Source organism: Micromonospora sp. WMMD710, assembly GCF_029626045.1.
Taxonomy (GTDB): domain Bacteria; phylum Actinomycetota; class Actinomycetes; order Mycobacteriales; family Micromonosporaceae; genus Micromonospora.
On record NZ_JARUBD010000001.1, the window covers coordinates 1,405,792 to 1,463,462 of the forward strand.

The 57,671-nt window shown below is 71.5% G+C and carries 45 protein-coding genes and 1 pseudogene (2 of these 46 only partly in view); 32 read left to right on the plus strand and 14 right to left on the minus strand.

Going from position 1 to position 57,671, the window contains the following annotated elements:
* A protein-coding gene (locus O7620_RS06370) for an MFS transporter (RefSeq protein ID WP_278122276.1) crosses the window boundary here: on the minus strand, window positions 1–648 show its 5' portion. 597 nt of this gene lie to the left of the window's left edge; only the first 648 of its 1,245 coding nucleotides appear in the window; the start codon lies at window positions 646–648; its stop codon lies off the left edge, out of view.
* A gap of 82 nt (window positions 649–730) precedes the next feature.
* Between O7620_RS06370 and O7620_RS06375 the strand changes: the two genes are divergently transcribed.
* The 6 genes from O7620_RS06375 (at window position 731) to O7620_RS06400 (ending at window position 8,999) form a co-directional block, all read left to right on the plus strand.
* Complete coding sequence (locus O7620_RS06375; protein ID WP_278122277.1) at window positions 731–1,615, plus strand: LysR family transcriptional regulator; 885 nt, start codon at window positions 731–733, stop codon at window positions 1,613–1,615.
* An 86-nt stretch (window positions 1,616–1,701) separates the two neighbouring features.
* On the plus strand, window positions 1,702–2,184 hold the full coding sequence (locus O7620_RS06380; protein WP_278122278.1) for a PrsW family glutamic-type intramembrane protease: 483 nt from the start codon (window positions 1,702–1,704) through the stop codon (window positions 2,182–2,184).
* An 88-nt stretch (window positions 2,185–2,272) separates the two neighbouring features.
* On the plus strand, window positions 2,273–5,536 hold the full coding sequence (gene fdh / locus O7620_RS06385) for a formate dehydrogenase (RefSeq protein ID WP_278122279.1): 3,264 nt from the start codon (window positions 2,273–2,275) through the stop codon (window positions 5,534–5,536).
* Window positions 5,537–5,539: 3 nt separating this feature from the next.
* Window positions 5,540–6,583, plus strand: a complete 1,044-nt coding sequence (locus O7620_RS06390; RefSeq protein ID WP_278122280.1) for a 4Fe-4S dicluster domain-containing protein — start codon at window positions 5,540–5,542, stop codon at window positions 6,581–6,583.
* On the plus strand, window positions 6,580–7,662 hold the full coding sequence (gene nrfD / locus O7620_RS06395; RefSeq protein ID WP_278122281.1) for an NrfD/PsrC family molybdoenzyme membrane anchor subunit: 1,083 nt from the start codon (window positions 6,580–6,582) through the stop codon (window positions 7,660–7,662). The genes O7620_RS06390 and nrfD overlap by 4 nt, the downstream gene beginning before the upstream one ends.
* 50 nt (window positions 7,663–7,712) lie before the next feature.
* Entirely contained in the window at window positions 7,713–8,999 is a 1,287-nt protein-coding gene (locus O7620_RS06400) for an OFA family MFS transporter (RefSeq protein WP_278122282.1), read from the plus strand.
* A gap of 10 nt (window positions 9,000–9,009) precedes the next feature.
* On the opposite strand, the gene O7620_RS06405 is transcribed toward O7620_RS06400, so the two are convergent.
* Entirely contained in the window at window positions 9,010–9,585 is a 576-nt protein-coding gene (locus O7620_RS06405) for a winged helix-turn-helix domain-containing protein (protein ID WP_278122283.1), read from the minus strand.
* A gap of 236 nt (window positions 9,586–9,821) precedes the next feature.
* Between O7620_RS06405 and O7620_RS06410 the strand changes: the two genes are divergently transcribed.
* Window positions 9,822–14,195: a S8 family serine peptidase gene (locus O7620_RS06410; protein WP_278122284.1), complete on the plus strand. Its 4,374-nt coding sequence runs from the start codon at window positions 9,822–9,824 to the stop codon at window positions 14,193–14,195.
* 69 nt (window positions 14,196–14,264) lie between these two features.
* Here O7620_RS06410 and O7620_RS06415 read toward each other — a convergent pair whose 3' ends face one another.
* Entirely contained in the window at window positions 14,265–14,771 is a 507-nt protein-coding gene (locus tag O7620_RS06415) for a winged helix-turn-helix domain-containing protein (protein WP_278122285.1), read from the minus strand.
* A 295-nt stretch (window positions 14,772–15,066) separates the two neighbouring features.
* Between O7620_RS06415 and O7620_RS06420 the strand changes: the two genes are divergently transcribed.
* The 4 genes from O7620_RS06420 to O7620_RS06435 are packed head-to-tail and all read left to right on the plus strand — an operon-like array spanning window position 15,067 to window position 18,722.
* A complete protein-coding gene (locus tag O7620_RS06420) occupies window positions 15,067–16,020 on the plus strand; it encodes a phosphatase PAP2 family protein (RefSeq protein ID WP_278122286.1) in 954 nt (317 codons plus the stop codon).
* 28 nt (window positions 16,021–16,048) lie between these two features.
* Window positions 16,049–16,738, plus strand: coding sequence for a response regulator transcription factor (locus O7620_RS06425; RefSeq protein WP_151493195.1), 690 nt, complete (start codon window positions 16,049–16,051; stop codon window positions 16,736–16,738).
* Window positions 16,735–18,183 carry a HAMP domain-containing sensor histidine kinase gene (locus O7620_RS06430; RefSeq protein WP_151493194.1) on the plus strand — a complete coding sequence of 483 codons (1,449 nt, stop codon included), beginning with the start codon at window positions 16,735–16,737 and terminating at the stop codon, window positions 18,181–18,183. Before O7620_RS06425 ends, O7620_RS06430 begins: the two co-directional genes overlap by 4 nt.
* Entirely contained in the window at window positions 18,180–18,722 is a 543-nt protein-coding gene (locus tag O7620_RS06435; protein WP_278122287.1) for a hypothetical protein, read from the plus strand. The genes O7620_RS06430 and O7620_RS06435 overlap by 4 nt, the downstream gene beginning before the upstream one ends.
* Window positions 18,723–18,741: 19 nt before the next feature.
* On the opposite strand, the gene O7620_RS06440 is transcribed toward O7620_RS06435, so the two are convergent.
* Genes O7620_RS06440 through O7620_RS06450 form a run of 3 tightly spaced genes read right to left on the minus strand, consistent with a single transcriptional unit; the run spans window position 18,742 to window position 22,063 of the window.
* A complete protein-coding gene (locus O7620_RS06440) occupies window positions 18,742–19,785 on the minus strand; it encodes a D-alanine--D-alanine ligase family protein (RefSeq protein ID WP_278122288.1) in 1,044 nt (347 codons plus the stop codon).
* Window positions 19,782–20,924 carry an alanine racemase gene (gene alr, locus O7620_RS06445; RefSeq protein ID WP_278122289.1) on the minus strand — a complete coding sequence of 381 codons (1,143 nt, stop codon included), beginning with the start codon at window positions 20,922–20,924 and terminating at the stop codon, window positions 19,782–19,784. Before alr ends, O7620_RS06440 begins: the two co-directional genes overlap by 4 nt.
* A complete protein-coding gene (locus O7620_RS06450) occupies window positions 20,921–22,063 on the minus strand; it encodes an acyltransferase (protein ID WP_278122290.1) in 1,143 nt (380 codons plus the stop codon). The genes alr and O7620_RS06450 overlap by 4 nt, the downstream gene beginning before the upstream one ends.
* A 133-nt stretch (window positions 22,064–22,196) precedes the next feature.
* Here O7620_RS06450 and O7620_RS06455 point away from each other — a divergent pair, with 133 nt between their 5' ends.
* The 3 genes and pseudogenes from O7620_RS06455 (at window position 22,197) to O7620_RS06465 (ending at window position 23,939) form a co-directional block, all read left to right on the plus strand.
* The gene (locus tag O7620_RS06455) at window positions 22,197–23,072 is read left to right on the plus strand and encodes an LLM class F420-dependent oxidoreductase (protein WP_151490388.1); all 876 of its coding nucleotides are present in this window, start codon (window positions 22,197–22,199) and stop codon (window positions 23,070–23,072) included.
* Window positions 23,073–23,218: 146 nt separating this feature from the next.
* A pseudogene (locus tag O7620_RS06460) lies at window positions 23,219–23,475 on the plus strand (serine/threonine protein kinase); the annotation flags it as partial.
* Window positions 23,476–23,480: 5 nt separating this feature from the next.
* Window positions 23,481–23,939 (plus strand): ricin-type beta-trefoil lectin domain protein, encoded by a 459-nt coding sequence (locus O7620_RS06465; RefSeq protein ID WP_278122291.1) that lies wholly within the window; start codon window positions 23,481–23,483, stop codon window positions 23,937–23,939.
* 199 nt (window positions 23,940–24,138) lie between these two features.
* Here O7620_RS06465 and O7620_RS06470 read toward each other — a convergent pair whose 3' ends face one another.
* The gene (locus tag O7620_RS06470) at window positions 24,139–26,400 is read right to left on the minus strand and encodes a catalase (RefSeq protein WP_278122292.1); all 2,262 of its coding nucleotides are present in this window, start codon (window positions 26,398–26,400) and stop codon (window positions 24,139–24,141) included.
* 206 nt (window positions 26,401–26,606) lie between these two features.
* Here O7620_RS06470 and O7620_RS06475 point away from each other — a divergent pair, with 206 nt between their 5' ends.
* From O7620_RS06475 to O7620_RS06520, 10 genes are all read left to right on the plus strand, one after another.
* Window positions 26,607–27,464, plus strand: coding sequence for an alpha/beta hydrolase (locus O7620_RS06475; RefSeq protein WP_151490406.1), 858 nt, complete (start codon window positions 26,607–26,609; stop codon window positions 27,462–27,464).
* A gap of 129 nt (window positions 27,465–27,593) precedes the next feature.
* Window positions 27,594–28,376 (plus strand): ATP-binding cassette domain-containing protein, encoded by a 783-nt coding sequence (locus O7620_RS06480; protein WP_151490391.1) that lies wholly within the window; start codon window positions 27,594–27,596, stop codon window positions 28,374–28,376.
* On the plus strand, window positions 28,373–29,095 hold the full coding sequence (locus O7620_RS06485; protein ID WP_151490392.1) for an ABC transporter ATP-binding protein: 723 nt from the start codon (window positions 28,373–28,375) through the stop codon (window positions 29,093–29,095). Before O7620_RS06480 ends, O7620_RS06485 begins: the two co-directional genes overlap by 4 nt.
* A gap of 30 nt (window positions 29,096–29,125) precedes the next feature.
* Window positions 29,126–30,004, plus strand: a complete 879-nt coding sequence (locus O7620_RS06490) for a branched-chain amino acid ABC transporter permease (RefSeq protein ID WP_278122293.1) — start codon at window positions 29,126–29,128, stop codon at window positions 30,002–30,004.
* Window positions 30,001–31,113 carry a branched-chain amino acid ABC transporter permease gene (locus O7620_RS06495; RefSeq protein ID WP_278122294.1) on the plus strand — a complete coding sequence of 371 codons (1,113 nt, stop codon included), beginning with the start codon at window positions 30,001–30,003 and terminating at the stop codon, window positions 31,111–31,113. The genes O7620_RS06490 and O7620_RS06495 overlap by 4 nt, the downstream gene beginning before the upstream one ends.
* Window positions 31,114–31,196: 83 nt before the next feature.
* Window positions 31,197–32,483 (plus strand): ABC transporter substrate-binding protein, encoded by a 1,287-nt coding sequence (locus tag O7620_RS06500; protein WP_278122295.1) that lies wholly within the window; start codon window positions 31,197–31,199, stop codon window positions 32,481–32,483.
* 248 nt (window positions 32,484–32,731) lie between these two features.
* Window positions 32,732–33,343: a TetR/AcrR family transcriptional regulator gene (locus O7620_RS06505; RefSeq protein WP_151490396.1), complete on the plus strand. Its 612-nt coding sequence runs from the start codon at window positions 32,732–32,734 to the stop codon at window positions 33,341–33,343.
* 84 nt (window positions 33,344–33,427) lie between these two features.
* Window positions 33,428–36,223, plus strand: a complete 2,796-nt coding sequence (locus O7620_RS06510; protein WP_278122296.1) for a LuxR family transcriptional regulator — start codon at window positions 33,428–33,430, stop codon at window positions 36,221–36,223.
* A 60-nt stretch (window positions 36,224–36,283) separates the two neighbouring features.
* Window positions 36,284–37,432: an acyl-CoA dehydrogenase family protein gene (locus O7620_RS06515; protein ID WP_278122297.1), complete on the plus strand. Its 1,149-nt coding sequence runs from the start codon at window positions 36,284–36,286 to the stop codon at window positions 37,430–37,432.
* Window positions 37,433–37,449: 17 nt separating this feature from the next.
* Complete coding sequence (locus tag O7620_RS06520; protein ID WP_151490398.1) at window positions 37,450–37,914, plus strand: MaoC family dehydratase; 465 nt, start codon at window positions 37,450–37,452, stop codon at window positions 37,912–37,914.
* 43 nt (window positions 37,915–37,957) lie between these two features.
* Here O7620_RS06520 and O7620_RS06525 read toward each other — a convergent pair whose 3' ends face one another.
* Window positions 37,958–38,947 (minus strand): acetylxylan esterase, encoded by a 990-nt coding sequence (locus O7620_RS06525; RefSeq protein ID WP_278122298.1) that lies wholly within the window; start codon window positions 38,945–38,947, stop codon window positions 37,958–37,960.
* 14 nt (window positions 38,948–38,961) lie between these two features.
* The gene (locus tag O7620_RS06530; RefSeq protein ID WP_278122299.1) at window positions 38,962–39,999 is read right to left on the minus strand and encodes a LacI family DNA-binding transcriptional regulator; all 1,038 of its coding nucleotides are present in this window, start codon (window positions 39,997–39,999) and stop codon (window positions 38,962–38,964) included.
* Between the two features lie 243 nt (window positions 40,000–40,242).
* Between O7620_RS06530 and O7620_RS06535 the strand changes: the two genes are divergently transcribed.
* The 6 genes from O7620_RS06535 (at window position 40,243) to O7620_RS06560 (ending at window position 49,249) form a co-directional block, all read left to right on the plus strand.
* Entirely contained in the window at window positions 40,243–42,627 is a 2,385-nt protein-coding gene (locus O7620_RS06535) for a glycoside hydrolase family 3 N-terminal domain-containing protein (protein ID WP_278122300.1), read from the plus strand.
* Window positions 42,628–42,637: 10 nt separating this feature from the next.
* Entirely contained in the window at window positions 42,638–43,627 is a 990-nt protein-coding gene (locus O7620_RS06540) for an ABC transporter permease subunit (RefSeq protein ID WP_278122301.1), read from the plus strand.
* Window positions 43,624–44,562, plus strand: a complete 939-nt coding sequence (locus tag O7620_RS06545) for a carbohydrate ABC transporter permease (protein WP_225854553.1) — start codon at window positions 43,624–43,626, stop codon at window positions 44,560–44,562. Before O7620_RS06540 ends, O7620_RS06545 begins: the two co-directional genes overlap by 4 nt.
* Window positions 44,563–44,601: 39 nt before the next feature.
* Window positions 44,602–46,245 (plus strand): extracellular solute-binding protein, encoded by a 1,644-nt coding sequence (locus tag O7620_RS06550; protein ID WP_151490403.1) that lies wholly within the window; start codon window positions 44,602–44,604, stop codon window positions 46,243–46,245.
* A 114-nt stretch (window positions 46,246–46,359) separates the two neighbouring features.
* Window positions 46,360–47,052, plus strand: coding sequence for a DUF624 domain-containing protein (locus O7620_RS06555; RefSeq protein ID WP_278122302.1), 693 nt, complete (start codon window positions 46,360–46,362; stop codon window positions 47,050–47,052).
* Window positions 47,053–47,110: 58 nt separating this feature from the next.
* On the plus strand, window positions 47,111–49,249 hold the full coding sequence (locus O7620_RS06560; RefSeq protein ID WP_278122303.1) for an alpha-glucuronidase: 2,139 nt from the start codon (window positions 47,111–47,113) through the stop codon (window positions 49,247–49,249).
* Between the two features lie 16 nt (window positions 49,250–49,265).
* Here O7620_RS06560 and manD read toward each other — a convergent pair whose 3' ends face one another.
* Window positions 49,266–50,474 (minus strand): D-mannonate dehydratase ManD, encoded by a 1,209-nt coding sequence (manD, locus tag O7620_RS06565; protein WP_278122304.1) that lies wholly within the window; start codon window positions 50,472–50,474, stop codon window positions 49,266–49,268.
* Window positions 50,475–50,788: 314 nt separating this feature from the next.
* Between manD and O7620_RS06570 the strand changes: the two genes are divergently transcribed.
* Entirely contained in the window at window positions 50,789–52,117 is a 1,329-nt protein-coding gene (locus tag O7620_RS06570; protein ID WP_278122305.1) for a PHB depolymerase family esterase, read from the plus strand.
* A gap of 106 nt (window positions 52,118–52,223) precedes the next feature.
* Window positions 52,224–53,534, plus strand: coding sequence for an endo-1,4-beta-xylanase (locus O7620_RS06575; protein ID WP_278126884.1), 1,311 nt, complete (start codon window positions 52,224–52,226; stop codon window positions 53,532–53,534).
* An 81-nt stretch (window positions 53,535–53,615) separates the two neighbouring features.
* Here the strand turns inward: O7620_RS06575 and sthA are convergent, their stop codons facing one another.
* From sthA to O7620_RS06595, 4 genes are all read right to left on the minus strand, one after another.
* On the minus strand, window positions 53,616–55,019 hold the full coding sequence (gene sthA, locus O7620_RS06580) for a Si-specific NAD(P)(+) transhydrogenase (protein ID WP_278122306.1): 1,404 nt from the start codon (window positions 55,017–55,019) through the stop codon (window positions 53,616–53,618).
* A gap of 53 nt (window positions 55,020–55,072) precedes the next feature.
* Entirely contained in the window at window positions 55,073–56,086 is a 1,014-nt protein-coding gene (locus tag O7620_RS06585) for a cellulose binding domain-containing protein (RefSeq protein ID WP_278122307.1), read from the minus strand.
* A gap of 175 nt (window positions 56,087–56,261) precedes the next feature.
* On the minus strand, window positions 56,262–56,900 hold the full coding sequence (locus tag O7620_RS06590; protein ID WP_151489850.1) for a response regulator transcription factor: 639 nt from the start codon (window positions 56,898–56,900) through the stop codon (window positions 56,262–56,264).
* Window positions 56,897–57,671, minus strand: partial view of a histidine kinase gene (locus tag O7620_RS06595; RefSeq protein WP_278122308.1) — the 3' portion only. 416 nt of this gene lie beyond the right edge of the window; only the last 775 of its 1,191 coding nucleotides appear in the window; the start codon falls outside the window, past its right edge; it ends in the stop codon at window positions 56,897–56,899. The genes O7620_RS06590 and O7620_RS06595 overlap by 4 nt, the downstream gene beginning before the upstream one ends.

The window sequence follows — 57,671 nt, forward strand, 5'->3', positions numbered from 1 at the left end:
GGGCTTGACCAGCCGTTCCTCGACGGTCTCCGGGGTCAACGCGACCGCCACGATGCTCGCGACCAGCAGCACGGCGAACACCAGGTAGGGGGTGCGCAGCGGCGCGTGGACGTACTGGGCGAGGACGCCCGCGACCAGCGCGCCGACGCCGAGGCCACCGATGTTGGCGGCGGTGGAGACCACCTCGAAGCGCTGCCGGGACGCGTCGGGCCGGTGCGCGGCGTGCAGCTCCTGCAGGTACGCGGTGGCGGTCGCGGTGATCATGCCGATGCCCAGTCCGCTCACCAGGCGGGCGACCAGCAGCACCGGAAGTGACGGATCGCCGAGGAACAGCGCGGCGGCGACCAGCTCCAACGCCAGCGCCGGAATGAGGATCTTCTTGCGGCCGATCCAGTCCGAGACGTGCCCGGCGAGCAGCAGACTGATCACCACACCCACCGCGTACGCCGCGAACACGATGGTGACCATGAACGTGGAGAAGCCGTCCCGGGCCATGTAGAGCGGGTAGAGCGGGGTCGGCACGGTGCAGAACGCCATCGCGGTCAGGAACGCCAGGGCGATCACCCAGAAGCCACGGCCGTGGCGGCGGGACGTCCCCTCGGTGCGGTGGGGCGCGGCGGGGCTGGGGGACAGGGTCGACAACGACATGACCCCACTGTCGCCCCACCCAAGCATCACGTCCAACGAAAGTTGACGCTGGCAACGATCGCGATGAGTGATACTTGATGGTGTGGAACTCCGCCAACTCGAGTACTTCGTCGCCGTGGCCGAGGAGCAGAACTTCACCCGCGCCGCCGCCCGCCTGCACGTCGTCCAGTCCGCCGTCTCGGCGGCGGTCAAGACCCTCGAACGCGATCTGGGCGCGCCGCTGCTGGACCGCAACTCCAAACGCGTACTCCTCACCGACGCCGGCGCCGCCCTGCTGCCGCGCGCCCGGATCGCCCTCGACGCGGCCCGCGACGCCCGCGACGCGGTCGCCGAGGTGCACGGCGGCCTCCGTGGCACCCTGCGCATCGGCACGATGACGTCGACCAGGCTCCTGCGTCTGCCCGCCCTGCTCGGCGAGTTCCACCGCCGGCACCCCGGGGTGCTGCTGCACACCAGCGTCGCCCCGCACGGCTCCCAGGGCCTCATCGACGCCCTCACCGAACGCCGGCTCGACCTGGCGTTCGTGTCCCTGCCCGGCACACCCCCGGCGGAGATCCACCTCACCGAACTGGCCCGCTCGGTCCTCGACCTCGTCGTGCCGGACGACCACCCGCTCGCCACCCGCGAGGCGGTCACCCTCGGCGACATCGCCGGGCTGGACTTCATCGACTCCCCGGTCGGGTACGGCAACCGTTCCGTGACCGACCGGGCGTTCGCGGCCGCCGGACTGACCCGACGCGTCACGATCGAGATCCCCGACATCGCCACCGGCGCCGACCATGTCCGGCACGGCCTCGGCGTCGCCCTGCTGCCCCGCTTCGCCGTCGCCGACGCGCAAGGCGTGCGTCTGCTGACCGTCACCGACGCCGACCTCGACTGGACGGCGTCGCTCGCCACCCCGGTGGACCGTCCGGTGGGAGCCGCCGCCCGTGCCCTGATCAGCCTGACGGCCGAGTTCCTGCCCTGACGCCGCCGCCCTGCTGGCCCCGGGCGATCCCGGCTTCACGGTCGACGACGACACCCTGGTGGTGACCGAACGCTTCCGGCTGGTGCGTGTCGGTTGAGCGTCATCCGGGCCGCCTGCCGTACGCGTGTGGGATCGTCGCGCCCCCGCGCGGAGTCGGACGAATCTCGGCACCGTGGCTGGTCTTCGGCGTGGCCGCCGGGATGGGTTTCGCCGCGCTGGAGACGATGGGGTACGCCTTCACAGCGCTGCTGAGTTCTCAGGGCAACATCGGGGCGGTCGAGCAGACGCTGTTCATCCGCGGGCTGACCGCGCCTGCCGGTCACACCGCCTGGACGGGGCTCACCGCCGGTGCGCTGTGGGCGCTGCTGGCCAGCCCGAGCGTCGGACGGCTGTTCGGGTTCATCGGCACGTTCCTGGGTGTCGTCGTGCTGCACACCCTCTGGGACACGTTCTCCGGCTCGCTGGTCTTCGTCGTGTTGGCGATCATCAGCATCGGCTGGTTGTTCTGGACGCTGCACCGTTACAAGACCTTCAGCGACCAGGCGGTGGGGCGGCTCCAGCCCAGCTGACCGCCCCGCCGTTCCACTGCGCCCGATCCGACAGCTCGACTAATGTCAGGCTGTTCGCATTAGTCGGATTAGTCGGGAAGGTGCGGCTATGGGGGTGCGGAGCTGGATCGAGGGTTGGCCGGTCTACCGGCAGCTCACCGGCACCGACCCGCTGGGCCGGGGCGTGGCGGCCAAGTCCGCTGGCTCCCGGGCGCTGAGCGCGCGCACCGAGACGGCCGATTCGGTGGCCCGGTCCGTCTGTCCGTACTGCGCGGTGGGCTGTGGCCAGCGGGTGTACGTGAAGGACGGGCAGGTCAGTCAGATCGAGGGTGATCCGGACAGCCCGATCTCGCGGGGTCGGCTGTGTCCGAAGGGTTCGGCGAGCAAGAGTCTGGTGACCAGTCCGCTGCGGCAGACGACGGTCCGCTACCGCCGACCGTACGGCACCGAGTGGGAGGACCTCGACCTCGACACGGCGCTGAACATGATCGCCGACCGTGTCCTGGCCGCCCGGGACGAGACCTGGGAGGACGTCGACGACGAGGGCCGGCCGCTCAACCGGACGCTGGGGATCGCCAGCCTGGGTGGGGCGACGCTGGACAACGAGGAGAACTACCTCATCAAGAAGTTGTTCACCGCGACGGGGGCGTTGCAGATCGAGAACCAGGCCCGTATTTGACACTCCGCCACCGTCCCCGGTCTGGGGACCAGCTTCGGTCGCGGCGGCGCCACCCAGTTCCAGCAGGACCTGTCAAACTCCGACATGATCGTCATTCAGGGTTCGAACATGGCCGAGGCGCATCCGGTGGGTTTCCAGTGGGTGATGGAGGCCAAGCGGCGGGGTGCGAAGGTCTTCCACGTGGACCCGCGGTTCACCCGGACCAGCGCTCTGGCCGACGCGTACCTGCCGATCCGGGCGGGCACCGACATCGCCCTGCTCGGCGGCGTGATCCGCTACATCCTGGACAACGACCTCGACTTCCGGGAGTACGTGGTCGCCTACACCAACGCCGCGACGATCGTGACCGAGGAGTACGCGGACACCGAGGACCTGCACGGGCTGTTCTCCGGCTTCAACAACGACAACGCCTCCTACGACCAGGCCAGCTGGCGGTACGAGGGCCACCCGCAGGACGCGACGACCCGCGACAGCGAGACCCAGCGGGAGACCGCGGCCGGGCTGGAGCACGAGTCGCACGGCGCACCGGTCGGCGGTGAGACCGAGCGCGACGAGACGTTGCAGCATCCGCGCTGCGTCTACCAGATCCTCAAGCGGCACTACGCCCGCTACACCCCGGAGATGGTGGAGCGGGTCTGCGGGATCCCGCAGGAGAAGTTCCTCGAACTGGCGCAGGCCTGGGCGGCGAACTCCGGCCGGGAGCGGACCAGCATGCTCGTCTACTCGGTGGGGTGGACGCAGCACAGCGTGGGTGTGCAGTACATCCGCGCGGGCGCGATCATCCAACTGCTGCTGGGCAACGTGGGGCGGCCCGGCGGCGGCGTCATGGCGCTGCGCGGGCACGCCAGCATCCAGGGCTCCACGGACATCCCGACGCTGTTCAACCTGCTGCCCGGTTACCTGCCGATGCCACACCACGCGGACCACCCGAGTTTCGACGAGTGGGTGGACAGCATCCGGCACCCCGGGCAGAAGGGCTTCTGGGGCAACGCGCGCACCTATGGCGTCAACCTGCTCAAGGCGTACTGGGGTGACGCCGCGACCGCCGACAACGACTACTGCTACGGCTACATGCCGCGGATGACCGGTGACCACGGCACCTACCAGCAGGTGCTCAACATGATCGACGGCAAGATCAAGGGCTATTTCCTGTTGGGGCAGAACCCCGCGGTGGGCTCGGCGCACGGTCGGGCGCAGCGGCTGGGCATGGCGAACCTGGACTGGCTGGTCGTCCGGGACCTGTTCATGATCGAGAGTGCGACGTTCTGGCAGAACGGCCCGGAGGTCGCCACCGGCGAGATCGTCCCGCAGGAGTGCCGCACCGAGGTGTTCTTCCTGCCCGCCGCGTCCCACGTGGAAAAGGAAGGGACGTTCACGCAGACGCAGCGGTTGTTGCAGTGGCGGGAGAAGGCCGTCGACGCCCCGGGCGACGCCCGCTCCGAGCTGTGGTTCTTCTACCACCTGGGCCGCGTCATCCGGGAACGGCTGGCGTCGTCGACCCGGGTCCGCGATCGCGCGCTGCTCGACCTGAACTGGAACTACCCCACGCACGGTCCGCACGCGGAGCCGAGCGCCGAGGCGGTCCTGCGCGAGATCAACGGGTACGACGTGGCGACCGGCCGCCCGCTGTCGTCGTTCACCGAGATGAAGGACGACGGCTCGACCGTCGGCGGTTGCTGGATCTACACCGGGGTGTACGCCGACGGCGTCAACCAGGCGGCCCGCCGCAAACCCGGCGCGGAGCAGTCACTGGTGGCACCGGAGTGGGGCTGGGCCTGGCCGGCGAACCGCCGCATCCTCTACAACCGGGCGTCCGCCGACCCGGACGGCAACCCGTGGGGTGAGCGCAAACGCTACGTCTGGTGGGACGCGGAGAAGCAGGAGTGGACCGGCTACGACGTGCCGGACTTCGAGAAGAACAAGCCGCCGTCCTACCGGCCGGCCCGGGACGCCTCGGGAGTGGCGGGCATCGCCGGCGACGACCCGTTCATCCTTCAGGGCGACGGCAAGGGCTGGCTGTACGCGCCGACCGGCGTGCTCGACGGCCCGCTGCCGTCGCACTACGAACCGGTCGAGTCGCCGGTGCGCAACCCGCTCTACCAGCAGCAGGCCAACCCGACCCGCAAGGTCTACACCCATCCGATCAACACGCTCAACCCGAGCCCGCCGGAGCCGTACAGCGAGGTGTTCCCGTACGTGTTCACGGTCAGCCGGCTCACCGAGCACCACACCGCCGGCGGGATGAGCCGTACCGTGTCGCCCCTCGCTGAGCTGCAACCCGAGATGTTCGTCGAGGTGTCACCGGAGCTGGCGGTCGAACGCGGGCTCACCCACCTGGGCTGGGCGCACCTGGTCACCGCCCGCGCGGCCATCGAGGCGAAGGTGCTGGTGACGGATCGGCTCACCCCGCTGCGCGTCGACGACCGGATCATCCACCAGGTGTGGTTGCCGTACCACTTCGGTTTCGAGGGTCTGGTGACCGGCGACTCGGCCAACGACCTGTTCGGCATCAGCCTCGACCCGAACGTGCTCATCCAGGAGAGCAAGGTCGGCACCTGCGACATCCGATCCGGCCGACGCCCGAGAGGCCCGCAGCTGCTGGACCTCGTCGTCGACTACCGGCGGCGGTCCGGCGACCTCAACCCGCACTATCCGCCGCAGGTCACGACCGACGGCCCCGACCAGGAGGTCTGACCGATGCCCCACGCCAATGCCCTGTACGGGCCGCTGGATCCGGCGCCGGACGCCGGTTACGAGGACGCGCCGCCGCGGATGGGGTTCTTCACCGACACGAGTGTGTGTATCGGGTGTAAGGCGTGTGAGGTGGCGTGCAAGGAGTGGAACGGTGTCCCGCAGAGCGGGCTCGACCTGCTCGGCATGTCGTACGACAACACGGGCGCGTTGACCGCGAACTCGTGGCGGCACGTCGCGTTCATCGAGCAGCCCCGCCCGGTCGGCTGGGCCACGCCCGCCTTCGAGGGCAACCCGGACGGGCCGGCGGTCAGCCCGGCGACGGCGGCGGTGGGGGCGCGGACCAGCGCCGACACCGGAACGGAACCGGGCCTGCCGCCCGGCTCGCCGGTCGCGGCGGCGCGCATGTCGGCCGGGCCGGATTTCCTCGGGATGCCGGGGACGCAGCCGCCGGGCCGGGGAAGCGGTGCGCAGGGCCGGACGGATTTCCGCTGGCTGATGGCGTCGGATGTGTGTAAGCACTGCACGCACGCGGCGTGTCTGGATGTGTGTCCGACGGGGTCGTTGTTCCGGACGGAGTTCGGGACGGTGGTGGTGCAGGAGGACATCTGTAATGGGTGTGGGTACTGCGTGTCGGCGTGTCCGTACGGGGTGATCGATCAGCGTAGGGGTGATGGTCGGGCGTGGAAGTGCACGCTGTGTTACGACCGGTTGGGTGCGGGGATGACGCCGGCGTGTGCGCAGGCGTGTCCGACGGAGTCGATCCAGTACGGGCCGGTGCGGGAGTTGCGGGAGCGGGCGGCGGCGCGGGTGGAGGTGTTGCACGAGCGGGGGGTGCCGGAGGCGCGGTTGTACGGGCATGATCCGGACGACGGTGTGGGTGGTGACGGGGCGTTCTTCCTGCTGCTCGACGAGCCCGAGGTGTACGGGTTGCCACCCGACCCGGTCGTGACCACCCGCGACCTGCCGAAGATGTGGAAACACGCCGGCCTCGCCGCGCTGGCCATCACGGCCGCCACGGTGTTCGGATTCCTCGGCGGCCGGCCATGACCGACTCGCCGTCGAACGAGCCGGTCGGCGCCCGGTTCCGCGACTTCCAGGCCCAGCTCGACCAACCGGACGGGCAGCGTCACCGCAAGCGCGGTCGGGGTCGTGGTGACGGCGGTGAGCAGCTCACCGTGCCGCCGGCCGACTTCACCTCCTACTACGGCCGGCCCATTCTCAAGGCGCCGGTCTGGAAGCACGACATTGCCGGTTACCTGTTCACCGGCGGCCTCGCCGCCGGCGGCGCGATGATCGGGGCGGGCGCCCAACTCACCGGACGGCCCCGGCTACGCCAGGTGGGGCGGTGGACGGCCCTGGGCGGCATCGCCGCCAGCGCGTACCTGCTGGTGCACGACCTCGGACGGCCCGACCGGTTCCACCACATGCTGCGGGTCGTCAAGCTGACCTCGCCGATGTCGATGGGCACCTGGATCCTCACCGCGTTCGGCCCGGCCGCCGGTGTGGCCGCGATCGCCGAGATCGCGCCGCGGCTGCCCGAGCACGGTGTGTTCGGCCTCGCCCGGCGGCTGGCACCGACCGTCGGTGACGTCGCCGGCCTGGCCGCGGCGGCCACCGCCCCGGCGCTGGCCACGTACACCGGGGTGCTGCTCGCCGACACCGCCGTGCCGGCCTGGCACGACGCGTACCCCTTCCTGCCGTTCGTCTTCGGCGGCAGCGGGCTCGCCGCCGCCGCCGGGGTCGGCCTCATCGCGGCACCCGCCGCGGATACCGCGCCGCTGCGGCGGCTCACCGTCGCCGCCGCGACCATCAAGTTCGTCGGCGGTCACCGGATGGGGCGGTCGAGCCTGACCGGTGAGCCCTACCGGCGGGGTCGCAGCGGCCGCCTGGTCCGGGCCGGAAACGTGCTGCTCGGAGTGGGCACCGTCGGCGCGCTGCTCAGCCGACGCAGCCGGGTCCTGGCGGTGCTGTCCGGCGCGGCCCTGGTGGCGTCGTCCGTCGCCACCCGGTTCGGCATCTTCGACGCCGGCACGGTGTCGGCGCGCGACCCGAAGTACACCGTCGTGCCGCAACGGGAGCGGCGCGACAGCAGGCAGGGCCGGTCGCCGGCCGAGAAGGGGACGTAGCTCGACCAGCAGGGGCCAGCCAATGAGCCGACAGACGGGGGACTCAGCTCATGGCACACACCGCAACTGATCCGGGACGGTCCACACCGACGCGGGGTCGATGGGGTCTCGTCGTCGCCGCAGTGCTCGTCCAGCTCGCGCTCGGCGCGGTGTACGCGTGGAGCGTGTTCAACACACCGTTGCAGCAGGAGTTCGGCTGGGCCAAGTGGCAGGCGGTGCTGCCGTTCGAGGTGGCGATCGGCACGATCTTCATCGGCAGCCTGGTCGGTGGCCGCATCCAGGACCGGCGCGGACCACGACCGGTCGCGTTGGGCGGCGGCGTGCTCTACGCCGTCGGCAACATGCTGGCGTCGCTCACGTCGTCCGGGGACGACCTGTGGCTGCTGGTGCTCACCTACGGTGTGCTCGGTGGGATCGGCCTCGGCGCCGCCTACATCACGCCGATCGCGATGCTCGCCAAGTGGTTCCCCGACCGGCGCGGCCTGATCACCGGCATCGCCGTCGCCGGGTTCGGCTTCGGCGCCGTGATCGTCGCGCCGGTCGCGAAGCGGCTGCTCAACGGCACCGACGACCCCACCAGCGTGTTCTTTCCGCTGGGCGTCGCGTACCTGATCGCGGTCCTGCTCGGGGCGTCGTTCTTCCGCAACCCGCCGGCGGGGTACCAGGTGCCGGGGTTCACCCCGAAGACCGCCGGCCGGGCCCTCGCCGGCACCCGGGTCTACACGCTGCGCGAGGCGCTGCGCACCCGGCAGTGGTACCTGCTCACCGGCATCCTCGCCGTCAACGTCGCGTGTGGCATCGCGCTGATCTCCCAGGCGTCCGACGCCACCCAGGTCATCACCGGGGCGAGCGCGGCGACCGCGGCCACCCTGGTCGGCGTCCTCGGCCTGTTCAACGGGGCCGGGCGGGTGGTCTGGGCGTGGCTGTCCGATCGCACCGGGCGGATGCCGGCGTTCCTCGGGATGCTGCTGCTCCAGGCGATCTGCTTCGTCATCCTGCCGCACGCCGCGTCGCTGGCGCTCTTCGCGGTCCTCGCCGCCCTGGTCTACCTCGCCTACGGCGGCGGCTTCGGCACGATGCCCGCCACCGCGGCCGACTACTTCGGCACCCCGAACGGCGGTGCCATCTACGGCGCGATGATCGTCGCCTGGAGCATCGGCGGCGTGGTCGGCCCGCTGGTCACGTCGCTGCTGTACGAGGCGAGCGGCAAGAGCTACACGCTGCCGTTCACGGTCATCGCGGTCGTCGCCCTGATCGCCCTGATCCTGCCGCCGATCACCCGGATGCCGTCCGAGCCGGGGGCGTCCCCGGCACCGGGCGGTGGCACCGGCCGCTGAACCGCGTGCGTCAGGCCCGTTCGACGCGGGCCTGCTGGTGGTCGGTCAACCGCAGCCCGACGCCCCGGACGGCGTCGATGGTGGCGCCGGTGCCGAGATCGTGCAGCTTGCGGCGCAGCCGCTTGACCAGTGACTGGACGTCCGCCTTGCGCTCGCGCCCCTCGTCGTGCCAGACCGAGCGGTGCAGCTCGGCGTAGCTCCACACCCGTACCGGCTCGGTCGTCAGGCAGGTCAGCAGGTCGTGCTCCAGTCGGGTCAGGGCGACCTCGCGTGTCCCGCAGCGTGCGGTCGACCGGGCCGAGTCGATCACCAGCGTGGCGACGGGAACCGGCTCGGTCGCCGCCTCGGGTGGCGGCGGTGCCGCGATCAGCCGGCGCAGCTCGTCGAGGTCCGCCACCAGCAGCAGCGGCGCGATGCCGTCGAGGCGCTCGGCGAGCCGGATGCGCTCGGCCGGCGACGGGGTCACCGCGATCAGCAGGGGGAACGGCTCGTCGGCCGAATCAGCACCGTCCACCGTCGCTTCGTCGTCCTCGGCCACAGCACCGCCCGGGATCGATGGGCATCCCTGCCCGACTCTCGTCGTCATGGTCTTGACAATGATTGGCAAGCGCGCCGCCAGCCTGGCAACCGTTAGCGACAAGTTGCTCACGGCAAGTTCTTGATCGTCCTTTCTTCTCGATCATAGTGTCCATTCGGGCAACCGGCGTGACCCGCGCGGTGCATGGGGAGGTCCACCATGGCCCATCTTCACCCTGGGTCGTTCTGAGGGAGGCAGCACCGATGTTCAGACGTCCACAATGGAGACGCACAGCCAGATCAGTGGTGAGCGCCGGCGCGGCGATGATCCTCGCCGCCACATGTCTGGCCAGCATCGGCTCGGGCGCGCAGGCCGCGCCCAGCGGGATGGGGGCGGGCACCGCTGCGGGGGACAAGATCCGACCGGAACTCGCCAAGCAGCTCCAGGCCAAGAGCGAAGGGGACTTCTGGATCCGGTTCAAGGACCGCGCCGACCTGAGCAAGGCCAGCGCCATCAAGGACTGGACCAAGCGCGGCAGCGCGGTCGCGGACGCGCTGCGCAAGACCGCCGCCGAGAGCCAGGGCAAGATCCGTGCCGAACTGGACGGCTCCGGTGCGAAATACCAGACCTTCTGGGCCACCAACGCCATCAAGGTGAACAGCGGCTCGTTGGCGATGGCGCAGAAGTTCGCCGCCCACGCCGAGGTGGAGGGCCTGTACGCCCCGGTCGCCTACCAACTGCCCGAGCTGACCAAGGGCACCGACGAGAAGACCGTGAACGCCCTCGAGTGGGGCGTCGCCAACATCAACGCCGACGACGTCTGGTCCCAGTACGGCGCCACCGGCGAGGGCATCACCATCGCGAGCATCGACAGCGGTGTGCAGTACGACCACCCGGCCCTGGTGAACTCCTACCGCGGCAACAACGGCGACGGCACGTTCGACCACAACTACAACTGGTTCGACGCCGCCGGAACGTGTCCTGCCGCCCCCTGTGACAACGATGGACACGGCACGCACACCATGGGCACCATGGCCGGCTCGGACGGCGGTGCGAACCAGATCGGTGTCGCGCCCGGCGTCACATGGATCTCGGCGAACGGCTGCTGCCCCACCGATGCCGCTCTGATCGAATCCGGCCAGTGGATGCTTGAGCCGACCGACCTGAACGGCCAGAACCCGGACGCCAGCAAGCGGCCGAACATCATCAACAACTCGTGGGGCTCGCTGAATCCGTCCAACGAGCCCTTCATGGAGGATGTGACACTGGCGTGGGCCGCGTCGGGCATCTTCGGTGTCTGGGCCAACGGCAACAGCGGGCCGGCCTGCCAGACCAGCGGTTCGCCGGGCAGCCTGGTCAGCAACTACTCGGCCGGCGCGTACGACATCAACAACACCATCGCCGGCTTCTCCGGCCGGGGTAGCGGGCAGAACGGCGAGATCAAGCCCAACATCTCGGCACCGGGCGTGAACGTCCGGTCGAGCATCCCGGGCAACTCGTACGCCACCGCCAGTGGCACCTCGATGGCCGCACCGCACCTCGCGGGCGCGATCGCGCTGCTGTACTCGGCGGCCCCGTCGCTGGTCGGTGACGTCAACGCGACGCGTGCCCTGCTCAACGGCACCGCGATCGACAAGGCCGACGACCAGTGCGGCGGCACCGCGGCGGACAACAACGTCTACGGCGAAGGCCGGCTGGACGCCCTGGCGCTGCTCAACGCCGCACCCACTATTGACCTCGGCACCCTGGCCGGCACGGTCACCGACGCGGCCACCGGCGCACCGATCGCCGGTGCGACGCTGACGCTCACCGGCCCGACCCCGCGGGAGATCACCACCGGGGCGGACGGGACGTTCTCGACCCGACTGCCCACCGGTGACTACCAGGTCGCCGTGACGGCCTTCGGGTACTCCGCCACGACGAAGACGGCCACCGTCACCGACGGTGCGACCACGACCCTCGCCATCGCGCTAACGCCCGTGCCGAGCGTCAACGTCACCGGCGCGGTCACCGACGGTTCCGGGCACGGATGGCCGCTGTACGCGAAGGTCACCGTGACGGGCGTCTCGGGCGTGTACGACTACACCACTCCGTCGAACGGCCGCTACAGCATCAAGCTGCCGGCCGGGCAGACGTACACCCTGACGTACGAGTCGCAGTATCCCGGCTACCAGACCGTCACCAAGCAGGTCGTGGTCGGCACGGGCAACGTCACCGCCAACGTCGCCGTGCCGGTGGACACCACCAGCTGCACGACCGCCCCCGGGTACACCGACGGGTCCGACGGTGAGTACGAGACCTTCGACGCCACGACCACACCGGCCGGCTGGACGGTGGTGGACAACGCGGGCAGCGGCCAGGTCTGGAAGTTCACCGACGACGGCGACCGGGGCAACCTGACCGGCGGCAGCGGCAACTTCGCGATGATCGACAGTGACGCGTACGGTGCGGGCACCAACCAGGACACCTCGCTGGTCAGCCCCGTGGTCGACCTGACCGCCGTCACGGCACCGGTCATCCGGTTCAACCAGGACTTCAACCAGCTGGACGAGGACACCGCCGACGTCGACCTGAGCATCGACGGTGGCGCCACCTGGACGAACGTGCTGCGCCAGGAGACGGACGTGCGGGGGCCGAAGGTCACCGAGATCCCGATCCCGCAGGCCGCCGGCAAGGCGCAGGTCCAGGTCCGCTTCCACTACTACGACGCCTCGTACGAGTGGTGGTGGGAGGTCGACAACGTCCTCATCGGCAGCCAGGTCACCTGCGTACCGGTCGACGGCGGGCTGGTGGTCGGCAACGTCCGCGACAAGAACGACAACAGCTACATCAACGGCGCGACCGTCACCAGCAAGGATCGGCCCGCCGAGAAGGCCGTCACCGTGGCGACCCCGGACGACCCGGGCCTGGCCGACGGCTTCTACTGGATCTACTCCACGCTGACCGGTACGCACCCGTTCACCGCGACCGCCGGCACCTACGTCAGCCAGACCAAGCAGGTCGACGTCGAGGCCGACTGGGCGACCGTCGCGAACTTCGTGCTCGCGGCAGGTCGGTTGTCGGTGACGCCGACGCAGCTCAGCGCGACGGTCCAGATGCCCACCGGCAAGGCCACCAGGACGTTCACGGTGACCAACACCGGCGGCGCACCGGTCGAGGTCGAGTTCAGTGAGCGGGACAACGGGTTCGAACTCCTGCGGGCGGACGGATCCAGAGTGACCCGGCAGCAGGTGCTCGGGTCCGGCGGCGCGCCGGAGCAGCGGCTCGCCGTTGCGACGTCGTTCGCCGCCAAGGCGTCCGGTAAGACGGCCACGGCGGCCGCCGCCGGTGTCGGCCCGCAGGCCGCGCCGTGGACCGACATCACCGACTACCCGTCGAACATCATGGACAACCGGGTGGTCAGCCTGGACGGCAAGGTGTACTCGATCGGCGGTGGCGACGGCAACGCCTCCACCACGAAGAACTACGCCTACGACCCGGCCGCCCAGACCTGGACGGCGATCGCCGATCTTCCGGGCGCCCGCAACGCCCTGACGGTGGGCATCGTGGACGGGAAGATCATCGCGACCGGCGGTTGGGCCGACGCCGGCCCCGACTCGGCCACCTGGTCGTACGACCCGGGGGCGAACACCTGGACGGAGCTGGCCGACAACCCGGCACCTCGGGCCGCGGCCGGGCAGGCCGTCGTCGACGGCAAGTTGTACGCCGTCGGTGGCTGCACCACCTCGGGCTGCCTGCCGATGTCCAACAGCGTCGTCCGGTACGACCCGGGCAGTGACACCTGGGAGACGCTGGCCAACTACCCGAAGTCGGTGGCCTTCGCCTCCTGCGGCGGGATCGACGGCATCGTCTACTGCACCGGCGGCAACGACGGCGCCACCTCGCAGAAGTCCAGCTACGCCTACGACCCGGGTGCCAACACCTGGACCGCGATCGCGGACGCGCCGGCCGACAACTGGGCCAGCTCGTACGCCGTCGCCAGCGGCAAGCTCCTCGTCGTCGGTGGTTCGCAGGGTGGCGCCATCAGCAACGCCGGCTTCGCCTTCGACCCGGCCGCCGGCTCGTGGTCCACCCTGCCCAACGCCAACACGGCGCGCTACCGCGGTGGTGCGGCGTGCGGCTTCTACAAGATCGGCGGCTCGTCCGGCAACTTCAACGCGGCGCCGGACAGCGAGGTGCTGCCGGGCTTCGAGGGCTGCGCCGAGGCGGCGGCCGACGTCAGCTGGATGACGATCGACAAGTCGGAGGTCACCCTCGCTCCGGGCGCGAAGGTCACGGTCACCGTCGGGATGACGGCGAACGTCGACCAGCCGGGCGTCTACTCCGGCGCGGTCGCGATCAAGGAGAACACGCCGTACACGGTGGCGCCGGTCGAGGTCACCATGACGGCGAACCCTCCGAAGACCTGGGGCAAGCTCATGGGTACGGTCACCGGCACCAGCTGTCAGGGTGCGACCGCGCCGCTCGCCGGCGCGGTGGTCCAGGTCGACTCGTGGGCGATGTCGTGGACCTTCGCCACCGACGCCCAGGGCAGGTACGCCTACTGGGTGGACCGTCGCAACAACCCGCTCACGATGATCGTCGCCAAGGACGGCTGGAAGCCCCAGACCCGTCAGACGAGGATCGACACCACCACGCCCACGGTGGAGAACTTCGGGTTGGCGCCCATCCGGTGCTGACACCTGAGCGGTAGCACACCGATCCGGCCCGCCTGGTCGTCGACCGGGCGGGCCGGACCGTGTCCGCGCTCAGGCGGGAGCGAGCCGGAAGCCGACGCCGCGCACGGCGTGGATCGTCGCGGCCGCGTTCACCCGGGCGAGCTTGCGGCGTACGCGCCGGACCACCGAGTGCATGTCGGAGCCGCGACCGAGGTGCCGGTTGCCCCAGACCTCGAGGTGCAGCCGCTCGTAGGTCCACACCTGCCCGGGCGCGTGGACCAGGCAGAGCAGGACGTCGTGCTCCAGCCGGGTCAGGTCGATCTCCTGGTCGCGCCACCGCACCACCCGGCGGTCGGAGTCGATGGTCAGGTCGGCTGGTGGCGGCTGCGGCCCCGGCGTCGCCTCGACGAGGACCGCCGGGGTCGGGGGAGGCGCGACGGGAGGCATCCCGGCCACCCCGAGGAACTCCCGTGCCTGGTCGACGGTCGAGACGATCAGGAAGGCGTCGCTCCCGCCGAGCAGGTGCGCCAACTGTCGGCGTTCGGCCGGCGAGGACGCGATGCCGATGACCAGGGAGGCGACCGGAATTCCGCGCATTTCCCCCAACCCCTTCCGGTTCCCCAACGTGCTCCGGATGGTTTTTTTGCATCGTCGATCGATTTATTGGTCGATCAGCGTCTTGACCTTAGTGGTGGCGCGTCTCGGCTGGGTTAAACATAGTTGCATGCAAGCATGTGAATGGTTGCCTCGGGAAACGCCGGAGTCGTTAGAGCCGACTTGGTCGGTTTTGCCCGGCGTGCCGCCCGAGGTTTCCGCGGGCGCGCGGAAACTGTGACAGAACGAAGACAATCCGCGGACGGCGCCCGGACCTGCCGGGTCGAGCATGACCACCATGTCCATCGGATCGTCGTACTCCATCGGGCGGTCGACACCCGGCCCGCCGCGACCGCTGCCCGCCACCCACGCGGTCCTGGCCCCCAGCCTGCGGCTGCTCGGCGCCGGCGTCGGAGCCCTGCTCGCCCTCGGCCTCACCGGCGCGCTGTTCGTCCGGACGTACCCCGGTCAGTGGCTGGACGGGCTGCTCCTGCCCCGCGCCGAGCGCGGCGGGGGGTACGCGCAGCAGAGCACCCTGCTCGGTCCGGCCCGCAGCGTGCTGGCCGCGTTCGGTGACCCGGCGCTGCTGGCGGCGCTGCTCGGCGCGGTGCTGCTGCTGGGTCTCCTCGGGCGACGACTGGTGGCCGCGCTCGTGGGCGTGGGCATGGTCCTCGGTGCGGTGGTGGTCGCCGGGGCGGTCAAGTCGGCGCTGTCACGCCCGGATCTCCAGGTCGAGAGTTCGAGCATCCACAACAGCTTTCCGAGTGGTCACGTGGCGGTGGCGACGACCCTGCTGCTGTCGTTCATGCTGGTCCTGCCCGCCCGTGCGCGCCGCTGGCTGGCACTGCCGGGTACGGCGGGGGTCACGGTGGTCGCGGCCGCCACCATGCTCGCGGGCTGGCACCGGTTCAGCGACGCGCTCGGCGGCGTGCTGCTGGGGGTGGCGCTGTTCTGCCTGGCTGCGGCCGGGTTGGCCGGACGGCCCGGTGCCGCCGGGCCGAGGGCTCCGGACGCCGTCCGCACGGCCGGCGGTGCGGCCTGGCGTGGTCTCGCCGAGGCGGCGATCGGCCTGGTCGGGCTGGGGTGGGTGCTCCTGGTGGTGCTGCCCGGGCTGAGTGCCGCGGTGCCCCGCGGGGCGCTGGTCGCCATCCTGGCGGTGGCCGGGTCGACGATGCTGGCCGTGGGGTTGGTGGTGTGGCTGGTGCGGTCGGTGGACTTCACCCAGCCGCCGGATCGATCGATGAAAGGCTAAACACATTCATGATGCGATACTTGGTGACATGTCCCAGGTCCTGCTGATCGAAGATCACCAGACGGTGCGCGACGGACTGCAGCTGGCGCTGACGCGACAGGGGCACACGGTGGAGGCCGTGGCCACCGGCGAGCTGGGGCTGGAGCGGCTGCGCGCGGGCTCGTCCGACGTCGTGGTGCTCGACCTGATGCTGCCCGGGATGGACGGGTTCGAGGTCTGCCGTCGGATTCGCCAGCTGGGCGACCTGCCGATCATCATGCTGACCGCCCGCAACGACGACATGGACGTGGTCGCGGGCCTGGAGGCGGGGGCCGACGACTACGTGGTCAAGCCGGTGCAGGCTCGCGTGCTCGAGGCGCGTATCCGCGCGGTGCTGCGCCGCAGCGCGTCGCGGCGCGCCACCGCCGAGCGTTCCGGCCTGGAACAGTACGGGGCCCTGAGCATCGACCGGGCCGCGCTGGTGGTCAGCAAGGGCGGGACGCCGGTCGGCCTCGCCCCCACGGAGTTGCGCCTGCTGCTCGAACTCTCGCACACGCCGGGTCAGGTGCTGAGCCGGCAGCAGTTGCTGGAGGCCGTGTGGGAGCACGGATACCTCGGCGATTCGCGGCTCGTGGACGCCTGCGTCCAGCGGCTTCGCGCCAAGATCGAGGACGACTCGTCCGCGCCGGTGTTCATCCAGACCGTGCGCGGCTTCGGGTACCGGTTCGGGCCGCTGTGACACCGTGGCGCTGGGCCGTCGGCCTCCGGGTCCGGCTGCTGCTGGCCTTCGCCCTGCTGGGGGTCACCACCACGGCGGTCGTGGCCAGCGGCAGCTACTTCCAGGCCCGGACCGTCATCCTGCAGCAGGCGCAGGACGCCGCGGTGCTGTCGCTGACCGACCAGCTCGCCAAGGTCTACCCGCTGCGCCAGCTCCCGCCCACCCAGGACGACCTCGACACCTTGGCCGAGCGCCTCTCCGACCGGGAGGGGTACGCGGTGGTCCGCTACCGGGACATGCAGGCGCAGGGCAGCGAGGCACCCGACCTGCTCACCCCGGAGCTGCGCCAAGCGGTCGGTGACGGCTCGATCGCCTGGCAACGCGTCTCGTTCGACGGACAACCCGTGCTGCTCATCGGCACCCAGTTGGGGCTCGAGCGCAGCAACGGCTCGTCCGTGCCGTCCGGGCTGGAGGTCTACTCGGTGCACAGCCTGGCCTCCGAGCAGCGGAGCATCGACCGGCTCGCCACGCTGGCCTGGCTGACCGGCGGGCTCTCCCTGGTCCTCGCGGTCCTGCTGGCCCTGCTGGCCGCCCGGGGCGTGCTGCGCCCGATACGCGACCTGGGCCGGGCGGCGCGCCGGCTCGGCGAGGGTGATCTGACCACCCGGCTGTCGGTCCGGGGCGCCGACGAGCTGGCCGACGTGGCCCGGACCTTCAACGACACCGCGGCGACCCTGGAGCGCCAGGTCGGTGAACTGCGCCGGATGGAGGCCGACGCGCGGCGCTTCGTGGCCGACGTGTCACACGAACTCCGCACGCCGCTGGCCGCGATGACGGCGGTCACCGACGTGCTGGACGAGGAGGCCGACCGGCTGCCCGGGGACGCCGGCCGGGCCGCGCGGCTCGTCAGCCAGGAGACGCAGAGCCTCACCCACCTGGTCAACGACCTCATCGAGGTCAGCAGGTTCGACTCGGGCACGGCGCGGCTCGCCCTCGACGACGTCGACGTTGCCGCGGCGGTGACCGCGACCCTGCGGCTGCGGGGCTGGGTCGGCCGGGTCCGGACCGACCTGCCGCCGGGCATCGCCGCCCGGCTGGACCCCCGTCGGCTGGACGTGATCGTCGCGAACCTGGTGGCCAACGCATTCCGGCACGGCGCCGAGCCGGTGTCCCTGCGCCTGCGCGCGGACGAGGGCTGGCTCACCGTCGAGGTCAGCGACGAGGGGCCCGGACTGGACCGGGAGGTGCTGCCGCACGTCTTCGACCGCTTCTACAAGGCGGACACCGCGCGGACCCGATCCGAGGGCAGCGGCCTCGGCCTCGCCATCGCGTGGGAGAACGCACGCCTGCACCGCAACGCCCGGCAGCGGGGGAGTCTCGTGGCCGGCAACGGCACGCGCGGTGGCGCGGTGTTCACGCTCCGGCTGCCCCGGGTCGCGGCGGCCGGCGAGGAGGGAGCCCGATGACCCGCCGTCGCGTGCTGACCCGGACCCTGCTCGCCGGCGGGCTCCTGCTCACGCTGCTCGTGGCGGGCTGCGGCGTCCGGCCCAGTGCGATCATCACGGGCCGTCCCGCGCAGAGCGGCGCGTCCCAGGGCGCCCGGCTCTACCTGCTCTGGCACGGGCGGCTCGCGCCGGTCGTCCGCGGGCTCAAGGTGGACCCTCCGCCCGACGTGGCGCTGGCCATCCTCACGGCCGGTCCGGACGAGCAGGAACGCGGCCACGGGTTCACCTCCGAGGTGCCGGCCGGACTCTTTCCGGACCCTCCGGCGCAGGTGCCACCCGGCCCCGAGGGGGCCTCGTCAGCAGTGGTGACGGGCGGACGGGACGGCCTCACGGTCACGGTGACGGGCGCCGCGCTCGCGCTGTCGGCGAACGCGGCCGACCAGATCATCTGCACGGTGGCCGACGCCGCGGCGCAGTCCGGACCCGCGCAGTCCTTCACCCCGGTCACCATCGTCGGGCCGGACGGCGCCCGCCCGGCCCGGCCCTGCCCCGTCACCTGACCGGCCCGGCCCTGCCCCGTCACCTGACCGCGACGGCCCCGCCCACCGGGTCCACCGCGCGGGCCGACCGAGGCAGTGAGCCGGAGCGGGCCTGGCCCTGATCCGCCAGCGCACCGGCGATCAGGATGTCCAGCAGCGCGGCGAACCCGATTCCAGCCTGCTGCCAGATCTGCGGAAACTGCGACGCGGCCGTGAACCCGGGGAAGGTGTTCACCTCGTTCACGATCGGCTCACGGGAGCCGTGCTCGGGCAGGAAGAAGTCGACGCGCAGCAGCCCACGACAGTCGAGGGCGTGGAAGGCACGGATCGCCCGGTCCTGGAGCACCTCGGTCGTCGCCGCGTCGAGCGGGGCGGGAATCTGGAAGACCGCCCCGCCGTCGTACTTCGCGTCGTAGTCGAAGAAGCCGGCGCCGGTCACCCGGATCTCCAGCGGTGGGCCGGCCTGGACCCGACCGTCCGGGTACTGGAGGACGGCCACGTCGATCTCCCGTCCCCGCGCACCCTGCTCGACGAGCACCTTCGGGTCGACCTGGCGGGCCTGCTCCAGCGCGGCGGTGATTCCCGCCCAGTCGTCCACCTTGACGACGCCCAGGCTGGACCCGGCCCGCGCCGGCTTGACGAAGACCGGCAGTTGCAGCCGTCGCCGGTCGGCCGGCGCCAGATCCTCGCCGGGGCGCAGGGTCACGCCGGGGCTGACCCGCAGGCCCTCCACGGCGAGCAGCCGCTTGGTGACACCCTTGTCCATGCCGGCGGCGCTGGCGAAGACGCCGTTGCCGACGTACGGCACGCCGAGCCACTCCAGCAGCGACGCCACGGTGCCGTCCTCGCCGTACGGGCCGTGCAGGGCCGGGAAGACCACGTCCTGGGTGCGCAGCACACGCAGCGCCTGGGGGAGTGCGGTCGGACGGCCGTCGAGGTACCAACCGCCGTCGCGGCCGATGAGCACCTCGGTGACCTGGTACCTGTCGCGGTCCAGAGCGGCGAGGATGCTCGCTGCCGACTGGCGGGAGACCTCGTGCTCGCCGCTCTGCCCGCCGTACAGCACTGCCAGTCGGGTCGTCATGACGTCCGTGTCCTTTCGTGGAGGTGGTCGCGGGCCACCCGGGCCCCGATACCGGTCAAGATCTCGTGCGGGTTGGTGTCGGCCCAGCGGGCCCACTCGCCGACCGTCGGAGGGTTCTGGTCGCCCTCGGCGGGGCCGAACACCACGACCGGGTCGCCGATCGCCACGGGGAGGTCCCCGACGTCGACCACGCACTGGTCCATGGCGATACGCCCGACCACCGGGCACCGGCGGCCGCCGAGCCACACCGAGGCGCGACCCCCGCTGGCCCGGGGCACCCCGTCGGCGTACCCGAGCGGGAGCAGGGCCAGCGTGGTCGGCGCGTCGGTCACGTGCTCGGGCCCGTAGGAGACGCCGGTGCCGGCCGGTACCCGCTTTACGTTGACCACGCTCGTCCGCAGGGTCATGGCGGCGCGCAGGCCGAACCCGCCCGGGCCGGTCGCGCCGAACGGGTCCACGCCGTAGAGCGCGATCCCGATCCGGCAGAGGTCGAACCGGGTCCGTGGTGCGGACAGCGCGGCCGCCGAGTTGGCGAGGTGGACCAGGTCGGGGTCGAGGCCGGCGCGGCGGGCCACCCGCAGCGCCTCCTCGAAGGCCACCACCTGCCGGTCCACGGCGGGCGCGCCCGGCAGGTCCGCGTCGGCGAGGTGGGACCACACACCCCGCACCCGGATCCCGCCCTCCCGCTCGTACTTGCCGGCCCAGCCGACCAACTCGGTCCAGTCGTCCCCGGCGGCCCCGTTGCGGGACAACCCGGTGTCCGCCTTGAGCTGCACCACCGCCGGTACGCCGAGCAGGCGGGCGGCGTCGGCGATCGCGTGCAGGTGCGTCGTCGTGGACACGCCGACGTCGACGCCGGCGTTGATCAAGGCGCCGAAGTCGTCGGTCGGGCGGTGCAGCCAACTCAGCGTGGGCGCGTTCACGCCCGCGTCGCGCAGGGCCAACGCCTCGGCCGTCGAGGTCACCCCCAGCCAGCGGGCGCCGGCCCGCAGCGCCGCGTGGGCCACCTGCACCGCGCCGTGGCCGAACCCGTCGGCCTTCACCACGGCCATCAGGTCGGTGCCGGTGACCGACGCGATCGTCCGCACGTTGCCGGCGATGGCCCCGAGGTCGACCGTCGCCTCGGCCAGCGTGCTCATCCGGCCGCTCCCGCCCGGCGGGCGTGGGGCAGCGCGAACAGCCAGCGTGCGCGCACCGCCAGCAGCGCGCGGTGGATGCCCAGGCTCAGCCCGATCACCAGCCCGGTCAGCAGGATCGGGTAACCGAGGACGAGCAGGTCCTGGGCGGGCCGTTCCAGCCCGGAGACCGGTACGACCAGCACCTGGTGCAGCAGGGCCAGGACCGGCATGTGGATGACGTAGATCGGCAGGGTGATCCGGCCGAGCCGGGCCAGGGGGCTGCCGAGGGCCGGCCGCCGGGCCAGCCGGGCCGCGGCGGTGATGCCGAAGGTGACCGCCACCACGGAGACCACCGGCCAGACGCCGAGCCACTGCTGGGCGCCGAGCACCGCCATCGTGGTGAGCGCGAGAACGAAGCCGCTCGAGGTCAGCAGGAGACGGCGTCGGCTGGCGGTGTCCGCCCACCGGTGCACCTGCGGTCGCAGGTACAGGCCGGCGAGGAAGAAGACCAGGTTCTGGTAGACGCCGGCGCGGTTGCCCGGCGTGCCGAGCAGGCCGGCGGCGGCGACCGCGGACAGCGCCGCGGCGGGCACGAGGACCAGCGTCCGGGGCACCCGGAGGGTCGCCTTGGCGATCGTGAAGTACAGCGCCAGGGCGTACAGGTACCAGAGGTTGGACGGGGTGACAGTCAACTGCTCCAGCAGGCCGGCGGGCGAGGTGGCGCGGTCGGTCGGCAGACCCGGGGCGGCGGCGAGGATCGCGGTGTGGATCAGCAGCCAGACGATGTACAGGTAGAGGAACCCGGCGATGCGGCTGCGGGCGACGACCCGCCACGGCCGCTGGGCGGCGTTCGCCGCGAAGACGCCGGAGATGGTGAAGAACAGCGGCATCCGCAGCGGCAGGAACTGCTCGCCGAGCGTTCCCCACAGGCCCGGCACCGGCACGCCGACGTGCCAGTCGATCTGCAGGTAGTCCTTGACGACGACGTGCCACCCGACGACGAGGATGATGCAGACGCCCTTCGCGGCGTCGGCCCACTCCGCCCGGTGCGACCGACCCGCGGCGGCATCGGCGGTCCCGCTCGGATGCCGGTGGCCGGGCCGGACGCGCGGCGCGACGGCGGCGGGCCGGGGTGCGGTGGGAGACAGCTGTCGGGTCACGCAGCCGAAGGTGCCAGCCGGATATCCGCGCGTGATCCACGAATTGTCATGAACCGGTAATGGAGTCGGCCGCCGTGGCGATGCTGATCACCATCCGCGCGGGTCCACTAGGCTCGACCCGGAGGTGCCGAACATGAAGCTCGGGTTGCACTACTGGAACTACTCCGTCCCGGCGCAGCCGGCGGCGATCGCACCGACCCTGGCGGAGACCGCCACCATCGCCGAGCAGGCCGGCGTCGCGTCGTTCACGGTGATGGACCACTTCTTCCAGATGGATGCGGTGTTCGCGGCCGAGGAGCCGATGCTGGAGGCGTACACCACGCTGGGCTACGTGGCCGCGAGGACGCAGCGGATGACGCTGGGTGTGCTGGTCACCGGCGTGATGTACCGGTATCCGGGGTTGCTCGCCAAGACCGTGACGACCCTCGACGTGCTGTCCGGCGGCCGGGCCCGCCTCGGTATCGGCGCATCCTGGTACGAGCGGGAGCAGCTCGGGCTGGGCGTGCCCGTGGTGCCGGTGGCCGAGCGGTTCGAGCGGCTGGAGGAGACGCTGCGCATCTGCCGGCAGATGTGGAGTGACGACGACGGTCCGTTCAACGGACGGCACTACCAGCTCGCCGAGACCATCAACTCGCCGCAGCCGCTGAGCCGCCCGCACCCGCCCATCATGATCGGGGGTGGCGGCGAGAAGAAGACCCTGCTGCTGGTGGCCCGGTACGCCGACGCCTGCAACCTGTTCGGTAGGGACCAGGGCGCCGACGGGGTGGCGCACAAGTTGGACGTGCTGCGCGGGCACTGCGCCGCCGAGGGCCGCGACTACGACAGCATCGAGAAGACGGTGCTGGCCGCCCGGCCGCCACTGGAGGACTTGGACGGGTTCCTCGCCGAGGTGTCCGACTACGCCGCGCTCGGTGTCAGCGAGGTGCAGGTCACGCCGGATCGGGATCCGGTGGAGTTCGCCCAGCGGCTCGGTGCCGAGGTGCTGCCCCGGTTGGCCGACATCGGCTGACACCACCGGGCGCCCGGGCCGTCCATCGTGAACGGCCGGCCAATTCCCGGTGGAATTGCTGGTGCCTACCACCGTTTCCGCCGGCGATGGTGAGGGTCACACAAAGTGTTGCGGTGCCCGCCGGGAATTGTTTCCCGGCGGGCCGGGTGCCGCAGATACCGCTTCTTGTTACCGATCGGTATGAAGTCTTGGAGCTGCTCGGCCAGGGCGGAATGGGTCGGGTGTGGAAAGCCCCGCGACCGAATGCTTCAGCGCGACGTCGCCATCAAGGAAATCGTTCCACCGCCCGGGCTGACCGACGAGGCTCGGCAGGAATTGCGGATCCGCTCGCTTCGGGAGGCGCAAGGTCTTCGACGTGTTGCTGGGCGCCGATGGCGACCCGCAGATCGTGATGGAGTACGTGCGGCGATGCACGCCCGCCAGCGCACCTTCACGACGGCGAAGCGAAAGGGCTACACCATCGTCTGGTCGACGCCCGAGGCCGCCTGGGACGCCGACGCGTTCCAGGACATCACCTCCGGCTTCCGGCCGGCGTCGGCGGCGGGCGGGGTCACCCCGTCCGCCAGGCCCGACCCCAGCGTCTCGCCCACGCCGGGCGCTCCACCCGTGCGGTCCGGCTCGCGGCTCGTCGGGATGGCGAGCAACCGGTGCCTGGACATCACGGCACCGGACTCACCGGACCCCGTCCGGCCGCGACTCTTCGACTGCCGGGACGACCGCGCCCGCAACCAGCTCTGGACGATGCGGCCGGACGGCAGCGTGCAGTTGGGCGGCCGCTGCCTGGACGTGCTCGGTGCGTCCAGCGACGCCGGAGCGGCGATCCAGCTCACCACCTGCAACACGACCCCGCGCAGCGGTTCACCCTGAGCGAGGGTCGGCAACTGGTCAACGCGCACAGCGGACTGTGCCTGGGCACGGTCGGCCAGAGCACCGCGAACGGCGCGCAGCTCGAACAGCGCGGCTGCACCCCCGGCACGTCTCATCTGCGGTGGACGCGGCGCTGACAGCGGGCGAGGGCTGACCTCCACCAGTGGTGGATGTCAGCCCTCGCCAACGGTCGACGGGGTCAGGCCACCGAGGCGGGGAACCGTTCCCACACCCGGTGCGCGGCCATCAGCTTTCGCACCGCCGTCAGGGTCTCGGCGCCGGAATCCGCCGTGACGATGCCGGGCGTGCCGACCACTCCGGCCTGCTCCAGCACGGTGACGCCGCCGCCCCAGGCGCCGATCGCCTTGACGTGGCGCCAGCACTCCTCGACGAGGAGCAGCACGCGCGGATCCACGGTCGACGGGCCCGGGCGGCCCGCCTTGGCGTCCCGGGCCGGCATCGCGTCCGGCGCGGGCGCCGGCGCCCCGGCCAGCAGGAGCGCGTCGAACTCGACCGACCGTCCGGTGGCGAAGGTGCGCTGCACCGGCAGGTCACCGACCATGCCGCCGTGCGGGGCGATCAGCAGCGGCACCATGCCGGCCTCGAACACGGCCCGGCGGACGTCGTCGACCCCGTCCAGGTCACCGTCGGGGTCGACGACGATGCCGACGGTACGGCCGTCGGTGGGCCACTCCTGACCGACCTGCGACAGCGCGGGGCTGGGCGTGACGTCGGCGAGCGGCACGGTCGGCTGCGGCGCGGGCAGACCCAGGCCGGTGGCGACCTGCGCGCACAGCACCGGGTCGATGTTGGCGAGGCTCTCCAGCTGGCGTTCCTTGATCGCCTGGTGGTAACACTTGCCCAGCTCGAAGGTGTAGGCACGGATGATGTGCTCCTGCTCGACCGGCGACATGCTCAGCCAAAACAGGCGGACCTGGCTGTAGTGGTCGTCGAAGGAGGCCGGGTTGGCACGGACCTTGGGCGCCTGCGCCACCGTCACCGGCACGTCGAGGAACGCGTGCTCGGCGTCGCCGGCGGGGAACGGGTTGCCACCGTCGAGCGAGTTCGGCCGGTACGGTGCCACGCCCGCGTGCACGGCCTGCTGGTGGAAGCCGTCGCGCAGCATGTCGTTCACCGCCGCGTGCGGGCGGTTGATCGGGATCTGCGAGAAGTTGGGGCCGCCCAGCCGGGTGAGCTGCGTGTCGACGTACGAGAAGAGCCGGCCCTGCAGCAGCGGGTCGTTCGTGACGTCGATGCCCGGCGGCAGGTGGCCCAGGTGGAAGGCGACCTGTTCGGTCTCGGCGAAGAAGTTCGTCGGCGTGCGGTTGAGGACGAGCCGTCCGATCGGCTGGACCTCCGCCAACTCCTCCGGCACGATCTTCGTCGGGTCCAGCAGGTCGATGCCGGCGAAGGTCTCCTCGGGGGTGTCGGGGAAGACCTGGATGCCCAGCTCCCACTCCGGGAACGCGCCGGCCTCGATCGCGTCGTAGAGGTCGCGTCGGTGGAAGTCCGGGTCCATGCCGCTGAGCATCTGCGCCTCCTCCCAGGTCAGGGAGTGCACGCCGAGCTTCGGCTTCCAGTGGAACTTGGCCAGCACCGTCTCCCCGGCCTCGTTGACGAGGCGGAAGGTGTGCACGCCGAAGCCCTCCATCGTCCGGTACGAGCGCGGGATGCCCCGGTCGGACATGTTCCAGATGGTGTGGTGCTGCGCCTCGGTGTGCAGGGAGACGAAGTCCCAGAAGGTGTCGTGGGCGCTCTGCGCCTGGGGGATCTCGCGGTCGGGGTGCGGCTTGCCGGCGTGGATGATGTCGGGGAACTTGATCGCATCCTGGATGAAGAAGACCGGCATGTTGTTGCCGACCAGGTCGAAGGTGCCCTCGTCGGTGTAGAACTTCGTCGCGAAGCCACGGGTGTCGCGGACCGTGTCGGCCGACCCGCGCGAGCCGAGGACGGTGGAGAACCGTACGAAGACCTCCGTCTCCCGGCCCTTCTTCAGGAAGCCGGCCCGGGTGACCGCCTCGGCGGTGCCGTAGGCGGTGAACACGCCGTGCGCGCCGGCGCCGCGCGCGTGCACCACGCGCTCCGGAATGCGCTCGTGGTCGAAGTGCGTGATCTTCTCGCGCAGGTGGTGGTCCTGGAGCAGGACCGGGCCGCGGGGTCCGGCCTTGAGCGAGTGGTCGGTGTCGCGCAGTCGCGCCCCGTTGGCGGTGGTCAGGTAGGCGCCCTGCTGGCCGTTCGCGGTCGCTGGCGCGCCGGTCTCGGCACCGGTGGGCGTACGGGTCTGCGGTGCGCCCTGTTCCGGCTTGGGCGGCAGCGGGTCGTGCGGGGTCGTCGGCTCCTCGATCGTCGGGGGCGCGCTGCCGGGCGCGCCCGGGACGTCCGGCGTGAGGGCATCGGCGATCTTGTCTGAGGCTGTCTTCACGGCGTTCTTGACCGCCTCGGCGGGCTTGCTGGAATCCACTGGACGTACCCCTCCATGGAGCGCTTACGAGCAGGCGAGAGCCCTGCTACCCCTGGTCAGAGGGTCAAAACACAATCGATGCCGCAGGACTGGTGATTTCACCGATGCGTGGCCCGGCGGCGCGGCCAAAACTGACGCACGTCGATATCCCTCGACTCTAGGGAGTGCCCGACGTGTCGTCACCAACCACCACCCGTCCCCGTTCCATGGCCGCCCGGCTCGGGCTGGCCGCCGTACTGGTCGCCGGAGCCGTCCTGGCCGGTCCGTCCGGCGTCGCGCAGGCCGCCGGCCCGTACGAGCGTGGTCCCGCCCCGACCACCGCGATCCTGGAGGCCAGTCGCGGTCCCTTCGCCACCGCCTCGCAGAGTGTCTCCTCGCTCAGCGTCACCGGCTTCGGCGGCGGCGTCATCTACTACCCGACCAGCACCAGCGAGGGCACCTTCGGCGCCATCGCCATCTCGCCCGGCTATACCGCCGCCTGGTCGAGCATCAGCTGGCTCGGACCGCGGATCGCCTCGCACGGTTTTGTGGTGATCGGCATCGAGACCAACACCCGGTTGGACCAGCCGGACAGCCGGGGCCGGCAGTTGCTCGCCGCGCTGGACTACCTCACCGAGCGCAGTTCGGTGCGCAGCCGGATCGACAGCAGTCGGCTCGCCGTGGCCGGCCACTCGATGGGCGGCGGGGGCAGCCTGGAGGCGGCCTCGGCTCGACCGTCGTTGCAGGCGGCGGTGCCGTTGGCGCCGTGGAACCTGGACAAGAGCTGGTCCGAGGTGCGGGTGCCGACACTGATCATCGGTGGCGAGAGCGACACCGTCGCTCCGGTCGCGTCGCACTCGGTGCCGTTCTACACCAGCATCCCGTCCTCCTCCGAGAAGGCGTACCTGGAGCTGAACGGCGCGAGCCACTTCTTCCCGCAGACGGTGAACACGCCGACCGCGCGGCAGATGGTGGCCTGGCTGAAGCGCTTCGTCGACGACGACACCCGCTACGAGCAGTTCCTCTGCCCCGGGCCGAGTGGCTCGCAGATCGAGGAGTACCGCAACACCTGCCCCAGCGCCTGAGCGGGGATCCGGGGCGGTCGCCGACGGCGGCCGCCCCGTCCGCGTCGGATCATCGAAGGTCTTGACGCCGTACCCGAGAAACGTACACTGCGAGTGTAAATAACACCCGCCACGGCAGAGGGATGGGTGATGGAGCGCGGCCTCGAACTGCACCACATCGGCGTCCGTTTCGGCGGCCTCACCGCCCTCGACGACGTCTCCCTGCGGGTGCCACCCAACCGGGTGGTAGGCGTGATCGGGCCCAACGGCGCCGGCAAGACCACGCTGTTCAACGTGATCTGCGGCTTCGTCGCACCGCACACGGGTTCGCTCACCCTCGACGGCCGGCCGCTGCGGCCACGGCCGCACCAGCTGACCCGGCTCGGCATCGCCCGGACCCTGCAGGGGACCGGGCTCTTCGCCGGGCTCACCGTGCTGGAGAACGTGCTGACCGGCGCCTCACACACCGCGCGGGCCGGCTTCGCCACGGCGCTGTTCGGCCTGCCCGCCAGTGACCGCGACGAACGGCGGCTGCGCCGGCAGGCCCTGGACATCCTCGACGATCTGGGCATCGCCCAGCACGCCGAGGCCGCGCCGGGCACGCTGCCCTTCGCCGTACGCCAGCGGGTCGCCCTGGCCCGCGCGCTCGCCGCGCGGCCCCGGCTGCTGCTGCTCGACGAGCCTGCCGGTGGCCTCGGCGGCGACGACATCGACGAGCTGGCCGAGCTGGTCCGCGAGTTGCCCCGTCGGGACACCGATCCCTGCGCGGTGCTGCTGGTCGAGCACCACATGGACCTGGTGATGGCCGTCTGCGACGACCTCGTGGTGCTCGACTTCGGTCGGGTGATCGCCGCCGGCACGCCGGAGGAGATCCGCGACGACCCGGCGGTCACCGACGCCTATCTCGGCGCCACGCTCGAGGAAGCCTCATGAGCGCACCGGACCTGCTCGTGGTGCGTGGTCTGGTGGCCGGCTACGGGGCCGCGCCCGTGCTGCGGGCCGTCGACCTCACCGTCGCGGCGGGCACGATCGCCGCCGTCGTCGGCGCCAACGGCGCGGGCAAGACTACCCTGCTGCGGGCGCTGTCCGGCATGATCCGCCCGGCCGCCGGCCAGGTCGTCCTCGCCGGGGAGGACCTGCGCGGTACGCCGGTGGAGCAGCTCGTCCGGCGGGGCATGGCGCACGTGCCGGAGGGGCGGGGCGTGATCAGCGAGCTGACCGTCGACGAGAACCTGCGCCTCGGCGGGTTGTGGCGGCGTGACCGGGCCGACGCGGGCCGCGCCCTCGACGAGGTCTACGAGCTGTTCGAGCCGCTCGCCCGCCGCCGCCGGCACCTCGGTCACCAGCTCTCCGGCGGCGAGCGGCAGATGCTCGCGCTGGGTCGGGCCCTGGTCGGTCGGCCCCGACTGCTGCTGCTCGACGAGCCGTCGCTCGGCCTGGCGCCCCGGGTGGTCGCCCGGACGATGGCTTTGCTGCGCCAGTTGCGCGACCGGACCGGCCTGACCGTGCTGCTGGTCGAACAGAACGTGCGCAGCGCGCTCGCCGTCGCCGACCAGGGCGTCGTGATGTCCCTCGGCCAGGTCGTGATCGCCGCACCGGCCGCCAGGCTGCGCGACGACGTCGACCTGCGTCACGCGTACCTCGGTTTCTGACCACCACCTCGTCCCCCGGAGGGAGGACTGTTGGACCGCTTCGTCTTCCTCACCGTCGACGGCCTGTCCCGGGGCGCGGTGTACGCCGCGTTCGCGCTGGCCCTGGTGCTCATCTGGCGGGCGGCGCGGGTCGTCAACTTCGCCCAGGGGGCGATGGCCGTGGCCGCCGCGTACGTCGCCTACTCGGTGTCCGCGGCGACCGGCTCGTACTGGTTGGGCTTCGGCGTGGCGATCGTCACCGGGCTGCTGCTGGGCGCGGTGGTGGACCGCGTCGTGATGCGCCACGTCGACCACGCCTCGCCACTCAACCCGGTGATCGTCGCGCTCGGGCTGGTGCTGCTGATCCAGGCCGTCCTGGGCATGGTGTACGGCAACGAGTTCCGCCCCGCCGAGGCACCGTTCGGCAGATCCGCCCTCACCGTGGGCGGCGTCGCGGTGCTGTCGCCGTACGACCTGTTCGTCTTCGCCACGATCGGTGTGGTGGTCAGCGGCCTGGCCTGGATGTTCGCCCGCACCCCGGTCGGCCTGCGGATGCGCGCGGCGGCCTTCGCGCCCGAGGTGTCCCGTCTGCTCGGGGTCAACGTCGGTGGGATGTTGACGCTCGGCTGGGCGCTCGCCTCCGGTGTCGGCGCGCTGGCCGCCATGCTGGTCATCCCGACCGAGCTGGGGCTGCATCCGCACGCCATGGACCTGGTCTTCGTCTCGGCGTTCACCGCGGCGGTGGTCGGCGGGCTGGACAGTCCACCAGGGGCGGTGGTCGGCGGTCTGGTGGTGGGCCTGCTGCTCTCGTACGTCAGCGGCTACGCCGGCAGCGACCTCACCCCCCTGGCGGTGCTGGTCCTGCTGCTGGCGGTGCTGCTGGTCCGGCCCGGCGGGCTGTTCGCCCCGGTCGCGGCGAGGCGGGTGTGAGCGCCACCGGGGCGGTCCTGCCGCCGAAGAACCGGCCGGCCGCCACGGGTGACCGACCGGTCGACCGGCGACGCGGCTCCACCCTGCTGCGTCACCTCGCCGTCGTGCTCATCGTCGGGCTGCTGCTGGTGGCGGTCAGCTACACCGTCGAGCCGTTCCGCAACTTCCAGCTGGCCACGGTGGCCGCCTACCTCTGCGCGACCGCCGGGTTGACCGTCCTCACCGGGCTCAACGGCCAGCTCTCGCTCGGGCACGGCGCGTTGATGGCCACCGGGGCGTACACGGTGGCGCTGTGCCAGAACGCCTTCGCCGACCGGGGGATGACCGGCGGCTGGCTCCTGCCGCTCTCGCTCGGCGCGGCGATCGTCAGCACGGTCGCGGTCGGTGCGGTGGTCGGTGTGGCGGCGGCTCGACTGCGCGGCCCCTACCTGGCCGGGGTCACCCTCGCGGTGGCCGTGGTCGTGCCGGCGCTGGCCGTCACCTTCGACGGCGTGTTCAACGGTGAGCAGGGGCTGTCGGTGCCGGTGGAGCCCCCGCCGCTGGCGCTCGGCCCGTTCTTCCCCTATGAGCGCTGGCAGCTCTGGGTCACCGGCGCGGCCACCCTGCTCGCGTTGCTGCTGCTGGCGAACCTGATCCGCAGCCGGTACGGGCGCACGTTCCGGGCGGTCCGCGACGACGAGGTGGCGGCGCGCCTCGCCGGCATCCACGTGGCCCGCACCCAGGTCCTCGCGTTCGTGGTCAGCGCCGCCACCGCCGGGCTCGGCGGCGCGCTGCTGGCGGTGCTCGCGCAGAGCGTCTCGCCCGGCGCGTTCTCGCTGACCCTGTCGCTGTTCCTGCTGATGGCCGTGGTGATCGGTGGGTCGGGTCGGCTCACCGGGGCGTTGTGGGGGGCCGTGCTGCTCGTGGCCCTGCCCGATCTCACCCACTCGCTCACCGAGCTGCTCACCCTCTCGCCCGCGGTGGCGCAGCGGCTGGAGGGCAACCTCCCGCTGGCGATCTTCGGACTCACCCTGATCGTCGTCATGATCGCCGCCCCCGGCGGTGTGCAGGGTCTGCTGTCGCGTCTCGGCCGGGCGCTGTCGGCCCGATGGTCGGCCCGGCGTTCCTGAGCTGTCCTCGGTCCGGCCTCGGCCGGGCGCCCCACCACCACACCGTTCCCGACAGTCATCACCGAGAAAGGTCGGTGTTTTCCATGCACCGTACGGCACAACGCGGTCTCGCGATCGTCAGCACCATCGCCCTGTTGGTCGCCGCCGCCGGCTGTGGCGGCGACGACGGCCCCGGCTCCGGCGGGGCGTCGGTGCCGGGCGTCACCGACACCGAGATCGTCGTCGGCACCCACATGCCCCTGACCGGTCCGGCCTCGGCCGGCTACTCCAAGATCGCCCCGGCGACGAAGGCGTACTTCGACTACGTCAACGCGGCCGGCGGCGTGCACGGTCGGAAGATCACCTACAAGGTCATGGACGACGGCTACAACCCGGCGAACACCCAGCAGGTGGTCCGCCAGCTCGTCCTGCAGGACAAGGTCTTCGCCATCCTCAACGGCCTCGGTACGCCGACGCACACCGGAGTGCTCGACTTCCTCAAGAGCAACCGGGTGCCGGATCTCTTCGTCGCCTCCGGCAGCCGCAGCTGGGACCAGCCGGACAAGTATCCGGGCACGTTCGGGTTCAACCCGGACTACACGGTCGAGGGCAAGATCCTCGCCAACTACGCGAAGGCGAACCTGGCCGGGCAGAAGGTCTGCTTCCTAGGCCAGGACGACGACTTCGGCCGCGACAGCCTGGCCGGCGTGGAGAAGGTGCTCGGTGCCGGGGCGGTGGCGGTCAAGCAGACGTACGTCACCAGCAACACCAACGTGGCGCCGCAGATCGGCGCGTTCAAGGCGGCCGGTTGCCAGGTCGTGGTGCTCGCCACCGTGCCGGGCTTCACCGCGCTCTCCATCGGCACCGCCGCGCGGTTGGGTTTCACACCGCAGTGGCTGGTCTCCAACGTCGGTGCCGACCACCCGACCCTCGCCAAGCAGCTCGGCGCCGCCGCTGCGCTGCTGGAGGGCATGATCGGCACCAACTACCTGCCGATGCAGAACGACACGGCGAACCCGTGGATCCAGCTCTTCACGAAGGTCAACAAGACGCACAACGGGGACGCGCCGTTCGACGGCAACACCGTCTACGGCATGTCGGTCGGCTACCTGTTCGTGCAGGCGCTGCTCGCCGCGGGTAAGGATCTCACCCGGGAGAAGGTGCTCGAGGCCGTGCAGAAGGGCGGCTTCCAGGGCCCCGGGCTGGTGCCGCTGCGTTTCTCTGCCACCGACCACTCCGGCTACGGCGGCCAGCGGCTGAGCCGGGTGAGCGGGGGAGTGCAGAGCTACTTCGGGCCGGCGTACGAGACCGACGAGGCGGACGGGCCGGTCAACGAGTACACCGCCGCACCGGTGGCGCCACCCGCGAACGGGGTGCCGACCGTCTCCTGACGACCCGTAGCACCGGCAGTCGACCGGGTGTGGCCGCGCGTGACCACACCCGGTCGTCCTGCTGCGCCCGTCCCGGCGCAGAGGTGGGACGGTCGTTGACCGAGAGAGATCAGCCCTCCTACTATCCGCACCATGACTGCAAATACACGTCGGATCGTCACCGTCACCGGCCAGCACCGGCTGATCATCGACTGTCTAGACTCGGCGATGCGTCGGGGGGCGCCGTGGCGGTGAGGGGGCGGAGGCGGATGGAGACGGTCGAGGTGCCGGGCCGCGTCGACGGGCGGACCGCCCGCGCCGAGCGCACCCGTGCGGCCATCGTCGAGGCGCACCTCGCCCTCATCTCCGAGGGTGACCTGCGTCCGACCGGGGAGCGCATCGCCGAACGGGCCGGCATCTCGCTGCGGACGCTCTGGACCAACTTCAAGGACATGGAGACCCTGTTCGAGGCCAGCGGTGCCGAGGTGCTCCGCCAGCAGGACGCCGCCTACCGGCCGATCGCGCCCGGGTTGCCGCTGGTGAAGCGTGTCGACGCGTACTGCCGGCAGCGGGCCCGGCTGCTCCAGCTCATCGCGCCGTCGGCGCGGGCCGCCCAGATGCGGGAGCCGGTGTCGGACCAGCTGCACCGCAACCGCCTCAAGCACATCGACCGGGTCCGCGAGGAGGTCGAGCAGCTCTTCGCCGCCGAGCTGGCGCGCGCCGGACGGGGGCGCGACCAGCTGCTCAACGCGCTGGTGGTGGCGAGCACGTGGTCGTCCTGGTCGATGCTGCGCGACGGCCTCGGGCTGGGCGTGGACCCTGCCCGCGCGGTGATGGCGCGTACGGTCGGCGCCCTGCTGGCCGAGGTGTCGGCCGACTGATCCCGGCGTCGCCCCCTCTTTCCATCCGGTTACCGGTGGGTCACACTGGGACGCATGGTTACTGCATCAAGAGTGCAATTAACCGTGCTGCATGGCCGGGACGACGAGTGCCGGGCCATTCGGGGCCTGCTCGACGGCATCACCGACGGCGGCGGATCCCTGCTGCTGCACGGTGAGCCCGGATCGGGCCGTACCGCCCTGGTCGGCCACGCCCACCGGCACGTCGAGGGCCACACCACCACCGTGCTCGCCGGCACCGGGCTCGCCGAGGAGGCCGGGTTGCCGTACGCCGGCCTGCAACGCCTGCTCGATCCGCTGCTCGACCGGGCCGCCGCCCTGCCGAAGGAGCACCGCCACCTGCTGCGGCGGGCGCTGGGCGGGCAGGACTGCCCGAGCGATCGTCAACTCGCGCTCTCGATGGCGGTGCTCGGCCTGCTCGCCGCCGCGGCCCGGGACCGTCCGCTGCTGGTGACGATGGATGACGTCGACCGAGGAGACCCGCAGACCGGGCGGGTGCTGGCCTTCGTGGCCCGCCGCCTGCGGCGGGTGCCGGTCGTCGTCCTGCTCACCGCCGACCTCACCGCCAGCATCGACGGGATAGCGGCGCACCGACTGCGACCGCTGACCGGGCAGGAGAGCGCCGCCGTCCTCACCGACCGACTCCGGCTGCGCAGCGAACGACAGGGCGGTGTCGTCGACCACGACCGGCTGCCCGAGCGGCCCGCCCCGCCGGCGGTCGCCGCCCTCGGCGTGGTCGGCGGCGGTAACCCGCAGGCCCTGGTGGACCTCGCCGACGTGCTCACCCCGGGCCAGTGGCGGGCCGAGGAGCCGCTGCCCACCGCGCCACCGACCGACGGCGCGCTGGCCCGCTCCTACCGGGCCCGGCTGGACCGGCTGTCGCCGTCCACCCGCCGGCTGCTGCTGCTCGCCGCGTTGGACGAGGAGTACGGGCCGGCCGCCCCGACCCGGGCCGTGCGCGCCGCCGTGGAGGGGCTCGCGCCGGCGGAGGTCGGCGGCCTGGTCCGCGTCGAGCCGGGCGGCGTCACGTTCCACCAGCCGTTGGTCCGCGCCCTGGTCGTGGCCGGTGCGCCGCTCGCGCAGCGTCGGGCGGCGCACCGGTTGCTCGCCGGCGCACTCGATCCGCACGGGCAGCGCCTGCGCCGGGCGATGCACCTCGCCGCCGCGGCGGCGGGGGCCGACCCCGCCCTCGCCACCGAGCTGGAAGAGGCCGCGACCGCCGCGACGGGCGACTGGTCCACCGCCTCGGCCGCGCTCTGCCGGGCCGCCGAGCTCAGCGACGACCCGGGGCGCACGGCTGCCCGCCTGCTGTCCGCCGCCCACTACGCCTGGGCCGCCGGCCAACCCGGTCAGGCCCGCCTGCTGCTCGACCGCCTCCGCGGCGTCGGAGGTGCGGTGGCCGTCGAGGGGCGTGCGGCTCTGCTGCGCGGCGAGCTGGAACTGCGCTGCGACGCCGCCGCGGACGCCTCGGCCACCCTGCTCGCCGCCGCCGACGGGCTGGCCGGCACCGATCGCTTCCTGGCGCTGACCGGGCTCGTACGCGCGGGCGAGGCCGTCTGCTTCGGCGGCGACCAGTACCGGTACGCCGAGGTCGGCCGCCGGGCGGCGGCGCTGCGGCGTCCGGACGACCCGCCCGTCATGGAGCTGATGAGCTGTCTGGTTGCCGGTGTGGCGGCGACGCTGCGCGGCGATCACGAGCGGGCCGGCCCGGCACTGCGTCGGGCGGTCGTGCTGGGCGGCCGGTTGACCGGCCCGTCGTTGACCCCCACCGCGCTCGCCTGTGCGGCGGCCGCCGGTCTGGTGGTCGCGGTCGACGGTGCCGCGCACCGGCTCGCCGAGCGCGCCGTCGCCCTGGCGCGGGAGCGGGGCGAACTGTCCATGCTGTCCCGGGCGCTGGAGTTGCGAGCGGTCGCCGAGTACTGGCTGGGACGGCACAAGACGGCGGCGGAGACCTCCCGCGAGGGGCTGCGGGTCGCGCGCGCCACCGGTCAGACCAATTGCGCCAACGTCCACCTGGGCATGCTCGCCGTGCTGGCCGCCGTGCGGGCCGACCGGGACACCAGTCTGCGACGGATCCGGGAGATCGGTGAGGCGCCGACACCGGGCAGCCGTCCGCACGCGCTCGCCGGGTGGGCGCTGGCGGTCCTCGACCTGGTCGACGGCCGGCACGCCGAGGCCGCGGCGCGGCTGGCGTCGCTGGCCCGGCTGGGCACCGGCCGAGGCCAGGTGCTGGTGCAGGTGATGGCAACCCCGTACCTGGTCGAGGCGGCCGCCCATCTGGCCCACCGCCCGGCGGCGACGGCCGCACTCGCCGTGTTCGACAGGTGGGCCAGCAGCACCGCGAGCCCGTTGCGGCGGGCGCTGTCCGCCCGGTGTCACGCGTTGCTCGCACCCCGGGGCAGTGCCGAGGTCGAGCGGCAGTTTCTGACCGCGCTGCGGCTGCACCCGGCCGAGGCTGGCGCGTTCGAACGGGCGCGTACCGAGCTGCTCTTCGGCCAGGAGCTGCGCCGCAGCCGACGCCCCCGCGACGCCCGCGGGCACCTGCACCGCGCCCGCGAGACGTTCACCCTGCTCGGGGTGGGATGTTGGGGCGAGCAGGCCACGGCGGAGCTGCGCGCCGCGGGGGAGTCCGTCGGCCCGCCGGATCTGCCGGCGGCGCGGCTGCTGACCGGCCAGCAACTGCGGATCGCCCAACTGGTCGCCCAGGGGGCCACCAATCGGGAGATCGCGGCGCGGATGTTCCTGTCCACCCGTACGGTCGACCACCACCTGCGCAACGTGTTCCACCGGCTGGGCATCCGCTCCCGCACCGAGCTGGCCCGCGCGTTCGCGGACGAGCCGCACGCGGGCCGACGCCGGTGACGCCCGCTCGGACACCGTCCGGTCTGGACGACCTAAACTATCACCGCTAGTTTATGCGTCATGGAGCTCACCCTCTCCGCCGAACAGGCGGCGGTCCGGCAGCTCGCCGCCGAGTTCGCCGACCGGGAGCTGGTCCCGCACGCCGCCGAGTGGGACCGGCGCGAGTCGGTCGACCCGGCCGTCGTCGGCAAGCTCGGCGAGCTGGGCTTCCTCGGGCTGACCATCGCCGAGTCCGACGGCGGCTCCGGCGGCGACCACCTCGCATACTGCCTCGTGCTCGAGGAACTCGGCCGGGGCGACTCGGCCGTGCGCGGCATCGTCTCGGTCTCCCTCGGCCTGGTCGCGAAGTCGATCGCCGCCCACGGCACCGCCGCGCAGCGGGCGCAGTGGCTGCCCCGGCTCTGCGCCGGCACCGCACTCGGCTGCTTCGCGCTGACCGAACCGGACAGCGGCTCGGACGCGGCCGCGCTGCGCACCCGCGCGGTCCGCGACGGCGACGACTGGCTGCTCACCGGCACCAAGACGTTCATCACCAACGGCACCACCGCCGACGTCGCGCTCGTCTTCGCCCGCACCGGCGGCCCCGGCCACCGGGGCATCACCGCGTTCCTGGTGCCCACCGGCAGCGCCGGGCTGACCCGTCGGGAGATCCACGGCAAGCTCGGCCTGCGCGGGCAGGCCACCGGCGAGCTGCACCTCGACGAGGTCCGCGTGCCCGACGAGGCCCGCCTCGGTGTCGAGGGCGGCGGCTTCCGCCTGGCCCTGTCCACCCTGGCCAAGGGTCGGATGTCGGTGGCCGCCGGCTGCGTCGGCATCGCCCAGGGGTGTCTGGACGCCGCGGTCGGCTACGCCGGGCAGCGGACCCAGTTCGGCAAGCCGATCGCCGGCCACCAGCTCGTGCAGCAGTTGCTGGCCGCCATCGCGGTGGACACCGCCGCCGCCCGCCTGCTGGTGTGGAGGGTGGCCGACCTGATCGACCGGGCCGAGCCGTTCGCCACCGAGGCGTCGATGGCCAAGCTCTTCGCCAGCGAGGCCGCCGTCCGCGCGGCCAACAACGCGGTCCAGGTCTTCGGGGGGTACGGCTACATCGACGAATACCCGGTCGGCAAGTACCTGCGCGACGCCCGGGTCGCCACCCTCTACGAGGGCACCAGCCAGATCCAGCAACTCCTCATCGGACGCGCGCTCACCGGCGTCAACGCCTTCTAGTCCAAAGGACCCTCGGCATGCGAGTCTTCACCTCCCTCGACGAGCTGGCCACCGCAGTCGGCGAGACCCTCGGCCCCGGCCCCTGGCAGCGGATCGAGCAGAGCCGGGTCGACCTCTTCGCCGACGCCACCGACGACCACCAGTGGATCCACCTCGACCCGGTCCGGGCCGCGGCGGGGCCCTTCGGCGGGACGATCGCGCACGGCTACCTGACCCTGTCGATGCTGCCGGCACTGGCCGGCGGGCTCTACCGGGTCGACGGGGTGGCGATGGGGGTCAACTACGGCCTGAACCGGGTGCGGTTCCCCGCCCCGGTCCGCGTCGGGGCGGCCGTCCGGGCCACCGTCACCTTCACCGAGGTGTCCCCGGTCAGCGGTGGGGTGCAGCTGGTCGCGACGGTCACCGTGGAGGCCGACAGCGGTGGCAAGCCCGTCTGCGTCGCCGAGACGGTCAGTCGGCTGTACCAGGGTGTGCCGCGCTGACCGCAGGGGGGCGTGGCCGCCCCTTCTCGGCGGCGGACCGGGGCTACCGGTGCAGTCTGCTGCCGAGCCAGCGCAGCTGCCGGCGGACGTGGACGGCCTCCCCGCCCTCGTGGCCGTTGAACGGGTAGACGTGCATCTCGCGCTCCGGCGGGACCGGCAGGCCGGACGCGGCGCCGTACTGGTTGTAGGCGGCGAAGCCCGTCGTCGGTGGGCAGACGGTGTCGCGTAGGCCGATCCCGAAGTGCGCCGGCGCGGTGGCGCGGCGGGCCAGATTCACCGCGTCCACGTAGGACAACGTGCGCCACACCGCATCCTCGGCCTCCCGGTGCACGGCGAGGTAACGGGCGATCTCACCGTACGGTGCGGGGTCGCTGATCCGGACGCCCTGCTGCATGTCGCAGAGGAACGGGGCGGTGGTCAGCACCGCCGTGAGATCGTCCACCAGACCGGCCACCGCCAGGGCGAGCCCGCCGCCCTGACTGTTGCCGACCACGGCCACGCGGGCGGCGTCGACCCCCGGCAGGGCGCGGACCGCCTCGACCGCCCGGACCGCGTCGGTGATCAGCCGGCGATAGTGGTAGTCACGCGGGTCGAGGATCCCCCAGGTGGCCGGCCAGGGGCCGCCGGGCGCGCCGTGTGGATCGGCGGTGTCGCCCGCGCCGTACTGCCCCGCCTGCCCCCGGTTGTCCATCAGCAGATGCGCGTACCCGGCCACCGGCCAGGTCAGCCGCTCGTGCGGCAGGCCGCGACCACGGCCGTAGCCGGCGAACTCCACCACGGCGGGCAACGGCTCCCGGACACCGGCCGGGCGGGTGTACCAGGCGCGTACCGGGTCGCCGCCGAAGCCGGCGAATGTGACGTCCCAGGAGTCGAGCAGCGGTAGGTCGGTGGGCTCCGGACGGACGTCGACGAGCACCGGTCGGGCGGCGGCCCCGGCGAGGGTGTCGCGCCAGAACTGGTCGAAATCCTCGGGTTCGGCGACAGCGGGGGAGTACCGCTCAAGCTCGTCGAGATGCGGGGCGGAGTACGACACGGATCCTCGCAGGGTCAGTGCGGCTGAGCGGGGGGCGCGGTGCTCTCCCGGACGACCAGCTCGGTCACCAGGTCGATGCGGCTGGTCGCCGGCTCGTTGCCGCTGGCCAGGTCGAGCAGCATCTGGGTGGCGATGCCGGCCATGTCGCGCAGCGGCTGGTTGATGGTGGTGAGCGCCGGGTCGGTCCAGGCAGCGACCGGCAGGTTGTCGTACCCGATCACCGAAAGGTCCTCGGGCACCCGCAGGCCGCACTGCCGTGCGGCCCGGAGCACCCCCATGGCCTGGATGTCCGAGCCGGCGAAGATGGCGGTAGGGCGCTCCGGCAGGCGCAGCAGTTGCAACCCGTGGGTGTGCCCAGCGCCTGCCGAGAAGCTGCCGTAGCGGATCAGCTCCCGGTCGACCGCGAGCCCGGCCTCCTCGTGTGCGGACTGGAAGCCGGCCGCGCGGGCGCGGCTGCAGAGCACGTCGGGTGGCCCGGAGATGATCGCGATACGCCGGTGACCCAGCTCCAGCAGGTGCCGGGCGGCGAGCAGGCCGCCGTTCCAGTTGTTGGACCCGACGGTGGGCACCGACGCCGAGGTGGCGCTGTCGGTGTCGACGACGACGAACGGGATGCCGTGGCGTCGCAGGTGCTGTTGCTGGACCTCGGCCAGATGGGAGAGGACGAACACCACCCCCAGTGGACGGTCCGCGAGCACGGCGTCCAGCCAGCGCGGCGGTGGGCGGTGCGCCCCGTCGAGCTGAGCGACCGACAGCCCGAGGCCGGCCGCGCTGGTCACCGCCTCGACGCCGCGCAGGATCTCCATCGCCCAGCCCGTGTCGAACTGGTGGAAGACGAGGTCGACCCGCCCTCCGCTGGACGACGTGCGACGCGTGCGGCGCTGGTACCGGTGGCGGTCCAGGCTCGCCTCGACGCGCGCCCGGGTGCCGGGGGCGACATCACCGCGTCCGTTGAGGACCTTGGAGACCGTCGCGACCGAGACACCGACATCGGTGGCGATGGTCGCGATGGTGGTGGAGGCGGGTGGGTCGAGCGGGCGGTGCTCTGTCATCGCAGCCTCATACAACATCCGAAAGTTTCGGCAGACCTTAACACGAATGGTCGTTTGCGCCAGAGGGGTTGACATCGGCCGGACGTCCTCAAGACATCGATGAAGCTCTTGACACGTCCGGGTGGTGGACTTAGGTTGCCGAAAAGGTTACGCAGGTTTCCGGAAAGTTTCGGATCGTGCACCGTCCGCCACGCAGCCGGTCCCACCAGGGCTGCCGCCTGGCCGGAGCTAAGGGGTCGCGGCATGAGAAGTCAGTCGCCCGTCGACAGCGACATCGCGCCGTGGCGCGATCCGCACCTGTCGCCGTCCGAGCGGGCCGAGGCGCTCGTGTCGTTGATGTCGCTGGAAGAGAAGATCGCCCAGTTGATCGGGGTCTGGGTGGGCGCCGAGGCATCCGGCGAGGGCGTCGCCCCGCACCAGTCCGACATGATCGAGGGCCTTCCGGAGTGGACCGAGGTCATCCGGTACGGGCTGGGCCAACTCACCCGCCCGTTCGGCACCGCACCGGTCGACCCGGTGCTCGGTGCCCGATCGCTGGCCGCGTCCCAGGCGCAGATCGTGGCCGCCAGCCGGTTCGGCATCCCGGCGCAGGTGCACGAGGAGTGCCTCACCGGGTTCGCGGCCTGGCGGGCCACCGTCTATCCCACCCCGCTGGGCTGGGGCGCCTCCTTCGACCCCGAGCTGGTCGAGGAGATGGCCGGTCGGATCGGGCGGTCGATGCGCGCCGCCGGCGTACACCAGGGCCTCGCGCCCGTCCTCGACGTCACCCGCGACTACCGCTGGGGACGCACCGAGGAGACGATCGGTGAGGACCCGTACCTGGTGGGGACGACCGGCGCCGCCTACGTGCGGGGTCTGGAGCGGGCCGGTGTCGTGGCCACCCTGAAGCACTTCGCCGGCTACTCCGCCTCCCGGGGCGGGCGCAACCTCGCCCCGGTGCCGATGGGTCACCGCGAGCTGGCCGACGTCATCCTGCCGCCGTTCGAGATGGCCCTGCGGCTCGGCGGTGCCCGCTCGGTGATGAACTCCTACGCGGAGATCGACGGCCTGCCCGTCGCCGCCGACGAGGCGCTGCTGACCGGGCTGCTGCGCAACGAGTGGGGCTTCACCGGCACCGTGGTGGCCGACTACTTCGCGGTGCGCTTCCTACAGACCCTGCACGGTGTCGCCGAACGCGCCGCCGACGCGGCCCACCTCGCCCTGCGGGCCGGGATCGATGTCGAGCTGCCCACCGTGGACGCCTTCGGCGAACCGCTGGTGGAGGCGGTGCGCGGCGGCGAGGTCGACGAGGCGCTGATCGACCGGGCGCTGCGCCGGGTGCTGATCCAGAAGATCGAGCTGGGCCTTCTCGACGAGGACTGGCGGGAGCTGCCCGACGACGTCGCGGACCTGCGGCTCGACGACGAGACCAGCCGGGACGTCGCCGTACGCCTGGCCCGCGAGTCCGTCGTCCTGCTGCGCGACACCGGCGCGCTGCCGCTGGCCACCGGCCAGCGGGTGGCCCTGGTGGGGCCGGTCGCCGACGATCCGATGGCCCTGCTCGGCTGCTACTCCTTCCCCAACCACGTCGGCGTCAACCACAGCGACCACGGACTCGGCCTGGACATCCCCACGCTCCGCGACGAGTTGGCCCGCCGCGTGCCGCTGCTCACCCACGAGCCCGGTTGTGCCATCACCGGTGCGGACACCTCGGGCATCCCGGCCGCGGTCGCCGTGGCGGCCGACGCCGACGTCTGTGTGCTCGCCGTCGGCGACCGAGCGGGGATGTTCGGCCGGGGCACCTCGGGCGAGGGCTGCGACGCCGCGGACCTGCGCCTGCCCGGTGTACAGGCCGAGCTGGTGCGAGCCGTCCTTGCCACCGGCACCCCGGTCGTCCTGGTGCTGATGACCGGGCGACCGTACGCGCTCGGCCCCGAGTTCGACGCCGCGACCGCCGTGGTGCAGGCGTTCTTCCTCGGCCAGCGCGGCGGGCAGGCCCTCGCCGAGGTGCTCACCGGCGCGGTCAACCCGTCCGGGCGCCTACCGGTCAGCGTTCCCCGCGACGCGGGCGGTCTGCCGGCCACGTACCTGGCGCCGCCGCTCGGACGTCGCAGCAAGGTCTCCTCGGTCGATCCGACCCCGGCGTACCCGTTCGGCCACGGGCTGAGCTACACCACCTTCGACTGGTCCGACGCCACGGTCGTCGGGGCCGCCGACGAGGCGCGCGCCGAGGCGGGCGAGCCGGCCGACTGGCCGGTCGACGGCGAGGCGCGGGTGCGGATCACCATCCGCAACAGCGGTACGCGGGCCGGCACCGAGGTGGTGCAGCTCTACCTGCACGATCCGGTCGCGCAGACCACCCGCCCGGTGGTCCGCCTCGTCGGCTACGCCCGGGTGCCGTTGGAGCCCGGCGAGTCGGCGCAGGTGACGTTCGGCGTACCGGCCGACGTCGCCTCGTTCACCGGGCTGTCCGGCCGGCGCGTCGTCGAGCCCGGCGCGGTCGAGTTGCGGTTCGGCCGCTCCAGCGGGGACACGGCGGCGACCCTGTCGCTGCGGCTGACCGGCGCCGAGCGCCAGGTCGGCCACCAGCGGGAACTGCTCACGTCGGTGCGGACCGAGCCTCTCGTGGCCGTCCGGCACTCCGCATAGGAGGCCGAGGATGACATCGACGCTCCGGCCACCGCCGCCGGCGCCGCCCGGTGCTTCGGCGCAGGCGCGCAGCCCCGTCCCGCGGTCGCCGCGTCGTCGCCGGAGCTGGCGGCAGGCGCTGCGCCGGGACTGGCAGCTCTATTCGCTCGCCGTCCTGCCGCTGCTGTTCTTCCTGGTCTTCCGGTACCTGCCGATGATCGGCAACGTCATCGCGTTCCGCCGGTTCAAGCCGGGCGGCAGCATCTTCGGTGAGTACTGGGTCGGGCTGCGGTACTTCCGGATGTTCTTCACCGACCCGACGTTCTGGGACGTCTTCACCAACACGCTGCTGCTGGGGACGTTGACCCTGCTGTTCTGCTTTCCGCTGCCGATCGTGCTGGCGCTCCTGCTCAACGAGGTGCGCACCCGCCGGCTCAAGCAGTTTGTGCAGTCGGTGTCCTACCTGCCGCACTTCCTGTCGATCGTGATCGTGGCGGCGATGGTCATGCAGTTGACCTCGATCGACGGCACCGTCAACCAGCTCGTCCAGGCCACCGGCGGCGAGGCGGTGCCGTTCCTGCAACGCGCCGAGTGGTTCCGGACGATCTACGTCTCGTCCGAGGTCTGGCAGACGGTCGGCTGGGGCACCATCCTCTACCTGGCCGCGCTCACCACCGTCGACGACGACCTGTACGAGGCAGCCCGGATCGACGGCGCCAGCCGGTGGCGGCAGACCTGGCACGTCACGCTCCCCGGCATCCGGCCCACCATGGTGACGCTGCTGATCCTCAACATCGGCACCTTCATGGCGGTGGGGTTCGAGAAGATCCTCCTGCTCTACAACCCACTGACCTACCCGACCGCCGACGTCCTCTCCACCTACCTGTTCCGGATGGGCTTCGGGTCCAGCAACTTCAGCTACGCCGCCGCGATCGGCCTGTTCGAGGCCGTGATCGGGCTCGTGCTGGTCCTGACGGCGAATCTGATCGCCCGCCGTACGGTCGGGACGAGCCTGTGGTGACCATCGACGCCGCCGAGGCGACCAGCGGCAGCCCGAGGCCCGTCTCCGGACGCGGGCGGGGCGTGCGCCCGACCCGGGGATACCGCGTGTTCCAGGCCGTCAACGCGGTCGTCCTGACCGCTGTGGTGGTGGTGACGCTGTACCCGTTCGTCAACGTGGTGGCCCGGTCCCTCAGCGACGAGGGATACATCATCGCGGGCCAGGTGAACCTCGTGCCGCGCGGGTTCAACCTGGACACCTACCGGTTGGTGCTCGCCGACTCGATGTTCTGGACGAACTACCGCAACACCGTCGTCTACACGGTCGTCGCCACGGTCATCTCCATCGTGCTGACCACCTGCTACGCCTACGTGTTGTCCAAGAAGCACCTGCGGGGACGGACCGCGCTGGTCGGCATCGCGGTCTTCACCATGTTCTTCTCCGGCGGCCTGATCCCCAACTACGTGCTGGTCACCAGCCTGGGCATGAAGAACACCATCTGGGCCATCGCGGTGCCCAACGCGATAAACGTGTTCAACCTGCTGGTGATGAAGGCGTTCTTCGAGAGTCTGCCGGACGAGCTGGAGGAGGCCGCCGCCGTCGACGGGCTCAACACGTACGGGATCCTGCTGCGCATCGTGCTGCCGCTGTCGAAGGCCATCGTCGCCACGATGGTGCTGTTCTACGCCGTGGCCTTCTGGAACTCCTGGTTCGCCGCCTTCCTCTACCTGGACCGGCAGGACCTGTGGCCGGTGACCATCTACCTGCGCAACCTGATCGCCGGGGCCACCGGCGCGGAGAACGTCGGCGCGATCGCCGAGGCCGACGAGGTGCAGGCCGAGGCGACGCTCAAGTCCGTGACGATCGTGCTCACCACCCTGCCCATCCTGCTCGTCTACCCCTTCGTCCAGCGGTACTTCGTCCGCGGCGTGATGCTCGGCGCCGTCAAGGGCTGACCAGCGCCCCGACCCGTCCCCTCAACCGAAAGGAACGCCATGCTCCACCGATCGTGGCGCCGTGCCGCGACAGCGGCAGTAGCCGCTCTGCTCGCGGCCACCAGCGTCGCCGCCTGTAGCGAGGACCCGTCCGACGCCAAGGACCTGTCGGAGAACCGGGCCGGTGCGATGTCCGACTACGGCATCGGCAAGCAGTTCACGGCGAGCGAGCCGGTCTCCTTCTCGATCCTCTACAACAACCACCCGAACTACCCGCTGCGCGACGACTGGCTCTTCTGGTCGGAGCTGAAGGCGCGGGCCAACGTCACGCTCACCCCGGTGGCCGTGCCGCTGAGCGACTACGAACAGAAGCGCAGCCTGTTGATCGGTGCGGGCGACGCTCCGATGATCATCCCGAAGACGTACCCCAGCCAGGAGGACGCGTACGTCTCCTCCGGGGCGATCCTGCCGGTCAGCGACTACCTGGACCTGATGCCGAACCTTCAGGACAAGATCTCGCGGTGGAACCTCAAGCCCGAGATCGACGGGCGGCGCCAGGAGGACGGCAAGTTCTACATCCTGCCGGGCGTGCACGAGAAGCCCTGGCAGGACTACTCGTTGGCGATCCGGACCGACATCCTCGACGAGCTGAACCTGACGGCCCCGAAGACCTGGGACGAGCTGTACACGGTGCTCAAGGCGATGAAGGCCAGATACCCGGACGTGTTTCCGTTCTCCGACCGTTGGAGCAAGCCCAACCCGGCCGGCAACCTGCTCAACATCCTGGCCGTGTCGTACGGGTTGCAGGGCGCGGGCTGGAACTTCCAGCACACCTCCTGGGACGCCACCGCCAAGAAGTTCGTGTACACCGGCGCCACCGAGCAGTACAAGCAGATGCTCCAGTACCTCAACAAGCTGGTGTCCGAGAAGCTGCTCGACCCGGAGAGCTTCACCCAGACCGACGACCAGGCCCGGCAGAAGCTCGCCAATGGCAAGTCGTTCGTGATCAGCGCCAACGCGCAGGCCGTTGTCAACGACTACCGGCCGGACCTGGCCAAGACCAACCCCACGGCGAAGATCAGCAAGATCCCGCTGCCGGTCGGGCCGGCCGGCGAGATCAATCCGGCCAGCCGGTTGGAGAACGGGGTGATGATCTCCGCGAAGGCCCGCGACAGCAAGAACTTCGTGGCGATGATGCAGTTCATCGACTGGCTCTGGTATTCCGACGCCGGCCAGGAGTTCGCCAAGTGGGGCGTGGAGGGGAAGACGTTCGTCCGGGACGCCGCCGGCATGCCGAAGCTGGCGCCCGATGTCAACGTCATCGGCCTCAACCCGAAGGCGCCCAAGCACCTGCAGAAGGACTTCGGCTTCTACAACGGTGTCTTCGCCTACGGCGGCAAGCCGGAACTGGTGCAGGGCTTCTTCTCCGCCGAGGAGCAGGAGTTCCAGAAGGTGCTCAACGCCCGTCCGCCGACCGCGGTGCCTCCGCCGCACCCGTTGACCGACGAGGAGCGCGAGCAGGCGTCGTTGTGGGAGACGCCGCTGCGTGACCACGTCTACCAGGCGACCCTGCAGTTCGCGCTCGGCCAGCGCGACTTCGCCCAGTGGGACGCGTACGTGGCCGAGCTGAGGAGCAAGAACATGGACTCCTACCTGGACATGGTCAACAAGGCCCACGACCGCTACCAGAAGGACCACGGCTGACCGCCGGCCGGTCCGGTGGCGCACGCCGCGACCGGACCGGCCGACCACCGTCAGCCGGCGCACCCACACCGGCCGACCACCGTCAGCCGGCGCAGCCGCATCGGAGAGGACGAGATGACGCGCATCAGCACCGCACCCACCGGGCGGCAGTTCGGCGACGGGCCACTGTCCCGGATCACGTCCCGCGTCTACATCCTGCTCGTGGTCGAGGCGCTGCTCCTGCTCACCACCCTGCCCGGCCTGCTTCCGCTGCTGCTGCTCGGCCGTGACCCCAGCAACCTGCCGTTGGCCGCGCTGTTGCTGGTGCCGGTCGGCCCGGCGGTCTCCGCCGCCCTGTACGCCCTGCGCCACCAGCGTCCCGACCTGACCGACCTGCGGCCCGCCGCCCTGTTCTGGCGCGGCTACCGGATCAATGTCGCGGGTGCGCTGCGCGTCTGGGTGCCGATGGTGCTGTGGCTGAGCGTGCTCGCGGTGAACCTCGCGTACCGGGACGCGGTCGGCCTCGCGGGTTGGTGGGTCGTACCGCTGGTCCTGATCGCGGTGGGGGTGACGCTCTGCGCGGCCAACGCCCTGGTGATCACCGCGCTGTTCGACTTCCGCACCCGCGACGTCCTCCGCCTGGCCGTGCACTTCCTGGTGCGTGCGCCCGGAGTCACCGTCGGCAACGCCCTGCTGCTCGGCGCGGCGGCCGGGATCACGGCGGTCTTCTCCGAGGCGGTCCTGGCGCTGGTCGCCTCGATCGCGGTCCTGGCACTCCTGCGCGTCGGCGACCCGATGATCCACCTGATCCGGAAGGAGTTCACGTGATGGACGGGACGGCGCCGCGGCTGCCGGCGTACGGCGTCGTGGTGGTGCGGGAGGACAGGTGAGCACGGACGAGTCGGTGGGAGTGGAGGAGCCGGTGTTTGTGGCAGAGCCGCTGAGCGCCGAGGAGTTGCGCGTGCACGCCGCTTGGCTGCCGCCGGAGGCGTTCCGGTCCCTCGGTGCGCGCCGTGTCCTCGTGCACGGTGACGGGCTGCTCGTCGACACCGTCCTCGACGAGGTGGCGGGCGCCTGCGCGCGCTACGGCGGCCGGGTGTGGCACTCGCCGTCGTGGGACGTCGACGTCGATCTGGTGCTCGCCCTGCGCGGCGCCGACGAGCTGCCCAGCGTGGCCGTGCAGGCGGCACGGTCGGCGGGCGAGGCGGCGCTGGTCGAGATCGGCGGCGGTGCGACGCTCGGCGACGAGGGATTCCTGTTGGCCCGGGCCGGTCAGGTGACCGTCGTGCTGGCCGACGCGCCCGCCGGCCTGCTGTACGGGCTGTTCCACCTCGTCCGGCTCTGCGCGGCGGCCTTCGACCCGAACCGCCCGCCGGAGCTGCACCGGCCCGCGCTGCGCCGCCGGATGCTGAACCACTGGGACAACGTGGCCGTGCACCCGGTGATGGGCCAGGTCGAACGGGGGTACGCGGGCGGCTCGATCTTCTGGCGCGACGGCCGTCCGCGCGGCGACCTGGCCCGGGTGCGGGAGTACGGCCGGCTGCTGGCGGCCAGCGGCGTCAACGCGATCTCGGTGAACAACGTCAACGTCGCGCGTACCGAGGCGTCGCTGCTCACCGAGCGGCTCGGCGACGTGGCCGAGATCGCGGACGTCCTGCGCCCGTACGGCATCCGGGTGCACCTGTCGGTCAGCTTCGCCGCGCCGGTCGTCCTCGGCGGGCTGTCGACGGCGGACCCGCTCGACGAGTCGGTACGGGACTGGTGGGCCGCCACCACCCGACGCGTGTACGAGCGGATCAGCGACTTCGGCGGCTACGTGGTGAAGGCCGACTCGGAGGGGCAGCCCGGCCCGTTCACGTACGGGCGTGACCACGCCGACGGTGCGAACCTGCTCGCCGAGGCCCTCGCACCGCACGGGGGAGTGGTGCACTGGCGGGCGTTCGTCTACAACCATCACCAGGACTGGCGGGGCCGCTCCACCGACCGGGCCCGGGCCGCGTACGACCATTTCACCCCCCTCGACGGACGGTTCCGCACCAACGTGATCCTCCAGGTGAAGTTCGGTCCGGTGGACTTCCAGACGCGCGAGCCGGTCTCGCCGGTGCTCGCCGCGATGCCGGCGACCCGGCTGGCGGTGGAATTGCAGGTCACCCAGGAGTACACGGGCCAGCAGCGGCACGTCTGCCACCTCGGGCCGTGGTGGGGCGAGGTGCTGCGCTTCGCGCCCTGGGGTCCGGGCGGACGGACGATCGCCGACGTGGCCACCGGGGAGGCGGGGGCGGGCGGTGGCCTCGTCGCCGTCGCCAACACCGGTGACGACCCGTTCTGGACCGGGCACCCGTTGGCGCAGGCCAACCTGTACACGTTCGGCCGGCTTGCCTGGGACCCCGCACTGGATCCGACGGCGGTCCTCGACGAGTGGATCGCGCTGACCTTCCCGCCGTCGGCGACCGCCGATCCGGAGCTGGTGGGGCGGACGCTGCACGAGATCATGGACGACTCCTGGCGCACCTACGAGCGGTACACCGCGCCGCTGGGTGTCGGCTTCATGGTCCACCCCGGCGACCACTACGGCCCCGACGTGGACGGGTACGAGTACTCGCGGTGGGGCACCTACCACTTCGCGGACCGGGACGGCGTCGGCGTGGACCGCAGTCGCGCGTCGGGCACCGGTTTCGCGGGGCAGTACCCGCCGTACTGGGCGCAGGTGTACGAGTCGCCGCGGACGTGCCCCGACGAGCTGCTGCTCTTCTTCCACCACGTGCCGTACTCCCACGTCCTGCACGACGGGTCGACCGTCATCCAGCACATCTACGACACCCACTTCGCGGGCGTGAAGGAGGTGGAGGCGATGCGGCGGCGGTGGCGGACGCTCAACGGGATGATCGACCCCGCGGTGTACGAACGGGTGGCCGACCGTCTCGACGAGCAGGTGCGCTGCGCCACCGAATGGCGGGACCAGATCAACACGTACTTCTTCCGCAAGTCCGGGGTGCCGGACGCGCGGGGGCGACGCATCTACTGACCCGGCCGGCCCGCGCTCACCACGGGTGCACGGTGCCGTCCTCCAACCTGTTCACCGGCAGGTACGCCGGCGCGTACGGGTACCGTGCGGCGGCCTCCTCGTCGATGTCCACGCCGAGACCGGGGGCTTCGGCGGGATGCAGGTACCCGTCGGCGTAGTGGTAGCCGTGCGGGAAGACCTCGTCGGTCTGCTCGGTGTGCCGCATGTATTCCTGCAGGCCGAAGTTGGGGATCGAGATGTCGAGCTGCAGCGCGGCGGCCATGCAGACGGGGGAGAGGTCGGTGGCGCCGTGCGAGCCGCTGCGGACGTGGTGCAGGGCGGCGAGGTCGAAGATGCGGCGCAGGTGGGTGATCCCGCCGGCGTGCACCACCGTGGCGCGGATGTAGTCGATGAGCTGCTCGCGGATGAGCTGGGCGGCGTCGAAGATGGTGTTGAAGACCTCGCCGACGGCGACCGGGGTGGTGGTGTGCTGCCGGATCAGCCGGAAGCCCTCCTGCAGGTCGGCGGGGACCGGATCCTCCATCCAGGTCAGCGCGTACGGCTCCAGGCTGCGACCGAGCCGAGCCGCCTCGATCGGGGTGAGCCGGTGGTGCACGTCGTGCAGCAGCCGCAGGGTGGGGCCGAACTCGTCGCGGACGCGGGCGAACACCGTCGGCACGTGCGACAGGTAGCGCTGCGTCGACCAGGTGGCCTCGCTGGGCAGCGCGGCGTCGGCCGGCTCGTAGAAGAGCTTGTCGGCGCTGACCCCGTACGTCTTGGGGAGGCCGGGCACGCCGCACTGCACCCGTACGGCCCGGTAGCCGAGGTCGACGTAGCGGGCGACCTCCACCAGCACCTCCTCGACGGTCTCGCCGTTGGCGTGGCCGTACACGGTGACGCCCTCGCGGGACCGGCCGCCGAGCAGCTGGTAGACCGGCAGGCCGGCGACCTTGCCCTTGATGTCCCACAGCGCGGTGTCCACGGCGGCGATCGCGCTCATCGTGACCGGACCGCGCCGCCAGTACGCCCCCTGGTACAGGTATTGCCAGGTGTCCTCGATCCGCGCCGGATCCCGGCCGATCAGCAGCGGCGCCACGTGGTCGCGCAGGTACGACGCGACGGCCAGCTCCCGGCCGTTGAGGGTGGCGTCTCCGACGCCGGTGACCCCCTCATCGGTGACGATCTTGAGGGTGACGAAGTTGCGGCCCGGACAGGTCACGATGACCCGGGCGTCGACGATCTTCACTCGATCTCCTTCGTGCCCACGGGTCTCTGTGGAGGCTCGTAGGGGGGTGGCGCGAGGGATGCGGGAGGCCCGACAGGTTTCGAGAACGTCCCGATAATAGCCCGCGATCAAGGCCCGGCGATCCCTCCCGCAGCTCCGTCCGGGTGTGCAGGTGGAGGCCCGATCCCGGACGGCGAAAGGTTTCCGGAAGTATTGACAATCGAGTGTGCTCGATTGAAGCTGACGTGGTCACGCGAGCCGCGGTCAGGGTCGGGCGAAGGGCAGTCCTCGACTTACTCCCCTTCCATGCGCCATTTTCCGAGGGATCGCGAAGGATGACAATCAAGACAAGGCTGCTCGGCGCCGTCATGGCTGCCCTCACGCTGGCCGCCGCCGCGCTCACGTTCGCCACACCGGCGTCGGCGGCGACGCTGACGCAGGTGACCGGCTTCGGCACCAATCCCACCAACCTCCAGATGCACCTGTACGTCCCGGACCGCGTGGCGTCCCGGCCGGCGATCCTGCTCGCGCTGCACTACTGCACCGGGTCGGGGCCGGCGTTCCACTCCGGCACCCAGTACGCGTCGCTCGCGGACCGGTACGGGTTCATCGTCATCTACCCATCGGTGACCCGCAGCAGCAAGTGCTGGGACGTGGCCTCACCGCAGGCCCTGCGCCGCGGCGGGGGCAGCGACCCGGTCGGGCTCATGGCGATGGTCGACTACGTGCGGCAGCGCTACGCCGCCGACCCGGCGCGGATCTTCGCCACCGGCACGTCGTCCGGGGCGATGATGACGAACGTCATGCTGGGTGACTACCCGGACGTGTTCGCCGCGGGCGCCTCCTTCGCCGGAGTGCCGTTCGGCTGTTTCGCCACCGGGGGCAGCTCGGAGTGGAACAGCGAGTGCGCCAACGGGCAGCTCATCAGGACCGCCCAGCAGTGGGGTGACCTGGTCCGTGGGGCGTACCCCGGCTACACCGGGCAGCGGCCACGGATGCAGATCTGGCACGGCACCAACGACGAGACGCTGCGCTACCCGAACTTCGGCGAGCAGGTCAAGCAGTGGACCAACGTGCACGGGTTGAGCCAGACCCCGACGTACACCGACTCGCCGCAGTCCGGCTACACCCGCACCCGGTACGGCAGCAGCGGCCCGACGGCCCCGGTCGAGGCGATCAGCATGCAGGGTGTCTCGCACAACCTGCCGGTCGACGCCGCACAGGTGATCCGCTTCTTCGGCCTGGACGGCACCGTTCCACCGCCGACGACGCCACCACCCACGACTCCGCCACCCACCACGCCGCCCCCGACGACCCCACCGCCGACCACTCCGCCGCCCGGTGCGGGTGCCTGCCGGGTCGGCTACACGGTCAACGCCTGGAACAACGGTCTGACCGCGAGCGTGACCATCACCAACACCGGTACCGCCGCCGTGAACGGATGGGCGCTGACCTTCACGCTGCCCGGCGGCCAGATCATCACCAGCGGCTGGAACGCCACCTACTCCCCGACGAGCGGAGCGGTGACCGCCCGCAACGTCTCCTACAACGCCACCCTCGCCCCGAACGCGTCTGTCGACATCGGGTTCCAGGCCACCCACCAGGGCGGCACCGGCAAACCCTCGTCGTTCGCCCTCAACGGGGCCACCTGCGCGGTCTCCTGACCACCGCCACCACCCAGAACGGAGTCGCACGATGAGAAACACGACATGGAGGGCGGCATCGAGAGCCGCCCTCGCGCTGACCGGGGCCGGCGCGCTCGCCGCCAGTATGGCGATGGTCCTGGTGACGCCCGCCTCCGCCGGCACCACGCTGGGCGCGTCCGCGGCCGAGAAGGGCCGTTACTTCGGTACGGCGGTGGCCGCGAACAAGCTCTCGGACAGCGCGTACACCACGATTTTGAACCGCGAGTTCACCATGGTGACGGCCGAGAACGAGATGAAGATCGACGCGACCGAGCCGCAGCAGGGCCAGTTCCGCTACAGCCAGGCGGACCCGATCGTCAACCACGCGCGTACCCACGGCATGCAGGTACGCGGCCACACCCTGGCCTGGCACGGCCAGCAGCCGGGGTGGATGCAGGGCATGGAGGGCACCGCGCTGCGCACCGCGATGCTCAACCATGTGACGCAGGTAGTGACCCACTACCGGGGACAGATCTATTCCTGGGACGTGGTGAACGAGGCGTTCGCCGACGGCAACTCCGGTGGCCGCCGGGACTCGAACCTGCAGCGCACCGGCAACGACTGGATCGAGGCCGCGTTCCGCGCCGCCCGCGCCGCCGACCCGGGCGCGAAGCTCTGTTACAACGACTACAACACCGACAACTGGACCTGGGCCAAGACACAGGGCGTCTACAACATGGTGCGGGACTTCAAGGCCCGTGGCGTGCCGATCGACTGCGTCGGCTTCCAGTCACACTTCAACAACGACTCGCCGTACGTCAGCAACTACCGCACCACGCTGTCGAGCTTCGCGGCGCTCGGGGTGGACGTGCAGATCACCGAGTTGGACATCCAGGGCGCTCCGGCGAACACCTACCGCAGCGTGGTGGAGGACTGCCTCGCGGTGGCCCGCTGCAACGGGATCACGGTGTGGGGGATCCGGGACAGCGACTCGTGGCGGGCCTCGCAGACCCCGCTGCTGTTCAACAGCAACGGCTCGAAGAAGCCGGCGTACGACGCGGTCCTCGCCGCGTTGAACAACGGCACCACCCCGCCCACGACCCCGCCGCCGACCACCACCCCGCCGCCGACCGACCCGCCGCCCACGACCCCGCCCCCGGGTACGGGTGCCTGCACCGCGACGGTGACGGTGAACCAGTGGACGGGCGGCTTCGTGGCGAACGTACGGGTGACGGCCGGCTCGTCGGCCCTCAACGGCTGGACGGTGACGATCGCGTTGCCGTCCGGGGCGACGGTCACCAACGCCTGGAGTGCCGACCGCAGCGGTAACACCGGCACGACGAACTGGACGAACGTGGCCTACAACGGCCAGGTCGGCGCCGGGCAGTCCACCGAGTTCGGGTTCCAGGCCAACGGCACCGCCGGCAGCCTGAGCCCCACCTGCGCGGCACGCTGACGCAGACCCCGGCCGGTGCGGAGGGTGGCCCGAACCCTTCGCACCGGCCGGCCCTTCCCCTGTCGGGGCGCTACCTCTGGGCTAACCATCGATGCGGGTGATGTTGCGGATCTTGTTGGACGCGTCCAGGGCGGCCACCTTGTACGCCTCGGCGAGTGTCGGATAGTTGAACACCGCGTCGACCAGGTAGTCGATCGTGCCGCCGCAGCCGATGACGGCCTGCCCAATGTGGACGATCTCGGTGGCGGCGGTGCCGAACACGTGCACCCCGAGCAGCCGGCCGTCGTCGGGGGAGACGAGCAGCTTCAGCATGCCGTACGAGTCACCCACGATCTGGCCCCGGGCCAGCTCCCGGTAGCGGGCGATGCCCACCTCGAACGGCATCGACGATTCGGTGAGCTGCGCCTCGGTCTGCCCGACGAAGCTGATCTCCGGGATCGTGTAGATGCCGATGGGTTGCAGGCCGTGCATCTCGCGGATCGGTTCGCCGCAGGCGTGCTGCGCGGCCAGCCGGCCCTGCTCCATCGAGGTGGACGCGAGCGCCGGGAAGCCGATTACGTCACCGACGGCGTAGATGTTGTCCACCGAGGTGCGGTAGTTGGCGTCGACCGTGATCCGGCCCCGCCGGTCCGCCTCCAACCCGGCCGCCTCCAGCGCCAGATCGTCGGTCTGGCCCTGCCGGCCGGCCGAGTACATGACGGTGTCCGCGACGATCTTCTTGCCGCTCTTGAGGATGCACAACGCCGCCGTCTGGTGTTTCTCCACCGCGGCGACCTCCTCGCCGAAGCGGAACGCCACGGACAGGTCGCGCAGGTGGTACTTGAGTGACTTGACGACCTCGTCGTCGCAGAAGTCGAGCATCCGGTCGCGGCGTTCCACGACCGTCACCTTCGTGCCGAGGGCCGCGAACATCGACGCGTACTCCATGCCGATCACGCCGGCGCCGACCACCACCATGCTGCGAGGTACGGCCTGCAGGTTGATGACGCCGTCGGAGTCGACGATCGTGCGGTCGTCGAAGTCGACGCTGTCCGGGCGGGCCGGGCGGGTGCCGGCCGCGATGATGATTTTGTCGAAGGTCACCCGGGACTCGCGGCCGGAGCCGCCGTCGACCCAGATGGTGTGCGCGTCGGCGAACCGGCCCGTACCGGTGATCATCGCGACCCGGTTGCGGGCGAGCTGGTTGCGGATGACGTCGGTCTGCCGGGTGATCACGTGCTGGGTCCGGGCGGCCAGGTCGCTGACCGTGATCTCCTCCTTGACCCGGTAGCTGCTGCCGTACAGGTCGCGCTGGCTCAGGCCGGTCAGGTAGAGCACGGCCTCGCGCAGCGTCTTGGACGGGACGGTGCCGGTGTTGATGCACACCCCACCGATCATGTCGCGGCGGTCCACGATGCCGACCCGCCTGCCCAGTTTGGCGGCGGCGATCGCCGCCTTCTGACCGCTGGGTCCGGAGCCCAGCACCACCAGGTCGTAGTCATACACGAGCGTTAGCGTCGCAAGATGTCGCGGTGTGCGCCAGAGCTGGGACGCGAGCGTTATTCGTCCGCCGCCACGCAGAGGCCGCCGTTGAGCGTGACCTCCTCCGGCAGTTGCGTGCCCGTGGCGACGATTCCCAGCGACACGGTGCCGCCGGGTGGGATCACCGCGTTGTAGCTGGCGTTGCGCACCCGCAGGAAGCTGTTGTTGAGCCGGTCGACAACCTCCGCGCCCCAGAGGCCGTGCAGCTGTTGGGCGGCCCAGAATCGCCAGGTCATCGTCCAGCCGTCGACCGCCGTCGAGCCGGTGTTCGTGACGGCGAGGTGCGCCACGAAGCCGTCCGACCACTGCCGCACGACGGACCGGACCGCGCAGCTCGGTGGCGGCGGCAGCGTGGTCACGGTGACCGGTTCGGACAGGGGCGACAGGTGGCCGACCTCGTCGCGGGCCTGCACCACGAAGGTGTACGTGGTGGTGGGGGTCAACCCGCTGATCTGGGTGCTGTTGCGCCCCGGCGGGTACTGGTACACCTCGCTGACCCGGGTGAGGGTGCCGTCGGCGTTGACCCGGAACACCTCGTACCGGTCGAGCGCGACGTTCTCGACCGAGGGGGCCCACCGCAGCCACACCAGGGTGGCGGCCACGTCGTACGCCATCGGTTGGCCCGGCGCGCTCGGCGGCTGGTCGTCGCCCGGTGGCATGGTCAGCCGCAGCGTCGGGTTCGACAGGGAGCTGTTGCCGGCCGCGTCCACCGCCGAGACGCCGAACGTGTACGTGCGGGACGGCCGCAGCCCGGTGATCCGGATGCTGGTGGTGTCGGTCGAGTACATGGCGCCGGAGTCCTCGAACCGCGCGGAGACCGGATAGCGGACCACCCCCACGTTGTCGGTCGAGGCCGCCCAGGTCAGCTCGACCCAGGTCGTGTCGACGGCGACGACCGTGATCGGGCCGGGGGTGGTGGGGCGCTCGGTGTCGTCGGCGGCGTACGCCGGGGTCGCGCCCACCGCGACCAGGGCGGCCGCGAGCAGCGCGGCGACCGGCGACCGCATTCCTCCATATCGGCGATCCCGCATGACGAATCTCCCGCCCTCGATTGCCCGCGCAGTCTCATCCATCCATCAACGCCAATGTTAGGCGACCGGGGTGCCGAAGGATGCCCCGCGGAATCGCCACCGATTCGTTGACGGCATCAATTCCGAAGGCGCCGCACCCAGCCCCATCCGCCCGGACGCGGTCGCCGCGAGGGGCCTAGGCGACGAGGCGGCGTTCCCAGGCCCAGGCGGCGATCTCCACCCGGTTCCGGGCCGGGAGCTTCATCTGCACGCTGGCCAGATGGGTCTTGACCGTGCCGACCGCGATGAAGAGCCGGGCGGCGATCTCGGCGTTGGTCAGGCCCCGGGCGACGAGCTTCACGACGTCGAGTTCCCGTGGTGAGAGCCCGGCGTCGTCGTACGCGGGTGTCGGCGAGCTGAGATGCTCCAGCAGCCGCACCGTGATGGACGGGCTGATCAGCGCGTCCCCGGACACGGCCGCGCGGACCGCCTCCACCAGCAGCGCCGGGCCGGAGTCCTTGAGCAGGAAACCGCAGGCGCCGTTGGACAGTGCGGTGTGCACGTACTCGTCGAGGTCGAAGGTGGTCACCACGACCACCCGGACCGGGTCGGCGACGCCCGGCCCGGCGAGCAGCCGCAGCGCCTCGAGGCCGTCGAGGCGGGGCATCCGGATGTCCAGCAGCACGACGTCCGGTCGCAGACGCCGGGCCAGCTCGACGGCGGCGACCCCGTCCGCGGCCTCGCCGACCACCGTCATGTCCGACTGCGCCCCGATGATCATGCCGAAGCCGGTCCGGACCATCGCCTGGTCGTCGGCGAGCAGCACCCGGATCACCGCGCCACCGCCGGATGCAGCGGCAGCGCCGCGTCGAGCACCCAGCCGCCGGCGACGCCCGGCCCGGCGGTGATCGTGCCGCCGAGGGCGCGTACCCGCTCGGTGAGGCCGATCAGACCGAAGCCGTGCCCCCGGGCCGGCGCGGTGCGCCCGGACGTGCCGTCGTCGGCGACCCGGACCAGCAGCCAGTCCGGGGTACGGCGCACCGCGACGTGCACCGACCGGGCGTCCGGTGCGTGCTGGCGGGTGTTGGTCAGCCCCTCCATCACCACCCGGTACGCCGACGTGGAGACCTCCACCGGCAGCCCGTCCAGCGGGCCGTCGACGTGCAGCCGGGCCGGTACGGTCGCCGTGCCGTTGTGGCCCTGCACCAGCGGCGCCAGGTCGGCCACGCCGGCCAGCGGGGCGAGCGGGGCGTCCGGGTTGCGCAGGACACCGACCATCCGTCGCATCGAGGCCATCGTCTCCGCGCCGGCGCGTTCGATCTGCTCCAGGGCGACGATCACCCGCTGCGGATCCTGCTCGGCGACGAACCGGGCGCCCTGCGCCTGCACCACGATGCCGGTCACGTGGTGGGCGATGAAGTCGTGCAGATCGCGGGCGAACTCGGCGCGCTGCTCGGCCCGGACCAGCGCGATCGCCCGCTCCCGTCCGGCCGCGACGACGCGCAGGTAGATGCCGACCGCGGCGGCGCCGACCGCCGCGAGCGCCTGGAGCAGCCCGAAGATCACGAGTACGTTGTCGGTGCCGGCGCGCAGCGGCATCGCGGCG

Coding starts and splice junctions, on each gene's coding strand:
- O7620_RS06390 (WP_278122280.1), top strand. CDS start 5,540: ATGCCCCACGCCAATGCCCTGTACGGGCCGCTGGATCCGGCGCCGGAC.
- nrfD (WP_278122281.1), top strand. CDS start 6,580: ATGACCGACTCGCCGTCGAACGAGCCGGTCGGCGCCCGGTTCCGCGAC.
- O7620_RS06400 (WP_278122282.1), top strand. CDS start 7,713: ATGGCACACACCGCAACTGATCCGGGACGGTCCACACCGACGCGGGGT.
- O7620_RS06405 (WP_278122283.1), bottom strand. CDS start 9,585: ATGACGACGAGAGTCGGGCAGGGATGCCCATCGATCCCGGGCGGTGCT.
- O7620_RS06415 (WP_278122285.1), bottom strand. CDS start 14,771: ATGCGCGGAATTCCGGTCGCCTCCCTGGTCATCGGCATCGCGTCCTCG.
- O7620_RS06420 (WP_278122286.1), top strand. CDS start 15,067: ATGTCCATCGGATCGTCGTACTCCATCGGGCGGTCGACACCCGGCCCG.
- O7620_RS06425 (WP_151493195.1), top strand. CDS start 16,049: ATGTCCCAGGTCCTGCTGATCGAAGATCACCAGACGGTGCGCGACGGA.
- O7620_RS06435 (WP_278122287.1), top strand. CDS start 18,180: ATGACCCGCCGTCGCGTGCTGACCCGGACCCTGCTCGCCGGCGGGCTC.
- O7620_RS06440 (WP_278122288.1), bottom strand. CDS start 19,785: ATGACGACCCGACTGGCAGTGCTGTACGGCGGGCAGAGCGGCGAGCAC.
- alr (WP_278122289.1), bottom strand. CDS start 20,924: ATGAGCACGCTGGCCGAGGCGACGGTCGACCTCGGGGCCATCGCCGGC.
- O7620_RS06455 (WP_151490388.1), top strand. CDS start 22,197: ATGAAGCTCGGGTTGCACTACTGGAACTACTCCGTCCCGGCGCAGCCG.
- O7620_RS06465 (WP_278122291.1), top strand. CDS start 23,481: ATGCACGCCCGCCAGCGCACCTTCACGACGGCGAAGCGAAAGGGCTAC.
- O7620_RS06475 (WP_151490406.1), top strand. CDS start 26,607: ATGGCCGCCCGGCTCGGGCTGGCCGCCGTACTGGTCGCCGGAGCCGTC.
- O7620_RS06480 (WP_151490391.1), top strand. CDS start 27,594: ATGGAGCGCGGCCTCGAACTGCACCACATCGGCGTCCGTTTCGGCGGC.
- O7620_RS06485 (WP_151490392.1), top strand. CDS start 28,373: ATGAGCGCACCGGACCTGCTCGTGGTGCGTGGTCTGGTGGCCGGCTAC.
- O7620_RS06500 (WP_278122295.1), top strand. CDS start 31,197: ATGCACCGTACGGCACAACGCGGTCTCGCGATCGTCAGCACCATCGCC.
- O7620_RS06505 (WP_151490396.1), top strand. CDS start 32,732: ATGGAGACGGTCGAGGTGCCGGGCCGCGTCGACGGGCGGACCGCCCGC.
- O7620_RS06515 (WP_278122297.1), top strand. CDS start 36,284: ATGGAGCTCACCCTCTCCGCCGAACAGGCGGCGGTCCGGCAGCTCGCC.
- O7620_RS06520 (WP_151490398.1), top strand. CDS start 37,450: ATGCGAGTCTTCACCTCCCTCGACGAGCTGGCCACCGCAGTCGGCGAG.
- O7620_RS06530 (WP_278122299.1), bottom strand. CDS start 39,999: ATGACAGAGCACCGCCCGCTCGACCCACCCGCCTCCACCACCATCGCG.
- O7620_RS06535 (WP_278122300.1), top strand. CDS start 40,243: ATGAGAAGTCAGTCGCCCGTCGACAGCGACATCGCGCCGTGGCGCGAT.
- O7620_RS06540 (WP_278122301.1), top strand. CDS start 42,638: ATGACATCGACGCTCCGGCCACCGCCGCCGGCGCCGCCCGGTGCTTCG.
- O7620_RS06550 (WP_151490403.1), top strand. CDS start 44,602: ATGCTCCACCGATCGTGGCGCCGTGCCGCGACAGCGGCAGTAGCCGCT.
- O7620_RS06555 (WP_278122302.1), top strand. CDS start 46,360: ATGACGCGCATCAGCACCGCACCCACCGGGCGGCAGTTCGGCGACGGG.
- O7620_RS06570 (WP_278122305.1), top strand. CDS start 50,789: ATGACAATCAAGACAAGGCTGCTCGGCGCCGTCATGGCTGCCCTCACG.
- O7620_RS06575 (WP_278126884.1), top strand. CDS start 52,224: ATGGCGATGGTCCTGGTGACGCCCGCCTCCGCCGGCACCACGCTGGGC.
- O7620_RS06585 (WP_278122307.1), bottom strand. CDS start 56,086: ATGCGGGATCGCCGATATGGAGGAATGCGGTCGCCGGTCGCCGCGCTG.